This window comes from Streptomyces sp. NPDC051180 (assembly GCF_040689545.1).
Taxonomy (GTDB): Bacteria; Actinomycetota; Actinomycetes; order Streptomycetales; family Streptomycetaceae; genus Streptomyces.
The window spans coordinates 55,897-112,449 of sequence record NZ_JBFBBC010000002.1; the positions used below are offsets into that span (position 1 = coordinate 55,897).

Annotated in this window: 49 protein-coding genes and 1 riboswitch (1 of these 50 only partly in view); of the genes, 29 read left to right on the forward strand and 20 right to left on the reverse strand. The window is 74.9% G+C overall.

Annotated elements, in window-relative coordinates; all coding sequences use genetic code 11:
- Positions 1-20 precede the first annotated feature (20 nt).
- Complete coding sequence (locus AB0424_RS03710) at positions 21-497, reverse strand: Asp23/Gls24 family envelope stress response protein (protein ID WP_366301953.1); 477 nt, start codon at positions 495-497, stop codon at positions 21-23.
- Between the two features lie 93 nt (positions 498-590).
- Between AB0424_RS03710 and AB0424_RS03715 the strand changes: the two genes are divergently transcribed.
- Complete coding sequence (locus AB0424_RS03715; protein WP_366301954.1) at positions 591-1,274, forward strand: hypothetical protein; 684 nt, start codon at positions 591-593, stop codon at positions 1,272-1,274.
- A 53-nt stretch (positions 1,275-1,327) separates the two neighbouring features.
- Here AB0424_RS03715 and AB0424_RS03720 read toward each other — a convergent pair whose 3' ends face one another.
- From AB0424_RS03720 to AB0424_RS03730, 3 genes are all read right to left on the reverse strand, one after another.
- On the reverse strand, positions 1,328-2,128 hold the full coding sequence (locus AB0424_RS03720; RefSeq protein WP_366301955.1) for an enoyl-CoA hydratase/isomerase family protein: 801 nt from the start codon (positions 2,126-2,128) through the stop codon (positions 1,328-1,330).
- Between the two features lie 132 nt (positions 2,129-2,260).
- Positions 2,261-2,482, reverse strand: coding sequence for a helix-turn-helix domain-containing protein (locus tag AB0424_RS03725; RefSeq protein WP_017238561.1), 222 nt, complete (start codon positions 2,480-2,482; stop codon positions 2,261-2,263).
- A gap of 377 nt (positions 2,483-2,859) precedes the next feature.
- Complete coding sequence (locus AB0424_RS03730) at positions 2,860-4,458, reverse strand: ABC-F family ATP-binding cassette domain-containing protein (protein WP_366301958.1); 1,599 nt, start codon at positions 4,456-4,458, stop codon at positions 2,860-2,862.
- Between the two features lie 267 nt (positions 4,459-4,725).
- On the opposite strand from AB0424_RS03730, the gene AB0424_RS03735 reads away from it, so the two are divergent.
- Positions 4,726-5,616 (forward strand): neutral zinc metallopeptidase, encoded by an 891-nt coding sequence (locus AB0424_RS03735; RefSeq protein WP_366301960.1) that lies wholly within the window; start codon positions 4,726-4,728, stop codon positions 5,614-5,616.
- 67 nt (positions 5,617-5,683) lie between these two features.
- Positions 5,684-6,085, forward strand: coding sequence for a VOC family protein (locus AB0424_RS03740; RefSeq protein WP_366301961.1), 402 nt, complete (start codon positions 5,684-5,686; stop codon positions 6,083-6,085).
- Between the two features lie 56 nt (positions 6,086-6,141).
- Here AB0424_RS03740 and AB0424_RS03745 read toward each other — a convergent pair whose 3' ends face one another.
- Entirely contained in the window at positions 6,142-7,461 is a 1,320-nt protein-coding gene (locus AB0424_RS03745) for a hypothetical protein (RefSeq protein WP_366302661.1), read from the reverse strand.
- Positions 7,462-7,674: 213 nt separating this feature from the next.
- The gene (locus tag AB0424_RS03750; RefSeq protein WP_366301962.1) at positions 7,675-8,802 is read right to left on the reverse strand and encodes a hypothetical protein; all 1,128 of its coding nucleotides are present in this window, start codon (positions 8,800-8,802) and stop codon (positions 7,675-7,677) included.
- 387 nt (positions 8,803-9,189) lie between these two features.
- On the opposite strand from AB0424_RS03750, the gene AB0424_RS03755 reads away from it, so the two are divergent.
- The 7 genes from AB0424_RS03755 (at position 9,190) to AB0424_RS03785 (ending at position 17,569) form a co-directional block, all read left to right on the forward strand.
- The gene (locus AB0424_RS03755; protein WP_366301963.1) at positions 9,190-10,458 is read left to right on the forward strand and encodes an inorganic phosphate transporter; all 1,269 of its coding nucleotides are present in this window, start codon (positions 9,190-9,192) and stop codon (positions 10,456-10,458) included.
- 12 nt (positions 10,459-10,470) lie between these two features.
- Entirely contained in the window at positions 10,471-10,692 is a 222-nt protein-coding gene (locus tag AB0424_RS03760) for a hypothetical protein (RefSeq protein WP_189802473.1), read from the forward strand.
- A 121-nt stretch (positions 10,693-10,813) separates the two neighbouring features.
- A riboswitch (cobalamin riboswitch) is annotated at positions 10,814-10,946 on the forward strand.
- 34 nt (positions 10,947-10,980) lie between these two features.
- A complete protein-coding gene (locus AB0424_RS03765; RefSeq protein ID WP_366301965.1) occupies positions 10,981-11,955 on the forward strand; it encodes a cobalamin biosynthesis protein in 975 nt (324 codons plus the stop codon).
- Positions 11,952-13,460 carry a cobyric acid synthase gene (locus tag AB0424_RS03770; RefSeq protein WP_366301967.1) on the forward strand — a complete coding sequence of 503 codons (1,509 nt, stop codon included), beginning with the start codon at positions 11,952-11,954 and terminating at the stop codon, positions 13,458-13,460. The genes AB0424_RS03765 and AB0424_RS03770 overlap by 4 nt, the downstream gene beginning before the upstream one ends.
- A gap of 55 nt (positions 13,461-13,515) precedes the next feature.
- Positions 13,516-15,612: a putative cobaltochelatase gene (locus AB0424_RS03775; protein ID WP_366301969.1), complete on the forward strand. Its 2,097-nt coding sequence runs from the start codon at positions 13,516-13,518 to the stop codon at positions 15,610-15,612.
- Entirely contained in the window at positions 15,612-16,220 is a 609-nt protein-coding gene (cobO, locus tag AB0424_RS03780; protein WP_361859541.1) for a cob(I)yrinic acid a,c-diamide adenosyltransferase, read from the forward strand. Before AB0424_RS03775 ends, cobO begins: the two co-directional genes overlap by 1 nt.
- Entirely contained in the window at positions 16,214-17,569 is a 1,356-nt protein-coding gene (locus tag AB0424_RS03785; protein ID WP_366301971.1) for a cobyrinate a,c-diamide synthase, read from the forward strand. Before cobO ends, AB0424_RS03785 begins: the two co-directional genes overlap by 7 nt.
- A gap of 2 nt (positions 17,570-17,571) precedes the next feature.
- Here AB0424_RS03785 and AB0424_RS03790 read toward each other — a convergent pair whose 3' ends face one another.
- Positions 17,572-18,300: a ZIP family metal transporter gene (locus tag AB0424_RS03790; protein WP_366301972.1), complete on the reverse strand. Its 729-nt coding sequence runs from the start codon at positions 18,298-18,300 to the stop codon at positions 17,572-17,574.
- Between the two features lie 6 nt (positions 18,301-18,306).
- Between AB0424_RS03790 and cobC the strand changes: the two genes are divergently transcribed.
- Positions 18,307-19,890: an Rv2231c family pyridoxal phosphate-dependent protein CobC gene (gene cobC, locus AB0424_RS03795; protein ID WP_366301974.1), complete on the forward strand. Its 1,584-nt coding sequence runs from the start codon at positions 18,307-18,309 to the stop codon at positions 19,888-19,890.
- A gap of 129 nt (positions 19,891-20,019) precedes the next feature.
- On the opposite strand, the gene AB0424_RS03800 is transcribed toward cobC, so the two are convergent.
- Positions 20,020-21,006 carry an SCO1860 family LAETG-anchored protein gene (locus tag AB0424_RS03800; RefSeq protein WP_366301976.1) on the reverse strand — a complete coding sequence of 329 codons (987 nt, stop codon included), beginning with the start codon at positions 21,004-21,006 and terminating at the stop codon, positions 20,020-20,022.
- A gap of 288 nt (positions 21,007-21,294) precedes the next feature.
- A complete protein-coding gene (locus AB0424_RS03805; RefSeq protein ID WP_366301977.1) occupies positions 21,295-22,014 on the reverse strand; it encodes a siderophore-interacting protein in 720 nt (239 codons plus the stop codon).
- A gap of 69 nt (positions 22,015-22,083) precedes the next feature.
- On the opposite strand from AB0424_RS03805, the gene AB0424_RS03810 reads away from it, so the two are divergent.
- Entirely contained in the window at positions 22,084-24,204 is a 2,121-nt protein-coding gene (locus tag AB0424_RS03810; RefSeq protein WP_366301979.1) for a penicillin acylase family protein, read from the forward strand.
- The gene (locus AB0424_RS03815; RefSeq protein ID WP_366301980.1) at positions 24,201-24,761 is read left to right on the forward strand and encodes a GNAT family N-acetyltransferase; all 561 of its coding nucleotides are present in this window, start codon (positions 24,201-24,203) and stop codon (positions 24,759-24,761) included. The genes AB0424_RS03810 and AB0424_RS03815 overlap by 4 nt, the downstream gene beginning before the upstream one ends.
- A 16-nt stretch (positions 24,762-24,777) precedes the next feature.
- On the opposite strand, the gene AB0424_RS03820 is transcribed toward AB0424_RS03815, so the two are convergent.
- The gene (locus AB0424_RS03820) at positions 24,778-25,863 is read right to left on the reverse strand and encodes an amidohydrolase family protein (protein WP_366301981.1); all 1,086 of its coding nucleotides are present in this window, start codon (positions 25,861-25,863) and stop codon (positions 24,778-24,780) included.
- Between the two features lie 130 nt (positions 25,864-25,993).
- Here AB0424_RS03820 and AB0424_RS03825 point away from each other — a divergent pair, with 130 nt between their 5' ends.
- Positions 25,994-27,094, forward strand: coding sequence for an aminotransferase class V-fold PLP-dependent enzyme (locus AB0424_RS03825; RefSeq protein ID WP_366302662.1), 1,101 nt, complete (start codon positions 25,994-25,996; stop codon positions 27,092-27,094).
- Positions 27,095-27,357: 263 nt separating this feature from the next.
- On the opposite strand, the gene AB0424_RS03830 is transcribed toward AB0424_RS03825, so the two are convergent.
- Positions 27,358-28,425 carry an alkene reductase gene (locus AB0424_RS03830; protein ID WP_366301983.1) on the reverse strand — a complete coding sequence of 356 codons (1,068 nt, stop codon included), beginning with the start codon at positions 28,423-28,425 and terminating at the stop codon, positions 27,358-27,360.
- Between the two features lie 134 nt (positions 28,426-28,559).
- On the opposite strand from AB0424_RS03830, the gene AB0424_RS03835 reads away from it, so the two are divergent.
- On the forward strand, positions 28,560-29,087 hold the full coding sequence (locus tag AB0424_RS03835) for a MarR family winged helix-turn-helix transcriptional regulator (RefSeq protein WP_366301985.1): 528 nt from the start codon (positions 28,560-28,562) through the stop codon (positions 29,085-29,087).
- An 88-nt stretch (positions 29,088-29,175) separates the two neighbouring features.
- Here AB0424_RS03835 and AB0424_RS03840 read toward each other — a convergent pair whose 3' ends face one another.
- The 3 genes from AB0424_RS03840 to AB0424_RS03850 all read right to left on the reverse strand — a co-directional run bounded on the left by AB0424_RS03840 (position 29,176) and on the right by AB0424_RS03850 (position 32,146).
- Positions 29,176-30,234 carry an aminotransferase class V-fold PLP-dependent enzyme gene (locus AB0424_RS03840; RefSeq protein WP_366301987.1) on the reverse strand — a complete coding sequence of 353 codons (1,059 nt, stop codon included), beginning with the start codon at positions 30,232-30,234 and terminating at the stop codon, positions 29,176-29,178.
- A gap of 149 nt (positions 30,235-30,383) precedes the next feature.
- On the reverse strand, positions 30,384-31,091 hold the full coding sequence (locus AB0424_RS03845) for a DsbA family oxidoreductase (protein ID WP_366301989.1): 708 nt from the start codon (positions 31,089-31,091) through the stop codon (positions 30,384-30,386).
- Between the two features lie 62 nt (positions 31,092-31,153).
- Positions 31,154-32,146, reverse strand: a complete 993-nt coding sequence (locus AB0424_RS03850; protein ID WP_366301991.1) for a helix-turn-helix domain-containing protein — start codon at positions 32,144-32,146, stop codon at positions 31,154-31,156.
- A 70-nt stretch (positions 32,147-32,216) separates the two neighbouring features.
- Between AB0424_RS03850 and AB0424_RS03855 the strand changes: the two genes are divergently transcribed.
- On the forward strand, positions 32,217-33,596 hold the full coding sequence (locus tag AB0424_RS03855) for an MFS transporter (protein WP_366301993.1): 1,380 nt from the start codon (positions 32,217-32,219) through the stop codon (positions 33,594-33,596).
- Between the two features lie 7 nt (positions 33,597-33,603).
- On the opposite strand, the gene AB0424_RS03860 is transcribed toward AB0424_RS03855, so the two are convergent.
- Complete coding sequence (locus AB0424_RS03860) at positions 33,604-34,518, reverse strand: AraC family transcriptional regulator (RefSeq protein ID WP_366301995.1); 915 nt, start codon at positions 34,516-34,518, stop codon at positions 33,604-33,606.
- A gap of 101 nt (positions 34,519-34,619) precedes the next feature.
- Here AB0424_RS03860 and AB0424_RS03865 point away from each other — a divergent pair, with 101 nt between their 5' ends.
- A complete protein-coding gene (locus AB0424_RS03865; protein WP_366301997.1) occupies positions 34,620-35,672 on the forward strand; it encodes a zinc-dependent alcohol dehydrogenase family protein in 1,053 nt (350 codons plus the stop codon).
- A gap of 64 nt (positions 35,673-35,736) precedes the next feature.
- Here the strand turns inward: AB0424_RS03865 and AB0424_RS03870 are convergent, their stop codons facing one another.
- Positions 35,737-37,230 (reverse strand): aldehyde dehydrogenase (NADP(+)), encoded by a 1,494-nt coding sequence (locus tag AB0424_RS03870; protein ID WP_366301999.1) that lies wholly within the window; start codon positions 37,228-37,230, stop codon positions 35,737-35,739.
- A 183-nt stretch (positions 37,231-37,413) separates the two neighbouring features.
- On the opposite strand from AB0424_RS03870, the gene AB0424_RS03875 reads away from it, so the two are divergent.
- Positions 37,414-38,184: an IclR family transcriptional regulator gene (locus tag AB0424_RS03875; protein WP_366302001.1), complete on the forward strand. Its 771-nt coding sequence runs from the start codon at positions 37,414-37,416 to the stop codon at positions 38,182-38,184.
- 14 nt (positions 38,185-38,198) lie between these two features.
- On the opposite strand, the gene AB0424_RS03880 is transcribed toward AB0424_RS03875, so the two are convergent.
- Positions 38,199-38,696 (reverse strand): cupin domain-containing protein, encoded by a 498-nt coding sequence (locus AB0424_RS03880; RefSeq protein ID WP_366302003.1) that lies wholly within the window; start codon positions 38,694-38,696, stop codon positions 38,199-38,201.
- 175 nt (positions 38,697-38,871) lie between these two features.
- On the opposite strand from AB0424_RS03880, the gene AB0424_RS03885 reads away from it, so the two are divergent.
- Genes AB0424_RS03885 through AB0424_RS03895 form a run of 3 tightly spaced genes read left to right on the forward strand, consistent with a single transcriptional unit; the run spans position 38,872 to position 41,773 of the window.
- Positions 38,872-39,879, forward strand: coding sequence for a hypothetical protein (locus tag AB0424_RS03885; protein ID WP_366302005.1), 1,008 nt, complete (start codon positions 38,872-38,874; stop codon positions 39,877-39,879).
- Complete coding sequence (locus tag AB0424_RS03890) at positions 39,876-41,117, forward strand: histidine kinase (RefSeq protein WP_366302007.1); 1,242 nt, start codon at positions 39,876-39,878, stop codon at positions 41,115-41,117. Before AB0424_RS03885 ends, AB0424_RS03890 begins: the two co-directional genes overlap by 4 nt.
- Complete coding sequence (locus tag AB0424_RS03895) at positions 41,114-41,773, forward strand: response regulator transcription factor (protein ID WP_366302009.1); 660 nt, start codon at positions 41,114-41,116, stop codon at positions 41,771-41,773. Before AB0424_RS03890 ends, AB0424_RS03895 begins: the two co-directional genes overlap by 4 nt.
- A gap of 12 nt (positions 41,774-41,785) precedes the next feature.
- Here AB0424_RS03895 and AB0424_RS03900 read toward each other — a convergent pair whose 3' ends face one another.
- A complete protein-coding gene (locus AB0424_RS03900) occupies positions 41,786-42,862 on the reverse strand; it encodes a hypothetical protein (protein ID WP_366302011.1) in 1,077 nt (358 codons plus the stop codon).
- Between the two features lie 197 nt (positions 42,863-43,059).
- Between AB0424_RS03900 and AB0424_RS03905 the strand changes: the two genes are divergently transcribed.
- From AB0424_RS03905 to AB0424_RS03930, 6 genes are all read left to right on the forward strand, one after another.
- On the forward strand, positions 43,060-44,508 hold the full coding sequence (locus AB0424_RS03905) for a penicillin-binding transpeptidase domain-containing protein (RefSeq protein ID WP_366302013.1): 1,449 nt from the start codon (positions 43,060-43,062) through the stop codon (positions 44,506-44,508).
- A 122-nt stretch (positions 44,509-44,630) separates the two neighbouring features.
- Positions 44,631-45,059 (forward strand): hypothetical protein, encoded by a 429-nt coding sequence (locus AB0424_RS03910; protein ID WP_366302015.1) that lies wholly within the window; start codon positions 44,631-44,633, stop codon positions 45,057-45,059.
- A gap of 71 nt (positions 45,060-45,130) precedes the next feature.
- Positions 45,131-46,336 (forward strand): MFS transporter, encoded by a 1,206-nt coding sequence (locus AB0424_RS03915; protein ID WP_366302017.1) that lies wholly within the window; start codon positions 45,131-45,133, stop codon positions 46,334-46,336.
- Positions 46,333-48,399: a SpoIIE family protein phosphatase gene (locus AB0424_RS03920; RefSeq protein WP_366302019.1), complete on the forward strand. Its 2,067-nt coding sequence runs from the start codon at positions 46,333-46,335 to the stop codon at positions 48,397-48,399. Before AB0424_RS03915 ends, AB0424_RS03920 begins: the two co-directional genes overlap by 4 nt.
- Positions 48,396-51,188, forward strand: coding sequence for a SpoIIE family protein phosphatase (locus AB0424_RS03925; protein WP_366302021.1), 2,793 nt, complete (start codon positions 48,396-48,398; stop codon positions 51,186-51,188). Before AB0424_RS03920 ends, AB0424_RS03925 begins: the two co-directional genes overlap by 4 nt.
- Positions 51,189-51,279: 91 nt before the next feature.
- Positions 51,280-52,482 (forward strand): amidohydrolase, encoded by a 1,203-nt coding sequence (locus AB0424_RS03930; protein ID WP_366302023.1) that lies wholly within the window; start codon positions 51,280-51,282, stop codon positions 52,480-52,482.
- Between the two features lie 68 nt (positions 52,483-52,550).
- Here the strand turns inward: AB0424_RS03930 and AB0424_RS03935 are convergent, their stop codons facing one another.
- Entirely contained in the window at positions 52,551-54,017 is a 1,467-nt protein-coding gene (locus AB0424_RS03935) for an APC family permease (RefSeq protein ID WP_366302025.1), read from the reverse strand.
- Positions 54,014-55,237, reverse strand: coding sequence for an amidohydrolase (locus tag AB0424_RS03940; RefSeq protein WP_366302027.1), 1,224 nt, complete (start codon positions 55,235-55,237; stop codon positions 54,014-54,016). The genes AB0424_RS03935 and AB0424_RS03940 overlap by 4 nt, the downstream gene beginning before the upstream one ends.
- Before the next feature lie 200 nt (positions 55,238-55,437).
- Between AB0424_RS03940 and AB0424_RS03945 the strand changes: the two genes are divergently transcribed.
- Positions 55,438-56,139, forward strand: a complete 702-nt coding sequence (locus tag AB0424_RS03945) for a GntR family transcriptional regulator (protein ID WP_366302029.1) — start codon at positions 55,438-55,440, stop codon at positions 56,137-56,139.
- A gap of 35 nt (positions 56,140-56,174) precedes the next feature.
- On the forward strand, positions 56,175-56,553 hold the 5' portion of the coding sequence (locus tag AB0424_RS03950) for a hypothetical protein (protein ID WP_366302031.1). It continues 344 nt past the right edge of the window; the window shows 379 of its 723 coding nt (coding positions 1-379); the start codon lies at positions 56,175-56,177; its stop codon lies beyond the right edge, outside the window.

Below are 56,553 nucleotides of genomic sequence, written 5' to 3' on the forward strand. Positions count from 1 at the left end.
TACCGCCGGGGTGCCGACGGCTACTGAAGCCGGGACTCCGGCTCCTCGTCCTCTTCGTCGGGCAGCTTCACGTCGCTGACCGCGATGTTGACCTCGACGACCTCCAGGCCCGTCATCCGCTCCACCGCGGCGATGACGTTCTCCCGGACGTCGCCGGCGACGTCGGCGATGGAGACGCCGTAGTCGACGACGATCTCCAGGTCGAGCGCGGTCTGGACCTCGCCGACCTCGGCCTTCACGCCCCGGGTGACGCTGGCCTTGCCGCCGCCACCGCCCGGGACCTTGTCGCGTACGGCGCCGAAGGTGCGGGAGAGCCCGCTGCCCATGGCGTGGACGCCGACGACATCCCGTGCGGCGAGGCCCGCGATCTTCTCGACGACGCCGTCGGCGATGGTGGTCCGGCCCCGGGAGGCCGGAGCGCCGCCGCCGCGCTTGGTGACGGAGGTGCGGCGGGTGTCGTCCGACGCGGGGTTTCCGGAGGTTGTGGTGTCAGTCATCGGGTATCGCCCCTTCTGTGCGCTTTCGGGGTTCCTCGCCCACACTAAGGGCGCTTGCCCGGATTCGCTCCGGGGATGCGGCAGGCTGGGGGAATGACGACGGCTGAGGGTTGGACGGCGGCGGTGCGGGACCGCCTGGCGCCGGGCAGGCTGCTGCCGCTGGGGACGGCGGAGGACGGCGCGTGGATCACGGAGCGGGCGGCGCGGGAGGTGCTCGGTCGGGCGGCTGCCGCCGTTCGGGGGGTGGTGCCGGGCGCACTGCGGGTCGGCCCCCTCCCCGAGAGCGGGCCGGACGCCGCCGCGCCGCCGCTTCCGGTGCCGCCGGGCGGGCTGCCGTACGGGCCGCTCGGGATCACGGCGGAGTTCGGGGCCCTGCTGGGCCGCTCGCTGCCGGAGCTGGCCGAGGAGGTGCGGACGACCCTGCTCGGCGCGGCGGAGGAGGGGATCGGGCTGCCGGTGGCGGACGTGGAGCTGCGGGTGACGGAGCTGCTCGACGCGGCCCCGCCGTCCGAACCGGCCGCTCCCCCGCCGGGACGGACCTCGCCGGCGACGGACGACCCGGTGGCCCTGGCGGTCCTGCGGGTCGGGGGCGTGGCGGGCGTGACGGACGTCCTGGGCCCGCCGGTGCACCGGAGCCCCGGCGGCCACGTGCGGGTGGAGCTGGCCTTGACCTCCGGACGGCGCCCGCTGGACGTCGCGCGGGCCGCCCGGAGCGCCGTGACCGCGGCCGCCTCAGGGGCGACCGCGGTCACGGTTCTGGTCACGGAGCTGCGCTAGGGAGCGTCATGGCGGACTCGCGAGGTTGGGCATGCCGCCGCGCCGCGTTGTCGTCAGTCGCCGAGGCCGGCGAGGTCGCGCAGACGGCGGGCCTGGGCGGCGCGCTCGGCGACGCGCTGCTCCTCGTAGGAGCGGCCGGCGACGCCCTGGAGGAGGGCCTTGGTCTCGGTGACGGCGTCGCGGGGCGCCGCGAGCAGGGCGGCGGCGAGGTCCCGTACGGCCGCGTCGAGCTCGTCCGCGGCCACGGAGAGGTTGGCGAGGCCGATCCGCTCGGCCTCCTCCGCGTGGACGAAGCGGCCGGTGGCGCAGATCTCCAGCGCGCGGGCGTAGCCGACGAGGGAGACGAGGGGATGCGTCCCGGTGAGGTCGGGGACGAGGCCCAGGCTGGTCTCGCGCATGGCGAACTGCACGTCCTCGGCGACGACCCGCAGGTCGCACGCGAGGGCGAGCTGGAAGCCCGCGCCGATGGCGTGGCCCTGGACGGCGGCGATCGACACGAGGTCGCCGCGGCGCCACCAGGTGAACGCCTCCTGGTACTCGGCGATGACCGCGTCGAGGTCCGCGTCGGAACCGCGCGCGAGGTCGAGGAAGGACGGCTCCCCGTCGAAGCCCTCGGGGGTGAACGCCTGCCGGTCGAGCCCGGCGGAGAAGGACTGGCCCTCACCGCGCAGGACGACGACCCGCACACTGCCCGGCAGAGACCGGCCGGCTTCCGTCAACGCCCGCCACAGAGCGGGAGACTGAGCGTTGCGCTTCGCCGGGTTGGTCAGGGTCACCGTGGCAACGGCGTCTTCGACGGTGAGCCGTACACCGTCCTTGTCGAATACGGGCTCAGAGTCTTCGAGCGTAGTCATGGGGCGCCTCCGGTTCCGGTGCAGCACTGCATGCGAACGTGCTAAGTGACTGCACAGTAACCACCTGGCCGGCCACAGGACCGACCGGGTGGCCACCGAGAGACCCGGTGGCCCGGTCGAGCCGCCCCGATGTCAGATCGAGGCCGCCTTCTTGCCCCGTGTCGCTCCGCCGCGTCCACGCAGCGTGACTCCGGACTCGCTGAGCATCCGGTGGACGAATCCGTAGGAGCGGCCCGTTTCCTCGGCCAGCGCCCGGATGCTCGCACCGGAGTCGTACTTCTTCTTCAGGTCTGCCGCGAGCTTGTCGCGCGCGGCGCCGGTCACCCGGCTGCCCTTCTTCAGAGTCTCGGCCACCCGTGCCTCCTCATGGGAAGTGCGCTCTGGACTTCTCATGATCACCCCTCTCCGGCGTCCTGGCCACCCATTCGACAAGGTCCGTGCCGCCGGGTTTGCGGAGGAGTACGTCGTCGTCACAGACGGAACCCATGATTCCGCCGGGCTCGAACGGCACATTCGTACCGGTCGGCACGGGAAGTGCCAGGTCAGCGACGACAAGGGAACACACGTGCGGCGCGGGTCTGCCGGAAGGATTCGGCAGAGCACCGCGCCGGGATGTACGAGAGACCCTCACTCAGATGAAGGATCACCGATGAGCCGAATGATCCAGCCCCGCATGATCACTCCGGGCTCCGGACGGGCACCCTCGGGCGCATCCGGAGCCGCGTGCCGGGTCAGGCCAGGGACACCAGGTCCGCGTAGTCCGCGCCCCACAGGTCCTCGACGCCGTCGGGGAGCAGGATGATCCGCTCCGGGTCGAGCGCCTCCACGGCGCCCTCGTCGTGGGTCACGAGGACGACGGCGCCCTTGTACGTGCGCAGCGCGCCGAGGATCTCCTCGCGGCTGGCGGGGTCCAGGTTGTTCGTGGGCTCGTCGAGGAGCAGCACGTTCGCCGAGGAGACGACGAGGGTCGCGAGCGCGAGGCGGGTCTTCTCGCCGCCGGAGAGCACCCCGGCCGGCTTGTCGACGTCGTCGCCGGAGAACAGGAAGGAGCCGAGCGTCTTGCGGACGTCCACCAGGTCGAGGTCCGGCGCGGCCGAGCGCATGTTCTCCAGGACGGTCCGCTCGGGGTCGAGCGTCTCGTGCTCCTGGGCGTAGTAGCCGAGCTTCAGGCCGTGGCCGGGGGTGACCTCGCCGGTGTCGGGCTGCTCGACGCCACCGAGGAGGCGCAGCAGGGTCGTCTTGCCCGCGCCGTTGAGGCCGAGGATGACGACGCGGGAGCCCTTGTCGATGGCGAGGTCCACGTCGGTGAAGATCTCCAGCGAGCCGTACGACTTGGAGAGCCCCTCGGCGGTGAGCGGGGTCTTGCCACAGGGCGCCGGGTCCGGGAAGCGGAGCTTGGCGACCTTGTCGGAGGCGCGGACGGCCTCCAGGCCGGAGAGCAGCCGCTCGGCGCGCTTGGCCATGTTCTGCGCGGCGACGGTCTTGGTGGCCTTGGCGCGCATCTTGTCGGCCTGCGAGTTGAGGGCGGCGGCCTTCTTCTCGGCGTTCTGCCGCTCGCGCTTGCGGCGCTTCTCGTCGGCCTCGCGCTGCTGCTGGTAGAGCTTCCAGCCCATGTTGTAGACGTCGATCGTGGAGCGGTTGGCGTCCAGGTAGAAGACCTTGTTGACCACGGTCTCGACGAGGTCGACGTCGTGGGAGATCACGATGAAGCCGCCGCGGTAGGTCTTCAGGTAGTCGCGCAGCCAGATGATGGAGTCGGCGTCGAGGTGGTTGGTCGGCTCGTCGAGGAGCAGGGTGTCGGCGTCCGAGAAGAGGATCCGGGCGAGCTCGACGCGGCGGCGCTGACCGCCGGAGAGGGTGTGCAGCGGCTGGCCCATGACCCGGTCGGGCAGGCCGAGGGCGGCGGCGATGGTGGACGCCTCGGCCTCGGCCGCGTAGCCGCCCTTGGTGAGGAACTCGGTCTCCTGGCGCTCGTACTGCCGCATGGCCTTGTCGCGGGTGGCGCCGGAGCCGGTCGCGATGCGCTCCTCGTTCGCCCGCATCTTCTTGAGGAGGGTGTCGAGGCCGCGGGCGGAGAGGATGCGGTCGCGGGCCAGGACGTCGAGGTCGCCGGTGCGGGGGTCCTGCGGGAGGTAGCCGACCTCGCCGGAGCGGGCGATCGCGCCGGCGGCGGGCTGGCCCTCGCCGGCGAGGCACTTGGTGAGGGTGGTCTTGCCGGCTCCGTTGCGGCCCACGAGACCGATGCGGTCGCCCTTGGCGATGCGGAAGGAAGCGGATTCGATGAGGACGCGGGCGCCGGCGCGCAGCTCGATGCCGGAAGCGGTGATCACGGACAGACTCCAGGGCGATGGGAAGGGCGGAAGGACGACTGGTGGCGGGCTTCGACGCCGCTAATGCACCCAAGGGAGAATGGCCATGCGGCCAGTCTAACGGGCGCCTGCAACTGGTTTTCGGCCATGTGGGGCACGGAGGCCCGATCGGAGCTTTCTCACATTCCCGCCAATGAAATTCAAAAGGGGCGGAAGGCCGTAGATCGTCCGATACTCGGCGCAGGGCGGCGGCCACTGCCGCGGCAGTGACGCGGAGGGTGGTGGACCGTGCAGTTCGACGACGACGCCGACCTGGACACCTCGGAGGTGCGGGACGTCCGCGGCAGCCGCATCCCCGGCGGCAGGGCGACCGTCGGCGGCGGCATCATCGGCCTCATCGCACTGGTCCTCGGCGTGCTCTTCGGCGTCGGCCCCGAGCAGCTCGGCCTCTCCGGCGGCGGCGACGAACCGGCCGCGAGCGCCTCCTCGGCGAGCCAGGTCGGCCAGACCTGCCGCAAGGGCTCGGACGCCAACACCCGCGAGGACTGCCGGATCGTCGCCGTCGTCAACAGCGTCCAGGACTTCTGGCGGAGCGAGTACGCGCGCCGCGGCGGGACCTACGGGAACGCCTCCACCGTCCTGTTCGCCCAGCGGGTCGGGACCGCGTGCGGCTCGGCGACCTCCGCCGTCGGCCCCTTCTACTGCCCCGGCGACCGGCAGGTCTACCTGGACCTGGGCTTCTTCGACGAGCTGCGCACCAAGTTCGGGTCGACCGGCGGGCCCTTCGCCCAGGCGTACGTGGTGGCGCACGAGTACGGCCACCACATCCAGAACCTGATGGGCACCCTGAGCCGCGCCCAGGACGGGCGGACCGGCGCGAACTCCAACGCCGTCCGGGTCGAACTCCAGGCGGACTGCTACGCCGGGGTGTGGGCGCGGCACGCGACGACCACCCCGGACGAGCGGACGGGCCGGCCGGTGCTGACCCGGCTCACCGACGACGACATCCGCGACGGCCTGGACGCGGCGGCCGCGGTGGGCGACGACCGGATCCAGGAACGGTTCCAGGGGCGGGTGACGCCGGAGAACTGGACGCACGGATCGGCGGCGCAGCGGCAGCAGTGGTTCTACCAGGGCTACCGGACCGGCGACATGGCCCAGTGCAACACCTTCCGCTGAGTTGCCGGGGGCGACTGCCAGACTGAGATCCAGGTCACATTCGGCTGCATCGAGAGGGAGTGACGGAATGACCGAAGCGCCGCACATCTGTCCGACGCTGACGTACCAGGACGCCAAGGCGGCGATCCGGCAGCTCACGGAGGGCTTCGGCTTCACCGCCACGGCCGTGTACGAGGCCGAGGACGGCCGGATCGCGCACGCCGAGCTGTCCTTCGGCAACGGCATGGTGATGCTGGGCAGCAAGGGCACCGGCAGCGAGTTCGACAAGCTGATGGCCGGCGGCGGCCCGGTGGGCGTCTTCGTGCACGTGGACGACGTCGACGAGCACCACGCCCGCGCGGTCGCCCACGGCGTCGAGATCGTGCTGCCGCCCACCGACCAGGAGTACGGCTCCCGGGACTACACGGCCCGGGACGCCGAGGGGAACATCTGGAGTTTCGGTACCTACACGCCCGGCGCGGCCGACTAGGAGGTGCGGCCCCGGCGGGCGCGGGCCGGGCGGCGCCGGCCGGTGCGGTCGCTCCGTCACGCGCCGCCGGTGTGGACCTGGAAGGCGGCCCTGCGGACCGCCTTGGCCAGGGCCGGGTCCGGATGGGCGGCGGCGAGGGCGACCAGCACCTGGACGGTACGGGGATGGCCGACCGCCCGGACCTCGTCGAGCAGCGCGGGGACGGTGCCCTGCACCGCGGAGTCGAGGTGGCGGACGAGCAGCGCGCTCTCGCCGTGGTCGGCGACGGCGGCGGCGGTGTCCACCCAGAGCCAGGTCGCCTCCTCCCGGCTGAGCACCTCCTGGGCGTCGTCGGGGTCGGCGCCGTCGTACTCGGCCAGCCAGAGCAGCGCGTAGGGGCGCAGGGAGGGCTCCGCGACGGTGGCCCTGACCTCGGCCTCGGCGGGCGCCCCGACGACCCGGAGCGCCTCGAAGGCGAGCCCGCGCAGCAGCGCGTCCTCGCCCCGGGCGACGGCGAGCAGCTCGGTCACCGCGCTGGACAGGGTGCGGGCGGCGAGCCAGGCGCGGTACTCGTCGCGGGCCGGGCCCGGGGTGAGCCGGGCGCAGCCGCGGAGCATGTCCTCGGCGGACTGCTCGATGTTCCCCGCGGGGCTCTGCGCGGCGACGCAGATCTGCTCCAGCTTGACCCAGACCGCCCAGTTGCCGAGCGGGGTCAGGGTGGCGTGGCGCTCCGGAGCACCGGGGTCGAGGGTGAGTGCGCCGACGGCGGCCAGACCTTCGAGCGCCCAGTCGAGCAGGGCGGGCAGGCCGTCGGTGCCGGGGACGTCCGCCGGTTCGGGGGACGGCTCGGCCGCGGGCACCTCGCAGCGCTCCTCGCGGAGTTCCTCGACCCGCTGGACGAGGAGGTCGAGGAGGGCGGGGACGAGCACCGGGCCCTGGGAGAGCTGGAGCAGCGACAGCACCTGCGGGACGGCCTCGACGACCTCGGCGACGGCGCCGGGCGCGACCCCCTCGGGGGCCGGGTGGACCAGGGACCAGGCGTCGAAGAGGGCGACCCAGCCGCGGAGGACGGCGGAGTCGTCGCGGTCCCAGGCGTGCAGCCGCCAGCCAGGGCGTACGGCGTCGCCGTGCAGTTCGACGAGGCCGGCGAGCCGGGCGCGGTCCCAGCCGGCGCCGATCTGGCCGGGTGTCAGGCCCAGTGCGGCGGAGGCTCGTTCCCGGGCGGTGTCGGCCCCCGCGCCGGGGCGGAGGGTGGTCTCGGCGCCGTGCTCGACGGCGGCCCAGCGGGCGATCCGTACGGCGTCGGCGAGGACCTGCCGGGCCTGCCGGGCGAGTTCCGCGCGGGGCGGAGTGCCCTCGGGCGGCCGCGGCGCCGGCCGGGTGCGCCGGGTCGTCACGGCCCGTCGGGCGGTGGCCAGGGCCCGCGGGCGGACGAGTCGGAGTCTGGAGTTGCGCGCCAATGGTTCATCGGGCTTTCGAGACGTCACGGGGGCAGTCTTCCCGCTGACGGCCCGAAAGCCCAATCGGAATCCGCTGCCCCGTCACAACTGCCGCCGGAACGCCTCTCCGGGGCGGCACCGCCGCGGCCTCCCGGGCTTCCCCGGGACGGGTCAGAAGAGCGGGGTGAGGAAGCGGCGCAGGGACTCCTCGTAGCCGACCGGGTCGGCGTTCCACATCGCCGCGTGCGGCGCCTGCCGGACGGTCCGCAGGCTGACCAGGTCGGGGCGGCGGGCGGCGAGCTCCACCGACGGGCCCCAGGGGGCGATCGTGTCGTCGGGGCCGTGGACGAGGAGGACCGGGACCCGCAGGGCGTCCGGCGAGGCGGCGGCCCCGACGCGGTCGCCGTGCGCGCCGGTCCTGCCCTGGGCGGCGCGGACGGCGAGCGGGAGCAGCGGGCCGGGGACGTGGCGGGCCGCGGCGAGGTTGCGCAGGGTGGCCTCCCAGTCGAGGACCGGGGAGTCGAGGACGAGGCCGGCGATGCGGTCGCGGACCCCGGACTCGGCGGCGGCCCGCAGGGCCATCGAGGCGCCGGTCCCCCAGCCGTGCAGGACGACCTGGGAGGCGCCGCGGCGGACGGCGTAGCGGATGGCGGCGTCGACGTCGCGCCACTCGGAGTCGCCGAGGTGGGCGAGGCCGTCCGGGGAGGGCGGCGCGCCCTCGTCGCCGCGGTAGGCGGGGACCAGGACCGGGATCTTGCGGCGGTGGAAGAAGGGGACGACGTTCAGCGGGTGCTCGCGGGTGGTGCCGAGGCCGTGCAGGGCGATCACCCAGGTGCTGCGCGGGCCGTGCACGATCCAGGCGGGCAGGGGGCCGAGTTCGCCGGGGATCTCGACGTCCTCGTGGGCCAGGCCGAGGGCGGTGGTCGGGGTGCCCCGGTGCAGCTGGGGGGTGAGGCGGACGCGGCTGCCGGGGCCGGGGGTGCCGAGCTCGACGCGTTCCAGACGCCGGACGACGGTGTCGGCGGTGTGCGGGACGCGGTCGAGGACGGGGCCGACGACGGCGTGCAGGCCGGGGGCCTCGATGCCGTACGTGCCGGGGCGCAGCGAGGCGAGGCTGCGGGTCAGGGTGATCCGGTCCGGGCCCGTGGCGTGCACGGTCAGGCGTGGATCCCCGGGGAGGGGTCGTCCGGACGGCGCCTTGAGGGCGACGTCGCTGGCGTACCGGCCGGCCGCGACCGCGGCCGCGCCGGCACCGATCAGAGTGGTGACGGCCACTGCCGTCGCTGTAGCCGGGCGCACGCTCTCCAGTGTCGGCAGGGTGCGGGCGGGGTGCCACCGGACGGAGCCGGGCGGGGGGGCCGACGGCGGCGGCGTGCGCTCCTCCGGACGCCACCCAGGGGAGTGACATGGGTCTCCCCGGCGGGGTCCCCCGGTCGGATGGTTCCGTCCGGGGAGCGGAACGGGGCGGTCGCGGAGGAACCCGGGCAGGTCATACGTGCCCGGGGAGGGACCGGATTACCCGGGGTTGCGGGGTGACCGCATCGTGGACAGCCGACCCTCTGGGAGGACAAGCGGAATCTCTTGACACCGGATAGGGACACCACGCCGCCCGCCCCAGTTCATCTTCCGTTCACCCAGGTTGCTTACGTTCGTCGAGCCACTGACGTCAAACGATTGCCTGGGTAAATGGAACACATCACGCTGCTGCTCGCCATTGTGGTCGTGACAGCTCTCGTGTTCGATTTCACGAACGGTTTCCACGACACCGCCAACGCGATGGCCACGACCATCTCGACCGGTGCTCTCAAGCCCAAGACGGCGGTGGCCATGTCCGCCGTGCTGAACCTCGTCGGAGCGTTCCTGTCCGTGGAGGTCGCCAAGACGATCTCCGGCGGGATCATCAACGAAGAGGGCATTCGTACAGAAGTGATCTTCGCGGCGCTCGTGGGCGCCATCCTGTGGAACCTGCTGACCTGGCTCCTGGGCCTGCCGTCCAGCTCCTCCCACGCTCTCTTCGGCGGACTCATCGGCGCCGCGGTCATGTCGGCCGGCTGGTCCGCCGTGAACGCCCCGACCATCGTCACCAAGGTCCTGATCCCGGCCATCGCGGCGCCGATCGTCGCCGGCCTCGCCGCGATGCTGGCCACCCGGCTGACGTTCAAGATCGGCGCCAAGACCGACGAGAAGCACACCGCCAAGGGCTACCGCGTCGGCCAGATCGCCTCCGCCGGTCTCGTCTCCCTCGCCCACGGCACCAACGACGCCCAGAAGACGATGGGCATCATCACCCTCGCCCTGGTCACGCAGGGCGTCGTCAGCCCCGGCTCGAACCCCCCGCTGTGGGTCGTCGTCTCCGCCGGTGTCGCCATCGCGCTCGGCACCTACCTCGGCGGCTGGCGCATCATCCGCACCATGGGCAAGGGCCTCACCGACCTCAAGCCGCAGCAGGGCTTCGCCGCCCAGACCAGCGCCGCCACGGTCATCCTGGCCTCCTCGCACCTCGGCTTCTCCCTCTCCACCACCCAGTCCTGCTCGGGTGCCGTGATGGGTGCCGGCCTCGGCCGCAAGGGCGGCGTCGTCCGCTGGTCGACCGCGACCCGGATGTTCGTCGCCTGGGGCCTGACCCTGCCCGCCGCGGGTCTGGTCGGCGCCGGCGCCGAGTTCCTGACCAAGCAGGGCACCTGGGGCATCGCCGCCGTCGCGGTCCTGCTGGTCTCCGGTTCGGCCGTCATCTGGGCGCTCTCCCGCCGCAAGCCGGTCGACCAGCACAACGTCACCGCCGACGACCTCGACGCCCCCGAGCCCGCGGGTGTGGTGACCACGGCGATCGCCGCCGTCACCCCGCCGCCGGCCGGCTCCGTCGCCGCGGTCGCGGACGCGGACCTCAAGACCACCATCCCCGCGCCGGCTCCCACGGACCCGGCCGCTCCCCCCGCCCCCGCGGCAGCGGTGTAAGGAACCAACGACATGAAGATCGACTGGGCAGCCCTCGGCTCCGTCTTCGGAGTCAGCCTCGTGGCGACCGTCGCCCTGGTGGGCCTCTTCACCCTCGGCGTCATCGGCCTCTCCAAGCAGGAGCAGGCCGCCGCCCAGGGCGGTTCCGCCGCCCTGGCCCGCACCGGCGCGTACGCCTGCTTCGCCCTGTGCCTGGCGGCCGTGGCGTACGGCATCTACCTGATCGTCGCCTGACGGTCCCCGGTACCTCGGCCGGGCGGTCCGCACCTTCGGGTGCGGACCGCCCGGCCCTCGTGTTTGTGGTGCTCCGCACAGTGACGCGACGCAGGTCAACGGTGAGTTGACGGCTGTTCTCGGGCCGTGGTGGACTGCCGAGGCCATTACGGCGGCAGCAGAGGAAGTCCGGTGCGAATCCGGCGCGGTCCCGCCACTGTGACCGGATCCCCAGGGTCCGGGAGTCAGGAACTCTCGCCGCCGGTCACGTCGATCCAGGGCGCGGACCCTGAGTGAGGACATTGCGCCATGCCCGGCCGCAGCCGCAGCCTTTCCAGAGCCACCCGTGTCTTCGCGTACGGAGCGACCCTCGGCCTCGCCGTCGACCGGCTGGTCGGCGACCCCCGCCGCGGACATCCCGTCGCCGCGTTCGGCCGGGCGGCCGCCGCCGTCGAGGAGCGTCTCCACCACGACCACCGGGGCTGGGGCGCCCTGCACACCGCCGTCTGCGCCGGCGCCACGGCCGCGGCCGGCGCCCTCGCCGCCCGCGCGGTCAAGGACAGCCGCGCCGCCTCCGTCGCCCTGACCGCCGCCGCCGTGTGGGCCGTGGTCGGCGGGACGACCCTGGGCCGGGAGGCCCGCGCGATCGGCGGGGCGCTGGAGGCCGGGGACCTGGAGGTGGCCCGGGAGCGGCTGCCCCACCTCTGCGGGCGCGACCCGCAGGCCCTGGACGGCCCCGCGATGGCCCGCGCGGTCGTGGAGTCCGTCGCCGAGAACACCTCCGACGCCGTGGTCGGCGCCCTCTTCTGGGGCGCCGTCGCGGGCGTGCCGGGGCTCGTGGGCTTCCGGGCCGTCAACACCCTCGACGCGATGGTCGGCCACAAGTCCCCCCGCCACCGCCGGTTCGGCTGGGCCTCGGCGCGGCTGGACGACGTGGCCGGCTGGCCCGGGGCCCGGCTGACCGCCGTCCTCGCCACCGTCGCGGGCGGCGACCCGCGCGGAGCCGCACGGGTCTGGCGCGCGGACGCGGCACGGCACCCCAGCCCGAACGCGGGCCCCGTCGAGTCCGCCTTCGCGGGCGCCCTCGGCGTGCGGCTCGGCGGGACCCTCGCGTACGGCGGGCGGGTCGAGCACCGGCCCGTGCTCAACGGGGAGGGGCGGCCCGTGGAGGTCGCCGACATCGAGCGGGCGGTCCGGCTGTCCCGCCGGGTCACCGGACTGACCCTGGCCGCCTGCGTGGGCGGCCGGCTGATCGTGAGCGCGCTGAAGCGGAGGAACGCATGAGGGGTGGCGGACTGCTCGTCGCCGGGACCACGTCCGACGCCGGCAAGAGCGTGGTGACGGCCGGAATCTGCCGCTGGCTGGTCCGCCAGGGCCTGAAGGTGGCGCCGTTCAAGGGACAGAACATGTCCCTCAACTCCTTCGTCACCCGCGAGGGCGCCGAGATCGGGCGGGCCCAGGCCATGCAGGCCCAGGCCGCCCGCGTCGAGCCGACCGCGCTGATGAACCCGGTGCTGCTCAAGCCCGGCAGCGACCGTTCCAGCCAGGTCGTCCTGATGGGAAAGCCGGTCGGCGAACTGAGCGCCCGCGGCTACCACGGGGGACGGCAGAAGGAACTCCTCGAACCCGTCCTGGCGTGCCTGGAGGAACTCCGGGGCATGTACGACGCCGTGATCTGCGAGGGGGCGGGCAGTCCGGCCGAGATCAACCTGCGGCGCACGGACATCGTGAACATGGGCATCGCGCGGGCCGCGCGGCTGCCCGTCGTGGTGGTCGGGGACATCGACCGGGGCGGGGTCTTCGCCCAGTTCTTCGGGACGACGGCGCTGCTGGGCCGCGAGGACCAGGCCCTCGTCGCCGGCTACCTGGTGAACAAGTTCCGGGGCGACGTCACCCTGCTCGAACCCGGCCTCGACATGCTCCACGGGCTGACCGGGCGGCGGACCTTCGGCGTCCTGCCGTACGCGCACGGGCTGGGCATCGACGAGGAGGACGGCCTGCGCGTCTCGCTGCGCGGCACCGTCCGGGAGTCCGTCGTCGCGCCGCCGGTCGGCGCCGACGTGCTGCGGGTCGCCGTCTGCGCCGTACCGCTGATGTCGAACTTCACGGACGTCGACGCCCTGGCCGCCGAGCCGGGCGTCGTCGTCCGGTTCGTGGACCGGCCGGAGGAACTGGTCGACGCCGACCTGGTCGTCGTCCCCGGCACCCGCGGGACCGTCAAGGCCCTGGCCTGGCTCCGGGAGCGCGGGCTCGCCGGCGAACTGGCCCGCCGCGCGGCCGAGGGCCGCCCGGTGCTCGGTGTCTGCGGCGGCTTCCAGGTCCTCGGCGAGCACATCGACGACGAGGTCGAGTCCCGGGCCGGAGCCGTCGAGGGCCTCGGGCTGCTGCCCGTGCGCGTCCGGTTCGCCCGCGAGAAGACCCTCGCCCGACCGGTCGGCGAGGCCCTCGGCGAGCGCGTCGAGGGGTACGAGATCCACCACGGGGTCGCGACCGTGGAGGGCGGGGAGCCCTTCCTGGACGGTTGCCGGGTCGGCGCCGTGTGGGGCACCCACTGGCACGGCTCCCTGGAGAGCGACGGCTTCCGCAGGGCGTTCCTGCGGGAGGTCGCGGCGGCGGCGGGACGGCGGTTCGTCCCGGCGCCCGACACGTCCTTCGGCGCCCTGCGCGAGGAGCAGCTGGACCGGCTCGGCGACCTGATCGAGGAACACGCGGACACCGACGCGCTGCTGCGGCTGATCGAGCGGGGTGCGCCGTCGGGGCTGCCGTTCGTCCCGCCGGGTGCGCCGTGACGGGGGCCGGCCCCGTGGGGCACGAGCCGACCGAATTCGAGGAGAGGACCACCCGATGAGCACCCGCTATCCGTTCACCGCCGTCGTCGGCATGGACGACCTGCGGCTCGCGCTGCTGTTGAACGCCGTCAGCCCGGCCGTCGGCGGGGTCCTCGTGCGGGGCGAGAAGGGCACCGCGAAGTCCACCGCCGTCCGCGCCCTCGCCGAACTGCTGCCGGAGGTCCCGGTCGTCGCCGGGTGCCGGTTCAGCTGCGACCCGGGCGCGCCCGACCCCGGCTGCCCGGACGGGCCGCACGAGGTCCTGGGGGCCGAGGCGCGGCCGGCCCGGATGGTCGAGCTGCCCGTCGGCGCCTCGGAGGACCGGCTCGTCGGCGCGCTCGACATCGAGAAGGCGCTCGCGGACGGGGTGAAGGCGTTCGAGCCGGGGCTCCTCGCCGACGCCCACCGGGGCATCCTCTACGTCGACGAGGTGAACCTCCTCCACGACCACCTGATCGACCTGCTCCTCGACGCGGCCGCGATGGGCTCCTCGTACGTCGAGCGCGAGGGCGTCTCGGTGCGGCACGCCGCACGCTTCCTGCTGGTCGGGACGATGAACCCGGAGGAGGGCGAACTGCGGCCCCAGCTGCTCGACCGCTTCGGGCTGACCGTCGAGGTCGCCGCCTCGCGGGTGCCCGAGCAGCGGGTGGAGGTCGTGCGGCGCCGGCTCTCCTTCGAGGACGACCCGGCCGCCTTCGCCGGGCGCTGGGCGGCCGAGGAGGCCGAGCTGCGCGGACGGATCGCCGCCGCGCGGGAGTTGCTGCCGCGGGTGGCCCTCGGGGACGCCGTGCTGCTCCAGATCGCCGCGACCTGCGCCGCGTTCGAGGTGGACGGCATGCGCGCCGACATCGTGATGGCCCGCACGGCGAGCGCGCTCGCCGCGTGGGCGGGACGGACCGAGGTCACCTCGGAGGACGTGCGCCAGGCCGCGCTGCTGGCCCTCCCCCACCGTCGCCGGCGCTCGCCGTTCGACGCGCCCGGCCTCGACGAGGACAAGCTCGACGAGACGCTGGAGCGGTTCAAGGGCGAGGAGCCCGACGAGGACCCGGAGCCCGACGGCCCCGGTGACGGCGGCCCGGACGGGGGCCCCGGCGGCGGTCCGGAGGGCGGCGGGATTCCGCCGCAGGGCGAGGGGCCGGCCCCCGAGGAGCTCCCGGCGTCCGAGGACGGACCGGCACCCGAGGAGGCGCCGGCACCCGAGGAGGCCCCCGCGCCGGCGCCGCAGGGCTCCGGGTCGGGCGCCGGCGAGCGCGCCGCCGTCAAGGCCGCCGAGCCGTTCCGTACGCGGACGCTGAGCGTGCCGGGGCTCGGCGAGGGCGCGGCCGGGCGCCGCTCCCGGGCGCGCACCGAGCACGGCAGGACCACGGGATCGGTGCGCCCCAAGGGCGCGCTGACCAAGCTGCACCTGTCGGCGACCGTGCGGGCCGCCGCTCCGCACCAGAAGGCGCGCGGGCGGTCCGGGCCCGGTCTGGTGGTCCGCCGCGACGACCTGCGGCAGGCGACCCGGGAGGGGCGCGAGGGCAACCTAGTGCTCTTCGTGGTGGACGCCTCCGGATCGATGGCGGCCCGGCAGCGGATGAGCGCGGTCAAGGGCGCGGTGCTGTCGCTGCTCCTCGACGCCTACCAGCGGCGCGACAAGGTCGGCCTGGTCACCTTCCGGGGCCGGGACGCCGAGGTGGCGCTGCCGCCGACGTCGTCCGTGGACGCCGCCGCCGCCCGCCTGGAGCAGCTCCCGACCGGCGGCCGCACGCCGCTCGCGGCCGGTCTGCTCAAGGCCCACGACGTGCTGCGCGTCGAGCGGCTGAGGGACCCGTCGCGGCGCCCGCTGCTCGTCGTCGTCACCGACGGCCGGGCGACGGGCGGCCGGGCCGGCGGGGATCCGCTGGCGCTCGCCGCCCGGGCCGCGCGGCTGCACGCCGCCGAGGGGACGGCCGGCGTGGTCGTGGACTGCGAGACCGGGCCGGTGCGGCTGGGGCTCGCCGGCCGGCTCGCCGGTGAACTCGGCGGTACCGCAGTGACCTTGGACGAGCTGCGCGCCGATGCGATCGCCGGCCTCGTCAGGGACGTACAGGCAGCAGGACAGACAACGCAGACAGCATGGAGGGCCGCTTAATGCCGCAGGGACAGCCGACCGTCGTGCCCGACGACGGTCTCACCACCCGTCAGCGCCGCAACCGCGCACTGGTGATGGTGCACACCGGCGTCGGCAAGGGGAAGTCGACCGCCGCGTTCGGCATGGCGCTGCGCGCCTGGAACCAGGGCTGGCCGATCGGGGTGTTCCAGTTCGTCAAGTCCGCCAAGTGGAGGGTCGGCGAGGAGAACGCCCTCAAGGCGCTCGGCGAGACCGGCAAGGGCGGCACGGTCACCTGGAACAAGATGGGCGAGGGCTGGTCCTGGATCCAGCGCGAGGTCGCCGAGGGCGAGCAGTCCCACGAGGACAAGGCCCGCGAGGGCTGGGAGCAGGTCAAGCGGGACCTCGCCGAGGAGAAGTACACGTTCTACGTCCTCGACGAGTTCGCCTACCTGCTGCACTGGGGCTGGATCGACACCGCCGAGGTCGTCCAGGTGCTCCGGGACCGTCCCGGGCACCAGCACGTCGTCATCACCGGCCGCAACGCGCCGCAGGAGCTGGTCGACTTCGCCGACCTGGTCACCGACATGTCCAAGGTCAAGCACCCGATGGACGCCGGTCAGAAGGGCCAGCGGGGCATCGAGTGGTAGCACGTCTCGTCATCGCCGCGCCCTCCTCGGGCGCGGGCAAGACCACGGTCGCGACCGGCCTCATGGCCGCGTTCGCGGGCCGTGGTCTGGCCGTCTCCCCGCACAAGGTCGGCCCCGACTACATCGACCCGGGCTACCACGCCCTGGCCACCGGCCGGCCGGGCCGCAACCTCGACTCGTACATGTGCGGTACGGGGCTGGTGGCGCCGCTCTTCCTGCACGGGGCGCGCGGCTGCGACCTGGCCGTGGTCGAGGGCGTCATGGGTCTGTACGACGGCGCCGCCGACCAGGGCGAGCTGGCGTCCACCGCCCAGGTGGCGAAGCTCCTCAAGGCGCCGGTGGTCCTCGTCGTCGACGCGTCCTCGCAGTCGCGGTCCGTGGCGGCGCTGGTGCACGGCTTCGCGTCCTGGGACCCGGAGGTGCGGATCGGCGGCGTGATCCTCAACAAGGTCGCGACGGACCGCCACGAGCATCTGCTGCGGGAGGCCCTCGGGGAGTCCGGCGTACCGGTGCTCGGGGTCCTGCGGCGGGCTCCCGCGGTGGCGACGCCGTCCCGGCACCTCGGTCTCGTGCCGGTCGCCGAGCGGCAGGCGCAGGCCGTGGAGGCGGTGGCGGCGCAGGCGGAGCAGGTGCGGGCCGGGTGCGACCTGGAGGCGCTGCTGGCGCTCGCGCGGTCGGCTCCGCCGCTGGACGCCGAGCCGTGGGAGCCGCACGGGCCGTGGGCGGGCCCCGGGCGGGGCGGGACCGGCCGCAGGCCGGTGATCGCCGTCGCGGGCGGGGCCGCGTTCACGTTCTCGTACGCCGAGCACACGGAGCTGCTGACCGCCGCCGGCGCGGAGGTGGTCACGTTCGACCCGCTGCGGGACGAGGTCCTCCCCGAGGGGACGGGCGGGCTCGTCATAGGGGGCGGGTTCCCCGAGATGTACGGCCCCGAGCTGTCCGCCAACGAGCCGCTGAGGAAGGCCGTGGCCGAGCTCGCCGCGTCGGGCGCGCCGGTCGCCGCCGAGTGCGCCGGGCTGCTGTACCTGGCGCGGTCCCTCGACGGCACGCCCATGTGCGGGGTGCTCGACGCCGACGCGCGGATGTCGGAGCGGCTCACGCTCGGGTACCGCGACGCCGTCGCGGTCAGCGACGGCGTCCTCGCTCCGGCCGGGGCGAGGATGCGGGGGCACGAGTTCCACCGGACCGTGATCGAGCCGGGCGCGGGGGCGACTCCGGCCTGGGGGCTGCGGCAGCCGGAGCGGCGGGTGGAGGGGTTCGTCCAGGGCGGGGTCCACGCGAGTTACGTGCACACCCACTGGGCCGGGTCCCCGGAGGTCGCCGCTCGGTTCGTGGGGCACTGCGGGTGAGTTCAGCCGCCCGAGAGGCCCACGACGAGCCAGATGAAGGCCACGCCCCCCGCCGTGCACAGCAGGGTGGAGCGGGCGGGGTGGTCGTGGTGGGCCTCGGGCAGGATCTCGGCCGCGGCGAGGTAGAGCAGGGCGCCGCCGAAGAACCCGAGATAGCTGCCGAGCAGTTCCTCCGGAAGAGTGAACAGCAGGGTGGAGGCCGCGCCGACGAGCGGGGCGACGGCGTCGGCGACGAGCATGGCGAGGGCCTTGCGGCGGGCGTTCCCGTAGAGGCTCGTGATCGTGTACGTGTTGAAGCCGTCGGCGAAGTCGTGGGTGATGACGGCGAGGGCGACGGTGGCGCCCATGCCGCCGCCGACCTGGAAGGCGGCGCCCAGGGCGATGCCGTCCATGAGGCTGTGGCCGACCATCGCGGCGGCGGCGGTGAGTCCGACCTGCGGGGCCCGGTCGCCGGGTCCGACGCCGTGCGCGGCACTGCGGACGGCGAGGAGACGCTCCATCACGTGGGCGAAGAGGAAGCCGCCGACGAAGAGCAGCAGCGCCTGCGGCACTCCGAAGACGTCCTCGCCCGCGGCCTCCAGGGCCTCCGGCAGGAGGTCGAGTCCGACGACGCCGAGCATGAGTCCGCCGGCGAGGCCGAGGACCAGGTGGCGGCGGTCGGTGACGCGTTGCGCGACCCAGCCGCCGAAGAGCGTCATCAGGAACGCGCCGAGCGCGACGACCACAGCCATGCGCCTTTGCTATCGGATGGGACGACGTGCGCGCACCTCGGCGTCGGGGCGCGGTCGGGCGTGCCGGTGACGGAGCTCCTGGCGCTGGTCGACGCCGTGCTGCGGGAGGCGGGGCTGACGCGCGCCGACGTCCGGTCGCTGGCCACGCTGGACCGGCGGGCGGCCGAGCCGGGGATCGTGGGGTCGGCGGCCGCGCTGGGGGTGCCGGTGCGGGCCTTCCCGGCCGGGGAGCTGGCGGCCGTGGCCGTACCGCATCCGTCGGCGCGGCCGCTGGCGGCGACGGGGACGGCGTCGGTGGCGGAGGCCGCGGCGCTGCTGGCCGCGCGGGAGGGAGCGGCCGCGGGCGGTGATTCCGCACTTCTCGTACCGAAGAGGACATCACGGGGCGCAACGTGCGCCGTGGCCCTTTCCGTCCCGTTTCTTCCGAACGAAGACGCCCCGGGCGTACGGTTGTTGCCCCGGGCTCACGGGTACATCGCTGGCGAGCCCGGATCACCCCCCACGATCCCCACCCCCCACACGACGGCGGCCATGGACACCCATACGGATACCGACGCCCACGACCTGCGCCACCACGGTGACGCCGAGGTCCGCGACGAGAAACTGATCGACCTGGCGGTCAACGTCCGGACGAACACCCCGCCGGAGTGGCTGCGGGAGCGCATCGCCGACTCGCTGACCGGCCTCGCCGCCTACCCCGACGGCCGGGCCGCGCGGGCCGCGGTCGCCGAGCGGCACGACCTGGCCTCGAACCGGGTGCTGCTCACGGCCGGCGCCGCCGAGGCGTTCGTGCTGCTCGCGCGGGCGCTGGAGGTGCGGCGGCCGGTCGTGGTGCATCCGCAGTTCACCGAGCCGGAGGCCGCGCTGCGGGACGCCGGGCACGAGGTGGGCCGGGTGCTGCTGCGCGAGGCGGACGGGTTCCGGCTGGATCCGGCGCTGGTGCCGGAGGACGCGGACCTGGTGGTGATCGGGAACCCCACGAACCCGACCTCGGTGCTGCATCCGGCCGCGTCGATCGCGGCGCTCGCCCGGCCGGGGCGGACGCTGGTGGTCGACGAGGCGTTCCTCGACGCGGTGCCGGGAGAGCGCGAGTCGCTGGCCGGGCGGACCGACGTGCCGGGGCTCGTGGTGCTGCGCAGCCTCACCAAGACCTGGGGGCTCGCCGGGCTGCGGATCGGCTACGTCCTCGCGGAGCCGGAGACGGTCGCGGCCCTGGAGCGGGCCCAGCCGCTGTGGCCGGTGTCGACGCCGGCGCTGGTGGCGGCGGAGGCGTGCATGTCGCGGGCGGCGCTCGCGGAGGCCGAGCACGCGGCGCACCGGATCGGCGTGGAGCGGGCCCATCTGCTGGCCGGGCTGGCGGAGTTCGACGAGGTGCGCACGGTCGCGGAGGCGGAGGGCCCCTTCGTGCTGGTGCGGATCGACGGCGCGGACGCGGTGCGCGAGCGGCTGCGGTCGCTGGGCTTCGCGGCCCGCAGGGGCGACACCTTCCCGGGTCTCGACCGGCACTGGCTGCGGCTCGCGGTGCGGGACCGGGCGACGACGAACCGCTTCCTCCAGGCCCTGGACCAGGCGCTTCTCATGGGCGGCTGAGGCGGGCAGGTCGGCGGCGGGCCCGTCCGGGGCGCCGCCGCCGCGCGGGAAAGGGGGGAGGGGAGGGCGACGGCGTCGCCCTCCCCTCCCCCCTTTCCCGGCACCCCCCGGCGCCTCCCCCTCGGGCCGTCAGCCGCGGGAGCGGGCGCGCGAGCGGGTCAGCGCGAGGGCGCCGCCGCCCGCGACGAGAAGGGCGAGGGCTCCGGCCGCGATGTACGGGGTGGTGGAGCTGCCGCCGGTCTCGGCCAGGTTCCCGGTCGGCGTCGTTCCGCCGTTGTTCGTCTTGATGCCGCCGGCGTCGCTGGGCTTGACGGAGGGCTGCTCGGACGGGCGCTCGGTGGGCTGCTGGGTCGGCTTCTCGGTGGGCTTGTCGGTGGGCTTCTGCGTCGGCGCGGTGCCCGCGGGCGTCTCGCAGGTGGCCTCGGCGAGGGTGACCGTGCCGTCGACGGCGGCCACGCCGAGCTTCAGCGGGTCGACCTCCACCCTGAGTTCGAGGGCGGTGGCCGCGGCGGTGCGGGAGGTCGTGGAGGTGCGGGAGAGGTCCAGGGTCACGGCTCCGATGCCGGGCACGGCGACCTGGGTCCGGCCGCCCGCGGACAGGGTGGTCTTCTTCCCGAAGACGGTGACGTGGCCGAGGACGTTGGCCTGGGCGACCGGCTTCCGGCCGGTCTCGCACAGCGCCTTGGCGGTGACCTTCTCGACCTCGATGAGGGAGAGCGCCGGGATGCCGGGGACGTGCACCTTCGCCTTGACCAGGTTCACGTACCCCTCGGCCTTCTCCTCGTCGACGGTGGCCTTCGAGGTCGCGACGTCCGCGGCGAGGAGGTCGATCGGTTCGCCGCCCTCGGCTCCCTGCACCCGCACGGAGAGCGCCGTCTCGCTCTCGGTGCGCGGCGCCTTCACCTCGTTGAGGGAGGCCCTGACGGGGACGTCCACCGTCTTCCCGAGGAGGGAGACGTCGAGCCCGGTCCGCAGGACGACGGCGGTGGCATGCCCTTCGCCGCCGGTGGCGTGGGCCGCGGGGGCCACGAGGAGCACGGGGCCGACGGTCAGCGCGACGGCGGTCGCGGCGGCGGCGGCACGGCGTCCGGGCAGGCGGAAGGCGTTGCTGTTCACGATGGTGGAACCCCCACAGGAGACATGGCGTCGCCGGCCGCTCACCACGGGGACGGTGGGTCGGCGCGGCCTCGGCGACTTGAGACACCGGAATCTTTACGCACGGAGAGTGAACCGACAGTCGCCTGACGTGAGTTCACTCCAAAGGGGGGTTTCCGTGTTCATTTTCGATATTTTTGGACACAACCGTTCTCGCGCGTCCCACGTCTTTCGTACGGGGTGGTGCGCGCGGATTCGGTGAGAACGATCCGCGACGCCACGACGTCACGGATCGTCAACCCGGCGCACTCAGCTCGCGCGCCAGTACCCGAGCGCGTGGACGCGCTCCTTGGGGAGCGCCAGGTCCTTGCGGACGTATCCGGCGAGGGCCCGGGTGGTCGCGGTGTCGCAGGCGATCCAGACGTACGAGGAGGCGTCGGCGAGCTGGGGGAGCTCGGCCTTCACCCGGGTGACGAGCGCCTCGCCGCCGTCCTCGCGCGGCACCCGGCGCAGTTCGTGCCGCGCGGGGTCGAGCCGGACCGGAAGCCCCTCGTCGGAGGCGTGCTGCGTCTCGAACCAGACGGTGGCCGGGACGCCGGGCAGGGCGTCGAGCAGCGAGTTGACCGCGGGGAGCGAGGCGGCGTCACCGACCACCAGCAGTCGCCCGGGGAGGGGGTCGGGGGTCTCGAAGCCGGTGCCCTGGAGGGTGGCCTCGACGGTGTCGCCGGGGGCGCAGGTGCGGGCCCACCGGCTGGCGACGCCGTCGTGGAGGGCGAACTCCAGGCTGAAGGTGCCGACCTCCGGGTCGGGGTCGACCAGGGTGTAGGCGCGCTGGTGCGGTTTGCCGGCGTCGCGGAACCAGAGGCGCACCCACATCGTGGGGTGGACCCCGGCGGCGGCGAGCAGGCCGCCGTCCGTGAGGTGCACCCTGCGGTAGTCCTCGGTGACCTGCTCGGCCCCCGTGACGGTGAACGTGAAGTCCCTGCCGCGCATCAACTTGAGAACGGCACCCTGCCAGCCGTGACCCACCGCAATCCCCTCCCCTGAACTCCTGTAGATTAATTTAGGCCAGCCTAACCTAAGAAAATCTTCGCGGACATGGACGGGATCGGAGTCTCCGTGAGCATCGAGGTCTACCGGGACGCCTGGGGCGTCCCGCATCTGCGCGCCGCGGACGCGGACGAACTCGCCTTCGCCCAGGGCCGGGTCACCGCCCGCGACCGCGCCTGGCAGCTGGAGGTCGAGCGGCACCGGGCCCAGGGCACCGCCGCCGCCTTCCTCGGCGCCGCCGAACTGGGCTGGGACACCTTCGTCCGCCAGGCCCGGCTCGCCGACACCGCCCGCCGCTGCTTCGAGCGGCTCGACCGCACCGACCCGGGGACGGCGGCCTGGGTCCGCGCCTACGTCGACGGCGTCAACGACGGCCTCGCGGAAGGAGCCGGCCGCGCGCCCGAGTTCGCCGCCACCGGCCTCGCGCCCGGCCGGTGGGAGCCCTGGACCCCGCTCGCCGTCTGGCTCTCCACCCACATCCTCTTCGCCGGATTCCCCACCAAACTGTGGCGGGACGAGGTCGCCCGCCGGCTCGGCGAGGAGTGGACCGAGCTCTTCGCGACCGACGGCCCCGGCACCGCGGGCTCCAACGGCTGGGTGGTGGCGGGCGAGCGGACCGCGAGCGGCGCGGCCCTCGTCGCCGGCGACCCGCACCGGTTCATCGAGGCGCCCGGCGTCTACCAGCAGATCCGGCTCGCCTGCCCCGCGTACGACGTCGTCGGCCTCGCCGTGCCCGGCATCCCCGGACTCGCCCACTTCGGCCACACCGGCCCGGTGGCCTGGGCCATCACCAACGCGATGGCGGACTACCAGGACCTGTACCGCGAGCGGCTGCGCCGGCTCCCCGACGGCGGCGTCGAGGCCCTCGGCCCCGAGGGCCCTCGCCCGGCGGCGACCCACACCGAGACCGTCGAGGTCGCCGGCGCGGAACCCGTCGTCATCGAGGTGATCGAGACGGACCGGGGGCCGGTGATCATCGGCGCGGACGGCGGACCCGCCGCCGACCGGAGCCCCGACGGCGCCTCCGGGACCTGGGAGGCCGTCAGCCTGCGCCACCCTCCCCGGGTCACCGGGGAGCTCGGCTTCGGGGTCCTGCCCACGCTCCTGCGCGCCCGGACCGTCGCCGACGTCGACACCGCCCTCGACGGCTGGGTCGAACCGGTCAACGTCGTCCAGGCCGCCGACACCCGCGGTGGCCTGCTCCACCGGACCGCCGGCCACGTGCCCGTACGGGACCGCGCCAACTCCCTCCGCGTCGTGCCCGCCTGGGACCCGGCCCACGCCTGGGAGGCGGAGCCGGCGCCGCTGCCGCGCGCCGAGGTGCGCGGCCACGCGGTGATGGCCAACGCCCGCGGTCTGGCCGCGCCGCTCGGCGTCGAGTTCGCCCCGCCGCACCGGGCGGCCCGGATCGCCGAACTGCTCGACGCCTCGGACTCCTGGACCCCGGAGTCCACCGCCGCCGTGCACGCGGACACCGACAACCCCTCGGCGGCCCGGCTCCTGGAGAAGGTGGCGGCCTGCGGCGACGGGCTCTCCCCCGCCGCAGGCGCCGTCCGCGAGCGGCTCCTCGCATGGGACCGGCGGATGGACGCGCGGTCCACCGACGCCGGGCTCTACGCCGCCGTCCGCGGCGCCGTGGTCCGCCGGCTGGCCGGCCACGAGGCGTTCGCCGCGCTGCGCGAACCCGCCCCGTACCCGGAGCTGTTCCGGCCCTGGCTGGCCCTCGGCCCGCGCGTCGCCTTCGCCCTGGAGACGCTGCTCACCTCGGGGCCCGTGCCCGCCGGGGACGTCGACCGGATCGTGCGCGAGGCGCTCGACGAGATCGGCGCGGGCGAGCCGCCCGCCGCCTGGGGCGCCACCCACCGGCTCGCGCCCTGGCAGGCGCTGCCCGACGCCGACGACGCCTGGCCGGAGCTCGGCGGCGACCACGACTGCGTGCTCTCCACCTCCAGCGTGCCCGGATGGACCGACCGCAGCGCCCGGGCCTCCGCCGCCCGCTACGTCTGGGACCTCGCCGACCGCGCGAACAGCCGCTGGATCGTGCCGTTCGGCGCGTCCGGCGTCCCCGGCGACCCCCACCACCGCGACCAGCTGCCCCTGTGGCTGCGGGGCGACCTCGCCCCCGTCACCACCGACTGGAACCTGCTCACCGAAGAGGAATCGGCATGACCACCACCCTGTACGCCCGGACCGTCGAAGGTCTCGGCACCGTCCGCATCGCCCCCGTCGACCCCGACCGGGACGCGCCGCTCATCCACGGCTGGGTGAACGAGGACCGGGCCCGCTTCTGGGGCATGGGCGGCACCAGCGTCGAGCAGGTCCGCGAGATCTACGCGCACCTCGACTCGCTCACCACGCACCACGGCTTCCTCGTCACCCGGGACGACGTGCCCGTCGCGCTCTTCCAGACGTACGACCCCGAGGCCGACCGGGTCGGCGAGTGCTACGAGGTGCTCCCCGGCGACGTCGGCGTCCACCTGCTCCTCGCGCCGAGCGCCGCGCCCGAGCCCGGCTTCTCCGGCCGGCTGCTCGGCGCCCTGGTCGAGTTCGTGCTGCGCGACCGCACGCGGATCGTGGTCGACCCCGACGCCGCCAACGAGAAGGCGATCGCCCGCATGGTCCGCGTCGGCTTCGTGCCGGGCCCCGAGGTCGTCCTCCCCGAGGTGGACCTGCCGGAGGTCTTCCTCCCGGAGAAGCGGGCCAGGCTCGCCTTCCTGACCCGCTGACCCGGGCCCGGCAGGCTCAGCCGACCACCCGGCCGTTGACGACGACCCGGCGCGGCGCCGCGAGGACGCGGACGTCCGCGCGCGGGTCCTCGCCGTAGACGACGAGGTCGGCCGGGGCGCCCTCCTCCAGGGAGGGGCGGCCGAGCCAGGCCCGGGCCCGCCAGGCGGTGGCGGCGAGCGCGTCGATCGCCGGGATGCCGGCCCGGGTCAGCTCCTCGACCTCCTCGGCGACCAGCCCGTGGGCGAGGGAGCCGCCCGCGTCGGTGCCGACGAAGACGGGGACGCCCGCGTCGAAGGCGGCGCGCACGGTGTCGTAGCGCCGCTCGTGCAGCCGGCGCATGTGCGCCGACCAGCGGGGGAACTTCTCCTGACCGCCGTCGGCGAGGTGCGGGAAGGTCGCGATGTTGACCAGCGTCGGGACGATCGCGACGCCGCGCTCGGCGAAGAGCGGGATGGTGTCCTCGGTGAGGCCGGTGGCGTGCTCGATGCAGTCGATGCCGGCCTCGACGAGGTCGCGGAGCGAGTCCTCGGCGAAGCAGTGGGCGGTGACCCGGGCACCGAGCCGGTGCGCCTCGGCGATGGCCGCCTCCACCTCGGGCCGCGGCCAGCAGGCGGTGAGGTCGCCCGCCTCGCGGTCGATCCAGTCGCCGACGAGCTTGACCCAGCCGTCACCCCTGCGCGCCTCGCGGCCGACGTAGGCGACGAGGTCGACGGGCTCGATCTCGTGGGCGTAGTTGCGGATGTAGCGGCGGGTGCGGGCGATGTGCCGTCCGGCCCGGATGATCTTCGGCAGGTCCTCGCGGTCGTCGATCCAGCGGGTGTCGGAGGGCGAACCGGCGTCCCGGATCAGCAGCGTGCCGGCGTCCCGGTCGGTGAGGGCCTGCTTCTCGCTGGTGGCCTCGTCGACGGGGCCGTGCCGGTCGAGGCCGACGTGGCAGTGGGCGTCGACGAGCCCCGGCAGCACCCAGCCCTCGACGGTCACCGCCTCCGCGGCGGGCCGGTCGAAGGTGATCCGCCCGTCGACGCACCACAGTTCGTCGCGTACGTCCTCCGGGCCGACGAGCACCCGCCCCTTCACGTGCAGCACCGCGTGATCGCTCATGTCTGCACTGTACGAGGGCGGGCACCCCGGCCGGGAGTCCTCCCGTGCCCGGGTCCCGGGGGCCCGCTCGGTACGCTGGCCCGGAGTTCCACCCGCACCGCACCGAGTCGAAGAAGGCACCGCCGTGACCGTGACACATCCGCTCCTGGACCTGGCCCCGCTGACCGCCGCGCACTTCGCGTCGATCGAGCGGCGGGTCGCCGCGCTGCTCTCCACGGAGCAGGACGTGGTGATCACCCAGGGCGAGGCGCTGCTCCCCCTCGAAGGGTGCATCCGGAGCGGGGCGCGGGCCGGTTCGACCGCGCTGAACATCGTCACCGGCCCGTACGGGCAGACCTTCGGGAACTGGCTGCGCGACTGCGGGGCGACCGTGGTCGACCTGGCGGTGCCCTTCCACACGGCGGTGACGGCGGCCCAGGTCGAGCAGGCGCTGGCCGCGCACCCGGAGATCGACTTCGTGTCGCTGGTGCACGCGGAGGCGGCGACCGGGAACACCAACCCGGTGGCGGAGATCGGCGAGGTCGTGCGGGCGCACGGCGCGCTGTTCTACCTGGACGCGGTGGCGTCGATCGGCGCGGAGCCGGTGCTGCCGGACGCCTGGGGCGTGGACATGTGCATCATCGGCGCGCAGAAGGCGATGGGCGGCCCGGCGGGTGTTTCGGCGGTGTCGGTGAGCGCGCGGGCCTGGGAGCGGTTCGCCGCCAACCCGGCCGCGCCGCGCCGCTCGTACCTCTCCCTCCTGGACTGGAAGGAGCGCTGGATCGACGGGGGCCGCAGGACGCTCCTGCACGCGCCGGCCCAGCTGGAGATGCTGGCGCTCGAGGCGTGCGTGGAGCGGATCGAGGCGGAGGGCCTGGACGCGCTGATGGCGCGGCACGCCTCGGCGGCGGCCGCGACCCGGGCGGGCGCGCTGGCCCTGGGCGGCGGGCTGGAGCCGTACGTGTACGAGGCCGCCGACGCGGCGCCGGTGGCGACGACGCTGCGCGTCCCGGCCGGTACGGACGCCTCGGAGCTGGTCGCGAAGGCCCTGGCGGCCGACCCGTCGCTGCCCCTGATCGCGGGCGGCGGCGCGCTGGCCCAGGAGATGATCCGGGTCAACCACTACGGCGTGGACGCGACGCCGGGCGCCGTGCAGTCCTCGCTCGCCGCGCTCGGCGCCGCGCTCGGCGAGGCGGGCCGGACGGTGGACCTGGAGGGTGCCCGCCGGGCGGTCACCGACGCCTGGAGCTGAGTCGTACGGGAGGGGGCGGCGGTCCGGTGCCGGACCGCCGCCCCCTTCCGCGTACCCGGTACCCCTGGAGGCCGCGTACCCGGTACCCCTAGGGCCTGTCGTCGCAATCCCCTCGTTGCCCGAAGGGCGGCCCTGCGGCGTCTGGTGCGTGCTCTCGGTGTGCCGGGTGGAAGTGCTCGTACGGGGCGTACTCGCGCTTTCGCCCGGTGCGGCGAGAGCGCGTGCCAGGCGTCGCGGGGCAGAGGGGAATGTGACGACAGGCCCTAGAGGGCGGGGTAGTCGATGTAGCCCTGGGGGCCGCCGGCGTACATGGTGGCGGTGTCGAGGGCGTTGTAGGGGCCGCCGTTCCGCAGCCGGGCGGGCAGGTCGGGGTTGGCGATGAAGAGCCGGCCGTAGGCGACGAGGTCGGTGGTCCCGTCCTCGATCAGGGCGAGGGAGGCGGCGTCGGTCTCCCCCTCGGTGGCGGGGTTGAGGATGAAGGTCCCCGCGAACCGCTTGCGCAGGTCGAGGACGAGCGGGCGGCGCTCGGGGGCGGTCTCCAGGACGTGGAGGTAGGCGATGCCGACGGGCTCGATGGCGGTGAGCAGCGTGGTGTAGAGCTCCTCGGTGTCGGTCTCGCTGATGTCGTTGAGCGTGTTGGCCGGGGAGATGCGCAGACCGGTGCGCTCGGGGCCGATCTCGGCGGCGACGGCCCGGACGACCTCGACGGCGAAGCGGATGCGGTTCTCGACGGAGCCGCCCCACTCGTCGGTGCGGTGGTTGGAGCCGGAGGCGAGGAACTGCTGGACGAGGTAGCCGTTGGCGCCGTGGATCTCGACGCCGTCGAAGCCGGCCTCGACGGCGTTGCGGGCGGCGGAGGCGAAGCCGGCGACGGCCTCGCGCACCTGGTCGCCGGTGAGCTCGCGCGGGGTGACGAACGCCTTGGGGCCCTCGTGGGTGTAGACCTGGCCGGCGGCGGCGACGGGCGAGGGGCCGACGGGGTGGAGGTCGCCGTCGAGGAGGTCGGGGTGGCCGATCCGGCCGGAGTGCATCAGCTGGGCGAAGATCCGGCCGCCGCGTTCGTGCACGGCGGTGGTGACCTCGCGCCAGGCGGCGATCTGCTCGCGGCTGTGCAGTCCGGGGGTGTCGGGGTACCCCTGGCCCTCGGGCACGGGCTGGACGCCCTCGGTGATGATGAGGCCGGCGGAGGCGCGCTGGGCGTAGTACTCGGCGACGGCGGCCGTGGGGGTGCCGTCCTGGCCGTTGGCGCGGCTGCGGGTCATGGGGGCCATCGCGATGCGGTTGGCGAGGCGGGTGCCGGCGAGGTCGATGGGGTCGAATGCAGTGGTCACGGCTGTCCCTCACAGAAATATGTGGTCGGCCAACTATTCGGGCCGATGCCACTGTAACCCATTTGATTGGCCAGCCAAGAGAATCCGGGGACCACGGTAATCTTGAGGACGAGAGCCGTCCCGAGGAGCCCGTGATGTCAGGAACCGACCCGGTCTGTACCGCCCCGTCCACCGAACCGCGGCCCGCCGCCGCGTGCGGCGGGACGGTCAGCCACACCCTGGCGTGGGTCGCGCGCCTGCACCGGATCGCCATGGGCCGACGGCTGCGGGACCTCGGCCTCTACCCCGGCCAGGAGCTGATGATGATGCGCCTGTGGGACTGCGGCCCGGTCCGCCAGTCGGAGCTCATCCAGTCCCTCGGGCTCGACCCCTCGACGGTGACGAAGATGCTCCAGCGCCTGGAGCAGTGCGGATACGTCCGCCGCAGCCCGGACCCCGCCGACCGGCGCGCGGTCCTCGTCGAGGCGACGGAAGAGGGCGCGTCCCTGCGCGCCGGGGTCGAGGGCGCCTGGACGGACCTGGAGGAGAGGACGCTGGCCGGGCTCGCCCCGGCCGACCGCGCCGAGCTCGCCCGCCTGCTCGGCCTGGTGGGCGACAACCTGGCCGAGGAGGCGGGCGAGGAGGCCGCCGCCTGCCCGCCCGCACCGGGCGCCGCCTGCTGACGCCGGGCGCGGGGCGGAGGCCGCGGCGACGGCCGGGGGCGGCGCCCACCGCGCCGGGCCCGTGACCGCGGCCGCCGCGTGAGGGCGCTCAGCCCGCCAGGACCTCCAGGGCGCGGTCCACGTCCGCCGCCGTGTTGTACAGGTGGAAGGAGGCCCGCAGGTTGCCCGCGCGGGCCGAGAGCAGGATGCCGGCCTCCTGCAGCGCGACCGCCCGGTCGCCGCGGCCGGGGATCGCGACGACCGTCGAGTCGTCCATGACCGGTGCGTGGCCGAGGGCCAGGAGACCGGAGCGGAAGCGGGCCGCGAGCCCCTTGCCGTGGGCCTCGATCCGCTCGATGCCGATCTCCTCCAGGAGGGCGAGCGAGCGGGCCGCGCCGTGGTACGAGAAGAACCCCGCCGGTTCGTCGAAGCGGCGCGCCGAGCGGGCGAGTTCGCGGACCGGGCCGTAGATGTTGGCCCACAGCTCCTCTCCGGTGACCCAGTTGGCGTGGATCGCGAGGAGCGAGTCCTGGGCCTCCTCGGTGACGGTGAGGAAGGAGGCGCCGCGGGGGCAGAGCAGGAACTTGTAGCCGCCGGCGACCGTGTAGTCCCACTCCCCCGCGTGCAGTGGCAGCCAGCCGGCCGACTGGGTGGCGTCCAGGAGCGTCCGGGCGCCGTGGGCGGCCGCCGCCTCCCGTACCGCCGCGAGGTCGGCCGTGCGGCCGTCCGCCGACTGCACGGCGGAGAACGCGACGAGCGCCGTCCCGGGGCGGACGGACTCGGCGAGCCGCTCCAGCGGCACGAACCGGGTCTTCAGGTCGCCGCGGACGGTGAAGGGAGTGACGACGGAGGAGAAGTCGCCCTCCGGGAAGAGGATCTCGGCGCCCGAGGGCATGGACTGGGCGATCATCCCGCAGTGCACGGCGACGGAGCTGCCGACGGACACCCGCTCGGGGACGACGTGCGCGATCCGGCCGTAGGAGGCGCGGGCCTCGTCGACGATCGCGAAGCTGCCGGCGCCGCCCGGACGGCCGTCGGCGGTCTCCTCGGCGAGCAGCGTGACGGCCTCGACGGTCCGGCGCGGCAGCAACCCGCAGGCCGACGTGTCGAGATAGGTCTTCTTGGGCGCGAACTCGGCGCCGCCGAGCGGCTGGTCAAGGGAATCCATGTCCCCACCCTGGATTCCCCACGATCACCCGTCAATGGCGATCCGATCGTGGGGAACACCCAAGCCGCGCTTATCTCCGCAGGTCAGAGCCGGAGGACCGGTCGGAACCGGAGGACCGGTCGGGGACGGTCATGACCGGTCGGGGACGGTCAGGACTGCGGGACCTCGCAGGCGCCGTCCGGGCCGCAGACCTCCGCGTCGGAGCCGACCGGCTGCAGTGCCCGGCCCTGCCACGCCTGCTCCAGGGCCTGGGTGAAGACCTCGGCGGGCTGGCCGCCGGAGACGCCGTAGCGGCGGTCGAGGACGAAGAACGGAACACCGTTCGCGCCGAGTTCGGCGGCCTCGCGCTCGTCCTCGCGTACGGCGTCGGCGTAGGCGGAGTCGTCGGCGACGACGGCCCGCACCTCGGTCTCGTCGAGACCGGCCTCGACGCCCAGCGCGACCAGGGTCTCGTCGTCGAAGACGGAGCGCTCCTCGGCGAAGTGGGCGCGGTAGGCGAGGTCGAGCAGCTCGCTCTGGCGGCCGCGGGCCTTGGCGAGGTGGAGCAGCCGGTGGATGTCGAAGGTGTTGCCGTGGTCGCGGCCCTCGGTCAGGTAGTCGAGGCCCTCGGAGTGGGCGTTGGAGGCGACGTGCGCCTCCATGGCGCGGGCCTCGTCGAGGGTGCGGCCGTACTTCTTCGCCAGCATCTCCAGGACGGGCGCCCGGTCGCCCTTGGGGCTGCGGGGGTCGAGCTCGAAGGAGCGGTGCACGACCTCGACGTCGTCGCGGTGGGCGAAGGCCGCGAGCCCCTTCTCGAAGCGGGCCTTGCCGATGTAGCACCAGGGGCAGGCGATGTCGCTCCAGATCTCGACGCGCATGTGACTTCTCTCCGAGGGTTGCCGGTGGGTGTTCCCTGACGGAACGTGCCGGACGGTCGTCTTCATTCCGTTTCCGGCCCCGGTGTGACCCGGAGCACGAGCCTGCCGAAGGAGGCGCGGTAGGCGCTCGGTGTCAGGCCCGTGCGGCGCAGGAGGTGCTTGCGCAGGGAGTCCGCACCGCCGAGGCCGGCGGCACGGGCCACCGCGTCCATCGGGAGCGAGGTGGTCTCCAGGAGCTCCTTGGCCCGTTCGACGCGCTGGTGGAGCAGCCACTGGAGCGGGCTGACGCCGGTCTCGGCGTGGAAGCGGCGCGAGAGGGTGCGGACGGAGACCCCGGCGTGCCGGGCGAGGTCGGCGAGGCCGAGCGGCGCGTCGAGGTGTTCCATCGCCCACGCGCGCGTGTCGGCGAAGGAGACCCCGCGCTCGGGCGGCAGCGGGGTCTGGGTGAACTGGGTCTGGCCGCCGGGCCGCACGGGCGCGACGAGGGCCAGCCGGGCGACGGTGTTGGCGACGGCCGCCCCGTGGTCGGTGCGGATGACGTGCAGACAGAGGTCGATGCCCGCCGCGTACCCGGAGGAGGTGAGCACGGGGCCGTCCTGGACGAACAGCACGTCGTCCTGGAGGTCGACGGCCGGATGACGGGCGGCGAGCAGCGGGCTGTACGCCCAGTACGTCGTCGCCGCCCGGCCGTCGAGCAGTCCGGCCTCGGCGAGCGCGAAGGCCCCGGTGCAGATGGAGGCGATCCGGCTGCCCGCGCCCGCGGCGGCCCGCAGCGCGTCGAGGATGCGGGGGTCGGGGTCGCTGTAGGAGCCGCTGCCCGCGAGGACCACGGTGTCGGCCCCGGAGACGGCGTCCAGGCCGTGCGGGACGACCAGGTCGAGTCCGCCGGTGGTGGTCACCGGGCCGGGGTCGGGGGCGCAGATGACGGTCTCGTATCCGGGCCGGCCGTCGATCTCGACCTTGCCGAACAGCATCTCGGGGATGGCCAGGTTGAACATCGAGACGGGCGGGGCGGCGATCACGGCGACGCGCCGGACGCGGTGATCCACGGGCATGGCCAGAACCTCCGGGCATATGGCATTCAGGCCACTACTGTACGTCCCCGCCGGTCACGAAGCTGGGGGCATGTCCTCAACAGACCTCACACGGGACGCCGTTGCCACCCCGTCCCCCGTCCGCCTGCCGCCCCGTCCCGGCGCGCCCGGCACCGTCCTGGCGGCCGCGATGCTCGGCTTCGCCCTGATCACCCTCGACACCTCCGTCGTCAACGTCGCCCTGCCCGCGATCGGCGCCGACCTGCGGACCGGGATGTCCGGCCTCCAGTGGGTGGTCGACGCGTACACGCTGGCCTTCGCCGCGCTGCTGCTCTCCAGCGGGGCGCTCGCCGACCGGGTGGGGGCGAGCCGCGCGTACGGGGCGGGGGTCGTCCTCTTCACCCTGGCCTCGGCCGCCTGCGGTCTCGCCCCGGGCCTGCCGTCGCTGCTCGCGGCCCGCGCGGTGCAGGGCGTGGCGGCGGCCGTGATGCTGCCGGCCTCGCTCGCCCTGGTCAGGGAGGCGTACGGCGATCCGGGCCGACGGGCCCGCGCGGTGTCGCTGTGGGCGGCGGGCGGCACGGTCGCGGTGGCGCTCGGCCCGGTCGTGGGCGGTGCGCTGACCACGGCCTGGAGCTGGCGGGGCGTCTTCTTCGTCAATCTCCCGCTCGGGCTCGTCGCCCTGGTCCTGCTGGCCCGGGTGGCGCGTTCGGAGCGTCGGCCGGCCCCCTTCGACCTGCCGGGGCAGCTGACGGCGGTGACGGCGCTCGGGGCGCTCACCTTCGCCGCCATCGAGGGCGGAGCGGCGGGCCTGTGGGCGCTGGGCGGGGCGGTGGCCGCCTTCGCCGCGTTCCTGCTGGTCGAGGCGCGGCGGCGGCATCCGATGGTCCCGCTCGGGCTGTTCCGGAACCGGACGGTGGCGGTCGCGGTGGCGGCGGGTTCGGCGAACAGCGTCGCCTTCTACGGCATGGTCTTCGTCTTCGGGCTCTTCTTCCAGCAGGTGCTGGGCCTGTCGGCGCTCGGCGCGGGACTGATGTTCCTGCCGATGAGCGGGCTCCTCGCCGGGGTCAACGTCCTCTCGGCGAAGGCGGCGGCGCGGTACGGGACCCGGCTGCCGGTGGTCGTGGGCCAGGCGGTGGCCGTCGCCGGACTCCTCGGCCTGCTGACGGTGGACGCGGACTCCTCCCGGCCGGCGCAGGCCCTGCTGCTCGTGCCCCTGGCCCTGGGCGCGGGCTTCTCGCTGCCGCCGCTGATCGCCGCCATGATGGAGGCCGTCCCGGCGGAGCGCGCGGGGACGGCGGCGGGTCTGCTGAACGCGGTCCGCCAGACGGCGGGCGCCCTCGCCGTCGCGGTCTTCGGCTCCCTGGCGGCGCGGGACATGGCGACGGCGCTGCGCGCGAGCCTGCTGATCAGCGCCGGTCTCCTCGCCGTGACGACGCTGCTGTCGCTGCGGCTGCCGCGCGGCCGGGGGTGATCCGGTGTCAGGCGCCTTTGCGGTACCGGCCGGGCGCCACCCCGTATTCGCGCTTGAACGCCTTGGCGAAGGCGAACTCCGAGGAGTAGCCGGAGCGTTGGGCGACCGTCCGGAGCGGGAGGTCCTCGGAGCGCAGGAGCCGGCCGGCGGTGGTCATGCGCCACCAGGTGAGGTACGCGAGCGGGGAGCGGCCGACGAGGGTGGTGAAGCGGCGGGCGAAGGGGGCGCGGGAGAGTCCGGTGAGGGCGCCGAGCTCCTCGACGGTCCACGGCCGGGCGGGGTCGCCGTGGAGGGCGCGCAGCGCGCCGGCCACCGCGGGGTCGCCGAGGGCGGCGGACCAGCCGGTGGAGCGGTCGGGGCGCTCGCCCAGCCACCAGGTGCGGAGCAGGTAGAGCAGCAGGGTGTCGAGGAGCGCGGGGACGATGGCGTCGGATCCCGGTTGGGGCTCGGCGAGTTCGGCGCCGAGCAGGTCGACGGCGGCGCGCAGCCGGGGGTGGGCGCCGACCCGGGCGGGCAGGTGGACGTACGGGGGCAGTTCGGTGAGGAGCGGGTGGGCGCGGGCCCGGCTCAGCTGGTAGGCGCCGCACAGCAGCAGGGTCTCCTCCGCGCCGATCGGACCCCGGTCGGGCGGGGTGGGCCAGGAGCCGTCGGGGGCGGGCAGGGCGTCGACGAGCGGGGTGTCGGGCCGGTCGGCGAGGCCGTGGCCGGTGCCGTGGGCGAGAAGGACGACGTCGCCGGGGCCGAGCCGGACGGGGGCGGCGTCGTCCGGGGGCAGCAGCCACGCCGTGCCCTGGAGGACGACGTGGAAGCCGGCGCCGGTGCTCGGGGGGAAGCGGAAGCCCCAGGGGGCGAAGCGGACCGTGCGGGAGGAGTGGGGCCGTCCGGTGCGCATGGCGGCGATGGCATCGCTCAGTACGTCCATCCGGGCACGGTACTCCGCGCACGGTCCGGCGAGACGATCGGACATGTGCCGGAGCCAGGAGGACATGGATCGTCTCGCGCGCCGTGCCTACGGTCGAGGGCATGACGACGAACACGACGAACGCGAAAGACGCGACGGACACGACAACGGACACGACGGCCGGGACGACACGGGCGGTCGTCTTCCACGAGCTCGGCGGCCCCGAGGTCCTGACGGTGGAGGAGGTGCCGCTGCCCGCCCCCGGGCCCGGCGAGGTGCTCGTGCGGGTCGAGGCGATCGGGCTCAACCGGGCCGAGGCGCTGTTCCGCGCGGGCACCTACTACCACCCGGCGACCCTGCCGGGCTCGCGGCTCGGTTACGAGGCGGCCGGAGTCGTGGAGGCGGTCGGCGCGGGCGTGACCGCGTACGCGCCCGGCGACCCGGTGATGGCGGCGGCCAACTTCGACTTCGGGGTCCACGGGGTGTACGCGGAGCGGGTGGTGCTCCCGCAGGAGTACCTGGTGGCCCGGCCCGCCGGGGTGGACGCGGTGACGGCGGCCGCGGTGTGGCTGGCGTACTTCACCGCGTACGGCGGGATGGTGCTGACCGGCGGACTGCGCGCCGGCGACCACGTGGTGATCACGGGGGCGTCGAGCGGGGTGGGAACGGCCGCGATCCAGACGGCGCTGCGGGTCGGCGCGGTGCCGATCGCCGCCACGCGTGGCGAGGCGAAGAGGGAGCGGCTGCGGGAGCTGGGGGCGGAGCACGTGATCGCCACGGACACCGAGGACCTGCTCGCGCGGGTGCGGGAGATCACCGGTGGAGCGGGGGCGGAGCTGGTCTTCGACGCGATCGGCGGGCCCGGCTTCGCCCGGCTCGGCGACGCGCTGCGGCCGGGCGGGACCGCCGTGCTCTACGGCTGGCTCGATCCCCGGCCGGTGGCCCTGTCCGCCAACTGGCCGCAGACGGTGCACACGTACGCGAACGGGGCTCTGGCCAGGACCGAGGAGGGTCGCCGCCGCGCGGCCGGTTTCATCGGCACCGGGCTGCGGGACGGCTCCCTGGCACCGGTGGTCGCCGAGACCTTCGACGGCCTGGAGCGGATCGCCGACGCGCACCGGCTGATGGAGTCGAACACGCACCTGGGGAAGATCGTGGTGCGGGTGGGGCACTGAGGGCCGCGTCCCCCGCCGGGCGACGCGGGCCGGGCGGGGCCGTCCGGACGCGGCCGAGAGGCCCTCAGTGCCGCGGCACTCCCAGCGGGTTGCCGTCGCGGAGCTCCGGCGGGAGGAGGGGCCCGGGGGTCGACTGGTAGGTGACCGGGCGCAGCCAGCGCTCGATCGCGGTGGCGCCGACCGAGGTGCTGGTCGAGGTGGTGGCGGGGTAGGGCCCGCCGTGGTGCTGGGCGGGGGCGACGGCGACGCCGGTGGGCCACCCGTTGACGAGGACGCGGCCGGCCAGCGGGGTGAGTTCGGCGAGCAGCGGGGCGGCGTCGGCGTCCTCCGCGGCGATGTGGAGGGTGGCGGTGAGGTTGCCCGGCAGCCGGCCGAGGACGGCGGTGACCTCCTCGGAGGAGGAGTAGCGGGCGACGACGGTGACGGGTCCGAAGCACTCCTCCAGGAGGAGGGCGTGGCCGCCGTCGGCGAGCCGGTCGGCGTCGACGTCGAGGACGCCGGCGCTGACGGTGTGCTCGCCGCCCGCGCCGGGGGTGACCGGGGTGCGCACCCCGTCGAGCGCGGCGCGCTCGGCGACCCCGGTGACGAAGGCGTCCCGCATCCGGTGGTCGAGCATCACGGCCGGTTCGGTCTCGCAGACGGCGGCGGTGAGTGCGGCGAGGAAGCGGTCGCCGTCCTCGCCGCGGGGGGCCAGGACGAATCCGGGCTTGGTGCAGAACTGGCCCGCGCCCAGGGTCATGGAGCCGGCCAGCCCTCCGCCGATCTCCTCGGCCCGCTCGCCGGCGGCGGCGGGGGTGATCACGACCGGGTTGAGGGAGCCGAGTTCGCCGTGGAAGGGGATGGGGACGGGCCGGGCGACGGCCGCGTCGAACAGGGCCCGGCCGCCGCGGATCGAACCGGTGAAGCCGGCCGCCGCGACGAGCGGGTGGCGGACGAGGTCGACGCCCGCGTCGAAGCCGTGGACCAGGACGAGGACGTCCTCGGGCAGCCCGGCCTTGGCCGCGGCGCGGCGCAGCAGGGAGGCGCAGAGCTCGGAGGTGGCCGGGTGGTCGGGGTGGGCCTTGACGACCACGGGGCAGCCGGCCGCGAGGGCGCTGGCGGTGTCGCCGCCGGGGACGGAGAAGGCGAGCGGGAAGTTGCTGGCGGCGTAGACGGCGACGACGCCGAGCGGGATCTTCCAGCGCCGCATGTCGGGGCGGGGCGGGATGGCCCCGGGGTCGGGGAGGTCGATCCGGACGTCGAGGTAGGACCCTTCCTCGACGACGTCGGCGAAGGCGCGCAACTGGGCGGTGGTGCGGGCGAGTTCCCCCGTGAGGCGGACCGGGCCGAGGGCCGTCTCGGCGTCGGCGGCCTCGGCGATCTGCGGGCCGGCCGCGTCGAGGAGGTCGGCGGCGGTGCGGAGGAAGGCGGCCCGCACGGTGCGGTCGGCGAGGGCCCCGCGGGTGGCGTGCGCGGCCCGGACGGCCAGGTCGACCTCCGCCGCTGTGGCCTCCACCGCAACCTGCTCGCGCGGCTTCCCCGTCCGGGGGTCCACACTCCACACTGGTTCTGCCGCCACCGCCACGCCCCTGTTCGCTATTCTGAACACAGTTCCCGTAGATGAACGCATCTGGCGGGACTCTATTGACGGCCCGGCCGTCTCCACAAGGGGCCCCGCCCGGCCAGGGCGGCCGCCGGACGTCCGGAGACCGGCCGGACGGACGACCGGGCACGACCGGACGAGGACAAAGGGGCGAGGGTCATGGTGACTGCCGACGCGGGTGGTGCACAGGTGAAGTCCGCGGTGCGGACCGTGGAGCTGCTCGAGTACTTCGCCGGACGCCCGGGGATGCACTCGCTCGCCGCCGTGCAGGAGGCCGTCGGCTATCCCAAGTCCAGCCTGTACATGCTGCTGCGCACCCTGGTCGAGCTGGGCTGGGTGGAGACCGACTCCACCGGCACCCGGTACGGCATCGGGGTGCGGGCGCTGCTCGTCGGCACCTCGTACATCGACGGCGACGAGGTGGTGGCCGCCTCCCGGCCCACCCTGGACCGGCTCTCCGACGACACCACCGAGACCATCCACCTGGCGCGCCTGGACGGCACCAACGTGGTCTACCTGGCGACCCGTCAGTCCCAGCACTACCTGCGGCCGTTCACCCGGGTCGGGCGCCGGCTGCCCGCGCACTCGACCTCGCTCGGCAAGGCGCTGCTCGCCACCCACACCGACGAGCAGGTCCGCAAACTGCTCCCGGAGACCCTCCCGGCGCTGACCGAGCACACCCTGACCGACCGCGAGGAGCTCATCGAGGAGCTGCAGGTCATCCGCGAGCAGGGCTACGCGGTGGACCGCGAGGAGAACACCCTCGGGCTGCGCTGCTTCGGCGTCGCCATCCCGTACCGGACCCCGGCGCGGGACGCGATCAGCTGCTCGGTCCCGGTGGCGCGGCTCACCCCGGCCCACGAACAGCTGATCAAGGACGCCCTGTTCGACGCGCGCGACCGGCTGACCCTCGCGACCCGCCGGCTCTGACCCCGCCCGCGGGGTCAGCCGCGCTCGGCCAGGGCCGCCTGCCAGACCGGGCTGTCGACGTAGTGGTTGTCGTACTGCTCCGAGGACGCCTTGATCTCCTCGAAGCTCGCCTCGCCCCGCATGACCCGGCCTAGCAGGCGCAGGTAGTCGAAGCGGGCCATGCCGGGCGTGAAGGCGAAGAGCACGTCGGCCTCGGCGCCGGGCGCCGCCGCGAAGGCGTGCGGGGTGTGCGGCGGGACGAGCAGGAAGTCGCCCTGCTCCAGGACGCTCAGCTCCTCGCCGACCAGGACCTGGAGGGAGCCGCCGAGCACGAAGAACATCTCCGACGCCTTGGTGTGGAAGTGCGCCGGGGCCCCGACCGCGCCCTTCGCGAACGAGGAGCGGTAGCTGGTGAGCTGCCCGCCGGTGGTGTCGGAGTCGGCGAGCAGGGTCATCACGCTGCTCGGGTCGGCCGTGGTCTCGGCGGTGGCGGCGCGGGTCAGGAGCGGGGCGAAGGTCTCGTTCTCGTTCATGATCACTACTCTAGAAGTCCATTGACCCCCGGTCATGGGTCAATCGATCACCGAAAACTCAGGTCAATCGTCGCGCCGGGACGTCCCGGGGACGAGACCGCCTCCCCCGCGCGGCGGAGGCGGTTCACCACCGGGCACGAGGTGGGGACGGGGGCCCGCGCGGGAGCGTGGAGCCATGACACGGACCGCACCTCCCACCGCCCCGACGCCCGCCGCCCCCCGCACCGCCGACGGGCGGCCGAGCGCCGCCCGCCGGAGGCTGCGCGCCCTCGCGATCCTCGCCTGCCTCCCGTACATCTCGCTCAAGGTCGTCTGGGTGGCGGGCGGCAGGCTCGGCATCCCGGCCGGGAGCGTGCTCCTGGAACACCCGCGGATGATGGTGTTCGCCAACGCGGCCTCGGTCGTCGCCGACGCCCTCGTCGTCGTCCTCGCCCTGCTCCTCACCCAGCCGTGGGGCCGCCGCTTCCCCGCCTGGCCGCTCGCCCTGCCCATGTGGGCGGCGATCGGGCTGCTCACCCCGATCATGACCGGGTACCCGGCGCAGCTCGTCGTCGCTCTCGTCGCCGGCGACGGGAAGGGCGCCGCGCCGAGCGAGCCCTTCCTGGACGCGTGGGTCTTCGCCGTCGTCTACGGCGGGTTCATCCTCCAGGGCCTCGCTCTCGGCACCCTCTTCGCCCTGTACGCCCGGGACCGCTGGGGCCGTCTGTGGCAGGGCCGGCTCGGCGAGCTGCCCGCCCGCACCTCCGGGCCCGGAGCCCGGGCCCTCGCGGTGGCGGGCGCCGTCGTCGCCCTCGTCCCCGGCACGCTCCACCTGCTGTGGGCGACCGGCGCCACCACGGGCCTGTCCGCCCGGCTGATCGCCGCACGCGGCTCCGACGACCGCGTCCTGGAGGCCCAATGGCTCGGTTTCCTCGCCGTCGCCGTCGCCCTGACGCTCTGCCTGGTGCTGCGCCGGCCCGCCCGGCTCCCGGTGCGCACCACGCTCGCCCTGGCCTGGACGGCCTCGGGCGCCCTGGGCTGCTGGGGCGCCTACCTGTCGCTCGTCGCGCTGCTGCCGGATCCGGATCCGGCGAAGCACGTCCCCTGGCTCGTACAGCTGTCCTACGCTGGCGAGATGATCACCGGGTTCCTGCTCGCCGCGTGCGTGGCGCTCTTCCTGCGGCGGCGGAGCGCCGCGGCGTGAGGCGGGGCGTGCGCGCCCTGTTCGGGCAGCGGGCCCGGCTGCGCTGGCTGCACCTGATCCTCGGCGGCGCGCTGTTCATGCCGTACTGGCTGGTCGGCACCGTGGTCATGGGCCCCTTCCTCGACGACGCGGCGATGTTCTCCGGCGGGCTCGGGGTGCAGCTCGGGGCCTACGCGGTGGCCCTGCCCCTCGTCGCGGTCACGGCGCTCTTCCCGCTCGCCCGGCCGATGTCGGTGGCCGCGGCGCGGACGCTGTGCGGGGTGCCGGCCGACGGGTTCGCCGACGGCCCGGCCCGCGGCCGGGCGGCGAAGGCCAGGACGGCCGGCTGGTTCTCCCTGCACCTGGGCACCGGGGCGCTGGTCAGCGGGGCGACCCTCGCCCTGCCGCCGTTCGCGGTGGCGGTGATGGGGCTGCCGTTCTCCCCGGCGTTGCGGGAGTCGGAGGTCGGCCGGTTCTGGGGGCTCGACCGGCCCTGGTGGGACTGGGCCGCGCTCCCGGCGGGACTGCTCCTGCTGCTCGCGCTGGCCGCCACGGCCGCCGCCGTCGGCGCCCTGCTCGCCCGGCTGGCGCCCCGGCTGCTCGGGCCGAGCCCGGCGGACCGGATCGCGGCGGCCGAGCGGCGGGCGGCGGAGGCAGAGTCCCGCAACCGGCTCGCCCGCGAACTGCACGACTCGGTCGGCCACGCCCTGAGCGCCGTCACCCTCCAGGCCGGCGCCGCCCGCCGGGTCCTGGACGGCGACGGCGCCGACCTGGCGTTCGTCCGGGAGGCGCTGACCGCCATCGAGGAGACCACCCGGCGCACGGTCGGGGAGCTGGACTGGGTCCTCGGTGTGCTGCGCGACGACGGGAGGACGGCCGGCGACGGTCCCGGGCCGGGGCTCGACGCCCTGGAGGCACTGGTGCGGGGCGCCGGGCCCGGGGTGGCGCTGACCGTCTCCGGGGACCTCGCCGCCGCCCCGGAGGCGCTGTCGCGGGAGGCGTACCGGATCGTCCAGGAGGGGCTGACGAACGCGGCCCGCCACGCGGGCGGCGCGCCCGTCGCCGTGCGGCTCGACGCACGGAACGAGGAATGGGAGATCACGATGGAGAACCCCCTGCCCGAGCGGCCCCCGGTCGCCCGCCCGCACGGCGGGCGCGGCCTGCGCGGGGTCGGCGAGCGGGCCCGGCTCCTCGGCGGCACCGCCGAGGCCGGTCCGGTGGACGGCGTGTGGCGCCTCGCGGTCAGGATCCCGCGGTGAGCGCCCCCGTCCGGGTCGTCCTCGCCGACGACGAGCGGATGGTGCGGACCGCCCTGCGGGTGATCCTCGACGCGGAGCCCGACCTCCGGGTCGTCGGCGAGGCCGCCACCGGCGCCGAGGCCGTGTCGCTCGTGCGGGCGGAGCGGCCGGACGTGGTCCTGATGGACGTGCGCATGCCCGGTATCGACGGCATCAGGGCGACCGAGCAGATCCTCGCCTCGATGGCCGACGCGCCCCGGATCGTCGTCGTCACCACCTTCGAGAACGACTCCTACGTCTACGACGCCCTGCGTGTCGGCGCCGCCGGCTTCCTCCTCAAGCGCGCCGCGGCGGAGGAGCTGATCGCCGCCGTCCGGCTGGTGGCCCGCGGCGACTCCCTCCTCTACCCCGCCGCCGTGCGCGGCCTCGCCGCGGCGCACGCGCGCCGGGGGCCGGCGGCCGCCCCGCCCTGGATGGCGCGTCTCACCGAACGCGAGGCCGAGGTCCTGCGGCTGGTGGCGACGGGCCTCACCAACGGGGAGATCGCCGGCCGCATGGGCGTCGGCCCGGCCACCGTCAAGACCCACGTGGCGGCAGTCCTGGCGAAACTGGGCGCCCGCGACCGCACGCAGGCGGTGATCCTCGCGTACGAGGCGGGGTTCGTGGGGGCGGGCTGACGCTCAGGGCGCTCAGGACCGGGTGGCCCTGCCGCAGCCAGCGCGGCCCTCGCCGATCGGCTGCGTGCGGTCGTAGGGGTCGACCGTCTCGCCGTCCGGGGCGGCACCCGACCCTCCCCCGCCGAACTCCGGCCGGAAGGATCCGGTGACGTTCCCGCACCCGCCGTTGGTCGTGTCGGTCTTGTAGGACAGCAGGGTGAAGGTCCCCGCCCGGGTGACGACCTCGGCCGGGTCGTCCCAGCTCACCACGGTCTCGCGCCGCACGATCACGCGCACGACCTCGTCGCCGCCGCCGGCCGGCGCGACCGGGTACACGTAGGTGACGTCGGCGGTCACCTCCAGGGCCCCGCGCGGCCCCTCCCGGTAGGCGAGCCGGCCGCGCGTCTTCACCACGTCCCCGACCGGGCGCGCCTGCGCCGGGTCGAAGCGGCTGAAGAGCAGCAGCGGGTCGGCGTCCTTGCCAGGGGTGCGCAGTGCGGTGGTCACGAAGGTCCTGGTGTCCTGCTGATGCGGGTTCATCAGGGCGATCGCCCTGTCCGGGCGTCCGCCGCGGAGCACCGCGGGGTCGAGGTTGGAGGCGGCGAGGAAGTCGCGCGTCCGCGCGAGCGCGCGTTCCACCTCCGCCCTCGTCATCCACCCGGTCGCCTCGGCGGGAGGCACGGCGATGCCCGCCGTGCCGTTCGCCCAGCGTGCCGCCGGAGAGCCCCGGTAGGGCTCGGCGAGCGTGGCCCGTCCGCCCGGCTCGGCGGGAGGTGCCTGGTCCGGCCGCTGCGACTCCTGGGCGAGGGGCTTGCCGGCGGGGTCGCCGCCGGGCCGGCCGACGAGGCCGCCGGGGTCCACGGCCACGACGAGCAGGGCCACCGCGGCGACGAAGCCCGCGACGTACAGGCCCTTGCGCGGCCGGGGCCGCGCGGGCCGGTGCGTGCGCCACGCGGTCGGCTCCGGGTGCTCGGACCTCCGGCGCCCGGCCGCCTCCCGGGCCCGCGCGGACGGCTCTCGCGGGGCGTCGCCCTCCGCGGAGGTGCGCAGGAACTCCTGCCACACCTCGTCCGGCACCGGCGTACCGTCCCGTTCCCCACCCGAGCCCATGCCTTCTCCTCCCCCGTGCGCCACGGCCCTCCCCCGGGCCCGCGGATGATCGTACGACCGGGCCCGGCGCACCGGACGCGGTTCCGCGGCCGGGCCTACCCGCGGGCCGGGCCCCCGCGCCGCGTACATGAAGGTTCGCTGAGAAACCGGACACATCCGGAACGCCTGCCACCGGTCCGTTCGTCCCCCTCAGTGCGATGAACAAGACGATCAGGCACACGTCGGTCTTCGTGCTCATCCTGGTGCTGGCCCTGCTGGGCCGGGCGACCTGGGTGCAGGCGTACGAAGGCAAGGCGCTCGCGGACGACTCGAACAACCGGCGGAAGACCATCGCGCAGTACGCGCAGCCGCTCGGGAACATCGTCGTGGCCGGCTCGCCGGTCACCGGCTCGAAGAGGACGGAGGGAGACGACCTCGCGTACCAGCGCACCTACACGGACGGCAAGCTGTACGCGGCGGTCACCGGCTACAGCTCGCAGGCGTACGGGGCGACCCAGCTGGAGGGGATCTACTCGGGGATCCTCGACGGGACCGACGACCGGCTGAAGAACCCGCTGGACGCGGTCACGCGCAAGCAGCAGGAGCCGGGCACGGTGGTCACCACCATCGACCCGGACGTGCAGAAGGCCGCCTACCGGGCGCTGGGGAACAAGAAGGGCGCGGCCGTCGCGATCGACCCGGCGACCGGCCGGATCCTCGCCCTGGCCTCCACCCCCTCCTACGACCCGTCGAAGATCGCCGGGTCCGCGGACGGGGCCGTCTGGCAGGCGCTGACCACCGACGAGGACAAGCCCATGGTCAACCGGGCCCTGCGCCAGCCGCTGCCGCCCGGATCGACCTTCAAGCTGGTCGTCGCGGCGGCCGCGCTGGAGGACGGCCTCTACCGCTCGGTCGACACGGCGACGGACAGCCCCGACCCGTACACCCTGCCGGGCACCCGGACCGTGCTGCGCAACGAGAACGCGTCGGCGCCCTGCGAGGACGCCACGATCCGCACGGCGCTCCGGTACTCCTGCAACAACGTCTTCGCCAAGATGGCCGTCGACCTCGGGCAGGACAAGGTGAAGGCGATGGCGGACAGGTTCGGCTTCGACGACGACGCGCTCGACGTCCCGGTCCGCGCCTACCCGAGCGTGTACCCGACGGGCATGGACAAGGCGCAGACGGCGCTCACCGGCATCGGGCAGTTCGACGTCACGGCCACGCCGCTGCAGATGGCGATGGTGTCGGCCGCGATCGCCAACGACGGACTGCTCGCGGCCCCGCACATGGTGTCGCAGGTCGTCGACTCCGACGGCGACGCGCTGACCTCGTACAAGGACGGGGACACCGAGCGGATCGTCTCCTCCTCGACCGCCGAGCAGCTGCGCAGCGCGATGGTGACCGTGGTGGAGAAGGGCACGGGCACCAACGCGGCCGTGGCCGGCGCGGAGGTCGGCGGCAAGACGGGCACCGCGCAGCACGGCGAGAACAACAGCAAGACGCCTTACGCCTGGTTCACGTCCTACGCCAAGGACCCCTCCACCGGGAAGCAGGTCGCCGTCGCCGTCATGATCGAGGACTCGGGTGCCGCCCGCTCCGAGGTCAGCGGCAACGGCCTGGCGGCCCCGGTGGCGCAGAAGATGATGGCGGCGGCGCTGAAGTGACCGGGGGCGGGGGCCGATTGGCCGTCGGGCCCCGTCACACGATATGCAGGGGCACACCCCGCGATCGCACGCGCTTTCGCATCGCGGGGTGTGCCCCTGCTCTCGTCCCACGGAGGACCGCCGTGCGCCTGCCCCGTTCCCTGTCCGGCTGGACCATGGCGGTCTTCGGCGTGCTCGCCGCCGCGCTCGGGGTGGTCGGTCTGGTCTCCCCCGACGTCCTGCTGACCGTCATGGGCTTCGACCCCGTGGCCGAGGGCGGGCGCGCGGACGGCGACCACACGCTGGTGTTCCTGACCGCCTCCTCGATGGCCGCGCTCAACATGGGCGTCTACTACGTGCTGGCCGCCCTCGCCGACTGGAAGGCGTTCTTCCGCTGGACGGTCCCCTTCCGTCTCCTCACCTGCGCGGTCTTCACCCTCGCCGTCGTCACCGGCCGCGCCCCCGCCGGCTTCCTCGGCGTCGGCCTCTGGGAGGGCCTCGGCGCGGTGGTCACGGGGGCCGCGCTGCGGTACGAGGCCACGCGACGACCGCCGGTGACCGCGGGGGGATAAGCGTCGGCCGGGCCGTTCCCTACGGCGGTCGACCGATCCGGGGCGGCCGCCTCAGACGCCAGGCTGCGGTCATGCGCTGGTATCTGACAGGTGTCGTCGTGTCCGCATTCGGGACGACGGCGATGTGGCTGGTCTCCGGGATATGGGTGAAGACCCTGACGGGGTCGGACAGCCTGGCGGCCCTGGCCGCCTTCGCCCTCTGGGCTCCCGTGCTCCTCGGGCCGCTGCTCGGCACGCTCGCCGACCGGACGCGCCGCCGGCCCCTGCTGGTCGCCCTGAACGCGGCGATGGCGGTGCTGCTGCCGCTGCTGCTGTGGGTGGAGTCCGCGGACCGGGTGTGGCTGCTCTTCGCGGTGCTCCTCCTGTACGGGGCGCAGGGCACCGTGCACGAGGCGGCCGAGCAGGCCCTGGTGGCGGACGTGGTCGACGACGGGCGGCTCGGCGCCTTCAACGGCTGGCGGATGACCGCCGGCGAGTCGGCGAAGCTGATCGCCCCGCTGGTGGCGGCGGGGCTCTTCGCCCGGTACGGAGGCGGCCCCGTCGTCCTGCTGGACGCGGCGAGCTTCGCGGTGGCGGCGCTGGTGTTCGCCCTGATGCCCGTACGGGAGGCACAGCCCGCCCGTCCCGCGGCCCGGCACTGGTGGCGGGAGACCGCCGAGGGCGTCCGGCTGCTGCGGGCGTCGCCGGTGCTGCGGCCGCTGGTGGCGACGGGCGCGGTCACGATGCTGCTCGCCGGGGTGAACGGGGCCGCGGTCCACGCGGTGGTCGACCGGGGCCTCGGCCACCCGCCCGCCTACGCCGGTGTGCTGTACGCGGTCCAGGGCGCGGGTTCGGTCCTCGCGGGCCTGCTCACCGGCCCGCTGCTGCGCCGCGTCCCGGAACGGACGCTCGCGGCCGCCGGTCTCGGCCTGTTCGCCCTGGCCGCGGGGGTGCGTGCGCTCCCGTACGTCCCGACGGCGCTGGCCGCGAGCGCGGTGATCGGGCTCGGCCTGCCGTGGGTGCTGGTCGCCGTGGTCACCGCCGTGCAGCGGGAGGCCCCGGCGGAGGCCGTGGGGCGGGTCGCGGCGACCGCCCACACCCTCGTCCTCGCCCCGAACGCGGCGGCCCTCGCGCTCGGCGCGGGCCTGGTGGCGCTGCTCGACGTCCGGATCCTGCTGCCGCTGCTCGCGGTGGCGGGGCTGGCCTGGGCGGCCGGGCTCGCGGTGCGGCGGGGGCGGGGGGCGGGGAGCATGGAGGAAGGCGCGGCGCGCGTGCGCGGCGGGAGGAGGGCAGTGTGACGACCGGTTCGGTCCCGGGGACGGCGGGGCGGGCCGGTGTGCCCCTGGAGGGAAAGGGTCTGCTCGACGTCCTCGGGGTGGCGGCCGTGGTCGTGGACGCGCGTGGCCGGATCGTGCTGTGGAGCCCGCGGGCGGAGGACCTCTTCGGCTTCCGGGCCGACGAGGCGCTCGGCCGGTACGTGGCCCGGCTGATCGTCGGCCCCGAGCACCGGGAGGAGGCGATGCGCCTCTTCGGCGAGGTGCTGCACGGCGGCACGGCCTGGTCGGGCACCTTTCCCGTACGGCACAAGGACGGGACCGAGCGGCAGGTGGAGTTCCGCAACATGCGGCTCACCGACGACCGGGGCGACCTGTACGCGCTCGGGATCGCCGCCGACCGGACCGCCGTGGAGCGGGTGGAGACCGAGCTGGCCCTCTCCGACCGGCTGGTCTCGCAGTCGCCCGTCGGCCTCGCCCTGCTCGACCCGGAGCTGCGCTACGTCCTGGTGAACCCCGCCCTGGAACGGATCAACGGCGTCCCGGCCGCCCTGCACGTGGGACGGCGGGTCGGCGACGTCCTGCCTCAGCTCGACACCGGCGGCCTGGAGGCGGCGCTGCGCACCGTGCTCGCCACCGGCAGGCCGCTGCTCGACCACCCCACCACGGGGCGGACGCCGGCCGACCCGGACCACGACCACGCCTGGTCGGTGTCGCTGTCCCGGCTCGAAGGGGCCGAGGGCCGCGTCCTGGGGGTCGCGGTGTCGGTGATCGACGTGACCGAGCGGCGCCGGGCGGACGCGGCGGCGGACCGGTCCCGGCGGCGGCTCGCGCTGATCGCGGACGCCTCCGCCCGGGTGGGCACCACCCTGGAGGTGGAGCGGACCGCCGACGAACTGGCCTCGGTGGTCGTTCCCGAGCTGGCGGACATCGCCGCCGTGGACGTGCTGGACTCGGTGCTCGCGTTGCGCAGACCGGGCGCGCCCGAGGAGGGGCCGGAGCTGTTCCGCGCGCTCGCGGTGAAGGCCGCCGGCCGGACGGACGCACTGCCGGCGGCGGACCCGCCCGGGGCGGTCGCCATGTACGGGGCGGACCGGCTGGTCACCCGCTGTGTGCACACCGGCCTGCCGGTCCTGGTGGAGCACGTCGGCCCCGGTGACCTGGCGCGCATCGCGCGGAGCCCCCAGGCGGCGGAGCTGCTGGAGCGGGCCGGGGTCCACTCGTACCTCGCGGTGCCGCTCATCGCGCGCGGCGAGGTGCTCGGGGCGCTCGACATGAAGCGGGACCGCAACGCGCTGCCGTTCGACGGTGACGACGTGCTGCTCGCGACCGAGCTGGCGGCCCGGGCCGCGGTCAGCATCGACAACGCCCGCTGGTACCAGAGCGTGCGGAACTCGGCGGTGACGCTCCAGCGCAGTCTGCTGCCGGGAGCGCCGCCGGAGCTGGCGGGCCTGGAGATCGCGGCCCGCTACCAGCCGGCGCAGGCGTCGAGCGAGGTCGGCGGCGACTGGTACGACGTGATCCCGCTGCCCGACGAGAAGACGGCGCTGGTGGTCGGGGACGTGATGGGCAGCGGGATCGACGCGGCCGCGACCATGGGCCGGCTGCGCACCGCGACCTGCGCGTTCGCCGACCTGGACCTCTCCCCCGCGCAGGTGCTGCGGCATCTGGACCGGATCACGGCGGGCCTCGAGCACTACATCGCGACGTGTCTCTTCGCCGTGCACGACCCCGCCCGGGGCCGGTGCCGGATCGCGAACGCGGGCCATCTCCCACCCGTGCGGGTGCCGGCGGACGGCCCGGCGGAGCTGGTGCGGCTCTCGACGGGTGTCCCGCTGGGAGTCGGCGGAGGCACGTTCCGCACGGCCCGGGTGACGTTCCGCCCCGGGGACCGGCTGGTGCTGTACACCGACGGGCTGATCGAGACCCGCCACGATGCGATCGACGACCGGCTGGCGCTGCTGGTGGGCCTCCTCGACGAGGCGCGCGGCCCCCTGGAGGAGACCTGCGACCTGCTGCTGCGTGCGCTGCGCCGGCCGGGCGCCCCCGACGACGTGGCGCTGCTGATCGCCCGGAGCACGGGATGACCGCCCGGGACGGCCCCGCCGCGGGCCGGGGCGGACGCCGCGGCCGGGCGTCCGGGAAGGGGCGCGGCGAACGGGCGACGGGGCTGCGGAGCGTCGCCGGGCAGGTCTTCGTCCTGGAGGCGCTGATCGCGCTCCTGGTGATCGCCGCGGCGACCTTCATCACCTTCCACGAGGCGCGCCGGGACACCGAGCGGGACGCGCGGATCCGCTCCCTCGCGGTCGCCGAGGGCTTCGCCCACGCCCCCGGCATCGACGCGGCGCTGGCCTCCCCCGACCCGACGGCGGAACTCCAGGCGCGGGCCGAGGCGACCCGGCGGGCCACGGGCGTCGACTTCGTCTCGGTGCTGAGCCCCGCCGGCGTGCGGTACACCGACTCGGAGCCCGGTCTGATCGGCCGGAAGGCGACCGGGGACCTCTCGCGGGCCTCGGTGGACGGCGAGACGTTCACCGAACTGTTCCGGGGCGCGCCGAACGACGCCGTACGGGCCGTGGTCCCGGTGGTGGACGAGCGGGGCCGGATCGTCGGCATGGTCACCAGCGGCATCGAGGTGGAGAGCATCTCGCACGCGGTGGAGCGACGGCTGCCGCTGCTCGTCGGCGCCGCGGGCGGCGCCCTGGCCATCGCGGTGGGCGGGGCGGCCCTGGTGAGCCGGCGGCTGCGGCGCCAGACGCACGGTCTGGGGCCGACGGAGATGACCCGGATGAAGGAGCACCACGAGGCGGTGCTGCACGCGGTCCGCGAGGGCGTGCTGATCATGGGTTCCGACCACCGGCTGCTGCTGGCCAACGACGAGGCCCGCCGGCTGCTCGGGCTCGGGGCGGACGCGGAACGGCGGCACGTCTCGGAGCTGGGCCTCGACGCGCGGACGGTGGAGCTGTTGGAGTCGGGGCGGTCGGCGACGGACGAGGTGCACCGGGCGGGCGACCGGCTGATCGCGGTGAGCGTGCGGCCCACGGTCACGGACGGGGCGGCGTCCGGGTCCGTCATGACGATGCGGGACACGACCGAGCTGGCGGCCGTGACGGGCCGGGCCGCGGTGGCCCGGGGCCGGCTCCAGCTGCTGTACGAGGCGGGGGTGCGGATCGGTACGACCCTGGAGGTGGTGCGGACCGCGGAGGAGCTGGCGGAGGTGGCGGTGCCGCGGTTCGCCGACTTCGCCACGGTGGAGCTGCTGGAGCCGGTGCTGCGCGGGGAGGAGCCGCCGGCGGCGGCCATCACCGAACTGCGGCGGACGGCGATGAGCGGGCTGCGGCCGGACCAGCCGCTCCAGCCGGTCGGGGACACCATCCGCTTCGACGTCCCGAGCACCCCGATGGGCCGGGCCCTGAACGCCGGGCACGCGGTGGTGCAGGCGGAGCTCGCCTCGGCGGACGGCTGGCGGGCGCAGGACCCGGAGGGCGCGGCACGGGCCCTGGCGTACGGGATGCACTCGCTGCTGACGGTGCCGCTGCTGGCCCGGGGGGTGGTCCTCGGGATGGCGAACTTCTGGCGGGCGGACACCCCGGAGCCGTTCGGGGACGAGGACCTGTCGTTCGCGGAGGAGCTGGCGGCGCGGGCGGCGGTGGCGATCGACAACGCGCGCCGGTTCACCCGGGAGCACGCGATGGCGGTGACGCTCCAGCGGAGCCTGCTGCCGCGGGTGCTGCCGGACCAGAGCGCGGTGGAGGTGGCGTACCGCTATCTGCCGGCGAAGGCCGGGGTGGGCGGCGACTGGTTCGACGTGATCCCGCTGCCGGGGGCGCGGGTGGCGCTGGTGGTGGGCGACGTGGTGGGGCACGGGCTGCACGCGGCGGCGACGATGGGGCGGCTGCGGACGGCGGTGCACAACTTCTCCACCCTCGACGTGCCGCCGGAGGAGCTCCTGGGCCATCTCGACGAGCTGACGGGCCGGATCGAGGACCGCGATCCGGAGGGGCCGGACGCCGAGGTCTCCCGGCGGGACGAGGGCATCACCGGCGCGACCTGCCTGTACGCGATCTACGATCCCGCGTCGGGGCTGTGCACGATGGCCAGTGCCGGACACCCGGGCCCGGCGCTGGTGACCCCCGAGGGCCGGGTCGAGTTCCCCGCGGTGCCGCCGGGGCTGCCGCTGGGGCTCGGGCTGGGCGACGTGCCGTTCGAGGCGACGGAGGTGCGGCTGCCGGAGGGCAGCACGCTGGTGATGTTCACGGACGGGCTCCTGGAGGACCACGGGCGGGACATGGACGCCGGTCTGGGGCTGCTGCGGTCGACGCTGGCGCGCCGCGAGCGGTCGCCGGAGCAGACCTGCGCGGACGTCCTCGCGACGCTGCTCTCGGCCACGCCCCGTGACGACATCGCGCTGCTCGTGGCGCGGACCCGGCTGCTCGACCGGGGGCGGATCGCGGAGTGGGAGGTGCCGCGGGACCCGTCGGCGGTCTCCCCGGTGCGGAACGCGGCGGCGGAGAAGCTGGCGGAGTGGGGGCTGGAGAAGCTCGCGTTCTCGGCGGAGCTGGTCCTCAGCGAGCTGATCACGAACGCGGTGCGGTACGGGGCGGATCCGGTGCGGGTCCGGCTGCTGCACGACCGGACGCTGATCTGCGAGGTGTCCGACGGCAGCAGCACGTCCCCGCATCTGCGGCACGCGGCGACGACAGACGAGGGCGGGCGCGGGCTGTACCTGGTCGCGCAGTACGCGGACCGGTGGGGGACCCGCTACGCGCGGCGCGGCAAGACGATCTGGGCCGAGCTGCGGGTGGACCCGGGCGACGCGGAGCCGGTGGCGATGGCGGTGCCCGATCTGGACGCGCTGGAGGATCTGGCCTGGTGAGGGGCGGTACGGCGGTGACCGCGCAAGCCCGTGGTATACCAGATCCCGGCATCGTTCCGCCCCTGCCGCCGCGCACTCCGAGGAGACTCACGTGACCCCGCCGCCCCGCACCGCGACCCTGTTCCACGACGTCCGCCCGCACGGCGGCCCGGCCCGCGACCTGATCGCGGTGGACGGACTGCTCGTGGGCGAGGTCCCGGAGGGCGCCGCCGTCGAGCGGGTCGACGGCGGCGGGCGGCTGGCCCTGCCGACACTGGTCGACGCCCACATCCACCCGGACAAGACCTCCTGGGGCGAGCCCTGGCACAGCAGGCGCCCCGCCCACGGCATCGCCGCGTACGTGGCGGGCGACGTGGAGCTGGCCCGCGCCCTGCCGACGCCGGTGGGAGAGCGCGCCCTGCGGCTGATGTCCCACGCGGCGGCGCAGGGCACCCGGGCGATGCGCGCCCACGCGGACGTGGCCCCGGCCTACGGGCTCTCCGGCGTCGAGGGCGTCGCCGAGGCCGCCGGTAAGCTCGCCGGGATCGTCGACGTGGAGCTGGTCGCCTTCCCGCAGCACGGCGTCGTCCGGACCCCGGGGGTGGCCGAGCTCCTCGCGGAGGCGGCGGCGAGCGGGCTCGTCACCCACGTCGGCGGCATCGACCCGGCGGGGTTCGACGCGGACGGCGGCCACGACGGCGACCAGCTGGGCACGGTCTTCGCCCTCGCCGAGAAGCACGGGCTGGGGCTCGACATCCACCTCCACGACCGCGGCGAACAGGGTCTCGCCCCGCTGCGGGACATCGCCGCCCGCACCCGCGCCCTCGGTCTGCGGGGCCGGGTGAGCGTGGCCCACGCCTTCGCGGTCGCCGGCCTCTCCGACCGGGACCTGGACGACACGGCCGACCTGCTGGCGGAGTCCGGTGTCGCCCTCACCACGGTCGCCCTCTCGGCCACCACGATCCTGCCGTTCCGCCGCCTCGCCGAGCGCGGCGTCCGCGTCGGTCTCGGCTCCGACGGCGTCCGCGACAGCTGGAGCCCGTTCGGCGACGCCGACATGCTCCACCGCGCCTGGCTCGCCGCCTGGGCCCTCGACCTGCGCCTCGACGAGGATCTCGAAGCCTGCTTCGAGCTCGCCGCGCACGGCGGCGCCGCTCTGCTCGGTCTCCCGAAGGCCGACCTCCTGCCCGGCTCCCCGGCCGACTTCATGCTCCTCGACGCCGAGTGCGTCCCCCAGACCGTCGTCGACGTCCCCCGCCGCGACCTGGTCGTCCGCGCGGGCCGGGTGGTGGCCAGGGACGGCCGCCTGGTCTGAACGGCGGTACGCGCGCCGGCCCCGAGGGGGCGTCCCGTCGGCGGGACGCCCCCTCGGGGCCGTACGGCTCAGTCGCGCTCCACGTCCACCGTGGTCAGCGAGGCGTAGCGGTCCGGGTCCGTGCGGCGGATGCGGAGGGCGACGAGGAGGCCGGCGACGAGGACGAGCGGGAGGGGGACGAGGAGCGCGGTGTTCACGGCGCCGGTGCGGCCGGTGAGGAGGTCGAAGTGGAGCACGGCGAGGACCGTGAGGACCGCGAGGCCGGCGCAGGAGACGAGCGGCGCCCAGACGACCCGGGCGGCGGAGAGGCCCTTGCGGTCGCGGCGGAAGTAGGACCAGACGGCGAGCGCGGCGAGGGCCTGCATGCCCATGATGCCGAGGACGCCGACGCTGTTGGTCCAGAGGAAGACCTCGCCGTACGGGTCGGCGGCGAGGAGCGCCCCGGCCGCGACGACGGCGAGGTTGAAGCCGGTCTGGGCGACGACGGCGCCGCCGGGCGAGCCGTGCCGGCCGGAGACCCGGCCGAGCCGGCGGGGCAGCAGCCCCTCGCGGCCGAGGGCGTAGAGGTAGCGGGCGGCGGCGTTGTGGAAGGCGAGGGTGGCGGCGAAGGCGCTGACCACGATGAGCCCGTGCATGGCGTCCGCCAGCCAGGGTCCGGCGAACAGCTCGGCGGCCCGGAAGGTCAGTTCGGGTCCGTCGGCGGCGCGGGCGAGCGCGACGGCCTCGTCGGTGCCGAAGGCGCCCATGATCAGCCAGCAGCCGGCGGCGTAGAAGACGGCGAGGAAGCCGATCGCGATGAAGGTGGCCCGGGGCACGGTCCGGCGCGGCTCGCGCACCTCCTCGGCGAAGATCGCGGTGGCCTCGAAGCCGGTGAAGGCGCCGATGACCAGGACGAACATGCCCGCGACACCACCGGCGGCGAGGGTGGAGGGCGCGAAGGAGGCGGTGTCGAGGGCGGCGGCGCCGCGCTCGCCGAGGATGCCGGCGTCCATCACGACGAGCGCCAGGACCTCCAGGACCAGGGCGATGCCCAGGACCTTGGCGCTGAGGGTGACCTTCAGCCAGCCGAGGACGCCGACGCCCAGGACGCAGAGCCCGGAGAGCAGCCACCACGGGACGTCCGTACCGGTGGCGTCGCGGATCGAGCCGGCGGCGAAGTAGCCGAAGGCGGCGGCGACGCCGGGGGTGACGAGGTTGTACGAGACCACGGCGACGTAGGCGGTGCCGACGCCGAGGGTGCGGCCGAGGCCGTGGGCGACGTACGCGTAGAAGGCGCCCGCGTTGCGGACGTGCAGGCTCATCGCGGTGAAGCCGGCCGCGAAGAGGGCGAGCAGGGCGCCGGAGACGAGGTAGGCGAGCGGGGCGCCGGGGCCGCCGATGCCGATGGCGAAGGGCGCGACGCCGGCGAGGACGGTGAGCGGCGCGGCGGCGGCCACGACGAAGAAGACCAGGTCGAAGGTGCCGATCCGGCCTGCGGCGAGCTGCTCGGCCGCCGGCGCCGGTGCGGTGGTGCGGGGCGTGGTGTCGGTGCTCATCCGGTTCCTCCGGCGGACGGGACGACGGTGGGGTAGGTGTCGTCGGCGAAGGGGCCGACGATCCGTCCGGCGTGCAGCACGAGCAGCCGGCGGGGGTGCGCGGCGACGGCCTCCGGGACGGAGCCCGCCGCGACGGCGACGAGGTCGGCGCGGGCGCCGGGGGCGAGGCCGTAGTCGTCGAGGCCGAGCGCGGCGGCCGCCTCGCCCGTGACGAGGGAGGCGGCGGTGCGGAGTTCGGGGTCGGTCATGAGTCCGGCCCTGAGGCCGATGACGGTGGCGCGTTCGAGCATGTCGGCGGTGCCGTAGGGCCACCAGGTGTCGCGGATGTTGTCGGAGCCGGCGAAGACCCGGACGCCGAGTTCGCGCAGGCGGAGGACGGGCGGCATCGGGCCGCTGGGTCCGTTGGTCATGACGGCGACGCCGGCGGCGGCCAGGACGGCGGCGGTGCGGGCGAGTTCGCGGGCGTCGACGTCGCCGAGCGCGTAGGCGTGGCTGACGGCCACCCGGCCGCCGAGTCCGAGGGCGGCGGTGCGGGCGGCGATGTCCCGCAGCTGGGCGGTGCCGGTCTCGCCGCCGTCGTGGAGGTGCAGGTCGATGCCCTTGCCGTGGCGCTCGGCGAGGCCGAAGACCGTGTCGAGCTGGCCGGCGGCGTCGCCGTCGAAGCCCACCGGGTCGAGTCCGCCGATGAGGTCGGCGCCGTCGGCGAGGGCCGCGTCGAGGAGGTCTGCGACGCCGGGCGCGGTGACGACGCCGCTCTGCGGGAAGGCCACCAGCTGGATGCCGAGCCGGTCGCGGAAGTCCTCGCGGACGCCGAGGAGGGCGTGCAGGTGGTCGAGGCCGGTGTCCGGGTCGACGTCGACGTGCGAGCGGACGTGGCCGGTGCCGAGGGAGACCATCCGGCGGGCGAGGGCGGCGGCCCGGTCGGCGACGGGCACGTCGGCGGCGCGGCGCGAGGCGCGTTCGGCGGCGATCTGCTCCCGCAGGGTGGCGGTGGCGTGGTGGGGCCGCCAGGGCCCGCCGAGGAGGGTCTTGTCGAGGTGGGCGTGGCCGTCGACGAGCGCGGGCAGCAGGAGCGCGCCGCCGAGGCGGAGGGCGCCCGCGGGGGCCGGGCGGCCGGGGAGGTGGTCCTCGACGGCGCGCACCCGTCCGTGGCGGAGGTGGACGTCGGCGGTTCGGCCGTCGGGCAGGGTCGCCCCGATCAGGGCGGTGGGTTCGTTCATGGGTCTCTCTCCTTGCCTATGCCTCGGGCACCGGACGTGATCCCTGGCGGAATCCCCCTGGTGACCGCGGCGCGGCGCCAACCTAGCTGGTATACCGAATACCAGGCAACGGGTTCCGGCCCCGTACTTCGCCGGCCCCCCGCCGGTCTGCGAGGATCGGGGGACCACCGCCCCCGCACATCCCGACTGGAGCCGCCCCGATGACCACCCCCCGCCCCGCCGCCCGCAGCTCGGCCATCGGGGACACCCACCCGTCCCTGCGCGAGCGCGTGTACGTGGAGCTGCGCGAGCGGATCATCGAGGCGGAGTACCCGGCGGGGATGCGGCTGGTGGAACGCGAGATCGCCGAGGAGCTGCGGGTCTCCCGCGTGCCGGTGCGCGAGGCCATGCAGCGACTGGAGTCGGAGGGCTTCCTCTCGGTGCAGCCGCGCCGGGGCTCGGTGGTGGCGGACTTCGGCCCGCGCGACGCCGAGTACCTCTTCGACGTGCGGGAGAACCTGGAGGGCCTCGCCGCCCGGCTCGCCGCACGGCACGCCACCCCGGTGCAACTGCGCGACCTGGAGCGGCTCCTGGCCCGCGCCCGGAAGGCGGCGGAGGCCGGCCGCCTGCGCGAGGCGGTCTCCCTCAACGCCGACTTCCACCGGCGGATCGTCGAACTCTCCGGCAACCCGCTCCTGGTGGACCTGATGGCCCCGCTCGACTCCCGCCTGCGCCGCCTCTTCCGGCTCACCTCGGCCCAGTCGGACGGCGAGCCGATGTGCGGGGCGCACGAGCGGCTCTACGCGGCGGTCCGCGACCGCGACGAGGACGGTGCGGAGGCGCTCGCCCGGGCCCACGTGGCGGACACCCGCGCCTCGACGCAGCGGCTGCTGTCCGCGCTCGGGGGGACCGACGAGGTCTGAACGAACCCTCGCGGGGCGTCGGTTAGGGTGCGCGGATGTCACACACGCGTACGTACGGCGCCTACCGGACGAGCGGCCTGTGGGCCGCGGCGGGGATCTCGTTCGGCGTGGTGGTGATCGGCTCGGGCCTGGCACTGCTGTCCATGCTGGAGTACGACGAGCAGTGCATGCACGGGCTGACCCGAGGCCCCGGCGCCCTGCTGCGGACGCGGTACGAGGCGTTCCCGCCGGCCACCGTCTGCGAGTTCGAGGGCGGCGACGTCTCCTCCCTGGACTCCTGGGTCGTCCTCGGACCGCTCCTCACGCTCGCCTTGGCCGCCCTGCTCACCTGCCTGTTCACCGCCCTGGTCGCCGAGTGGTTCGAACCGCGCCCCGGCGCCCCGTGGGTCCGGTCGACGACCCGGGCCCGGAAAC

Excerpts from the sequence above, each read along its gene's own strand:
- AB0424_RS03925 (WP_366302021.1), top strand. The coding sequence starts at position 48,396 with ATGACCGCCCGGGACGGCCCCGCCGCGGGCCGGGGCGGACGCCGCGGC.
- AB0424_RS03835 (WP_366301985.1), top strand. The coding sequence starts at position 28,560 with ATGTCAGGAACCGACCCGGTCTGTACCGCCCCGTCCACCGAACCGCGG.
- AB0424_RS03775 (WP_366301969.1), top strand. The coding sequence starts at position 13,516 with ATGAGCACCCGCTATCCGTTCACCGCCGTCGTCGGCATGGACGACCTG.
- AB0424_RS03880 (WP_366302003.1), bottom strand. The coding sequence starts at position 38,696 with ATGAACGAGAACGAGACCTTCGCCCCGCTCCTGACCCGCGCCGCCACC.
- AB0424_RS03755 (WP_366301963.1), top strand. The coding sequence starts at position 9,190 with ATGGAACACATCACGCTGCTGCTCGCCATTGTGGTCGTGACAGCTCTC.
- AB0424_RS03710 (WP_366301953.1), bottom strand. The coding sequence starts at position 497 with ATGACTGACACCACAACCTCCGGAAACCCCGCGTCGGACGACACCCGC.
- AB0424_RS03915 (WP_366302017.1), top strand. The coding sequence starts at position 45,131 with ATGCGCTGGTATCTGACAGGTGTCGTCGTGTCCGCATTCGGGACGACG.
- AB0424_RS03900 (WP_366302011.1), bottom strand. The coding sequence starts at position 42,862 with ATGGGCTCGGGTGGGGAACGGGACGGTACGCCGGTGCCGGACGAGGTG.
- AB0424_RS03885 (WP_366302005.1), top strand. The coding sequence starts at position 38,872 with ATGACACGGACCGCACCTCCCACCGCCCCGACGCCCGCCGCCCCCCGC.
- AB0424_RS03905 (WP_366302013.1), top strand. The coding sequence starts at position 43,060 with ATGAACAAGACGATCAGGCACACGTCGGTCTTCGTGCTCATCCTGGTG.
- AB0424_RS03715 (WP_366301954.1), top strand. The coding sequence starts at position 591 with ATGACGACGGCTGAGGGTTGGACGGCGGCGGTGCGGGACCGCCTGGCG.
- AB0424_RS03865 (WP_366301997.1), top strand. The coding sequence starts at position 34,620 with ATGACGACGAACACGACGAACGCGAAAGACGCGACGGACACGACAACG.
- AB0424_RS03770 (WP_366301967.1), top strand. The coding sequence starts at position 11,952 with ATGAGGGGTGGCGGACTGCTCGTCGCCGGGACCACGTCCGACGCCGGC.
- AB0424_RS03740 (WP_366301961.1), top strand. The coding sequence starts at position 5,684 with ATGACCGAAGCGCCGCACATCTGTCCGACGCTGACGTACCAGGACGCC.
- AB0424_RS03820 (WP_366301981.1), bottom strand. The coding sequence starts at position 25,863 with ATGAGCGATCACGCGGTGCTGCACGTGAAGGGGCGGGTGCTCGTCGGC.
- cobO (WP_361859541.1), top strand. The coding sequence starts at position 15,612 with ATGCCGCAGGGACAGCCGACCGTCGTGCCCGACGACGGTCTCACCACC.
- AB0424_RS03815 (WP_366301980.1), top strand. The coding sequence starts at position 24,201 with ATGACCACCACCCTGTACGCCCGGACCGTCGAAGGTCTCGGCACCGTC.
- AB0424_RS03790 (WP_366301972.1), bottom strand. The coding sequence starts at position 18,300 with ATGGCTGTGGTCGTCGCGCTCGGCGCGTTCCTGATGACGCTCTTCGGC.
- AB0424_RS03860 (WP_366301995.1), bottom strand. The coding sequence starts at position 34,518 with ATGGACGTACTGAGCGATGCCATCGCCGCCATGCGCACCGGACGGCCC.
- AB0424_RS03945 (WP_366302029.1), top strand. The coding sequence starts at position 55,438 with ATGACCACCCCCCGCCCCGCCGCCCGCAGCTCGGCCATCGGGGACACC.
- AB0424_RS03845 (WP_366301989.1), bottom strand. The coding sequence starts at position 31,091 with ATGCGCGTCGAGATCTGGAGCGACATCGCCTGCCCCTGGTGCTACATC.
- AB0424_RS03765 (WP_366301965.1), top strand. The coding sequence starts at position 10,981 with ATGCCCGGCCGCAGCCGCAGCCTTTCCAGAGCCACCCGTGTCTTCGCG.
- AB0424_RS03760 (WP_189802473.1), top strand. The coding sequence starts at position 10,471 with ATGAAGATCGACTGGGCAGCCCTCGGCTCCGTCTTCGGAGTCAGCCTC.
- AB0424_RS03875 (WP_366302001.1), top strand. The coding sequence starts at position 37,414 with ATGGTGACTGCCGACGCGGGTGGTGCACAGGTGAAGTCCGCGGTGCGG.
- AB0424_RS03935 (WP_366302025.1), bottom strand. The coding sequence starts at position 54,017 with ATGAGCACCGACACCACGCCCCGCACCACCGCACCGGCGCCGGCGGCC.
- AB0424_RS03810 (WP_366301979.1), top strand. The coding sequence starts at position 22,084 with ATGGACGGGATCGGAGTCTCCGTGAGCATCGAGGTCTACCGGGACGCC.
- AB0424_RS03850 (WP_366301991.1), bottom strand. The coding sequence starts at position 32,146 with ATGCCCGTGGATCACCGCGTCCGGCGCGTCGCCGTGATCGCCGCCCCG.
- AB0424_RS03720 (WP_366301955.1), bottom strand. The coding sequence starts at position 2,128 with ATGACTACGCTCGAAGACTCTGAGCCCGTATTCGACAAGGACGGTGTA.
- AB0424_RS03940 (WP_366302027.1), bottom strand. The coding sequence starts at position 55,237 with ATGAACGAACCCACCGCCCTGATCGGGGCGACCCTGCCCGACGGCCGA.
- AB0424_RS03855 (WP_366301993.1), top strand. The coding sequence starts at position 32,217 with ATGTCCTCAACAGACCTCACACGGGACGCCGTTGCCACCCCGTCCCCC.
- AB0424_RS03840 (WP_366301987.1), bottom strand. The coding sequence starts at position 30,234 with ATGGATTCCCTTGACCAGCCGCTCGGCGGCGCCGAGTTCGCGCCCAAG.